Annotated in this window: 48 protein-coding genes (2 of these 48 cut by a window edge); 9 read left to right on the top strand and 39 right to left on the bottom strand. The window is 48.8% G+C overall.

The genetic code is table 11. The features are described 5' to 3' along the window. Together FHS16_RS01770 and FHS16_RS01765 are read right to left on the bottom strand one after the other, a co-directional pair. Nucleotides 1-672: the beginning of an ABC transporter substrate-binding protein gene (locus FHS16_RS01770; RefSeq protein WP_183558019.1), read on the bottom strand. Its footprint begins 672 nt before the window's first position; the window shows 672 of its 1,344 coding nt (coding positions 1-672); the start codon lies at nt 670-672; the stop codon falls past the left edge of the window. A 20-nt stretch (nt 673-692) separates the two neighbouring features. After that, nucleotides 693-2,504 carry a sensor histidine kinase gene (locus FHS16_RS01765; protein WP_183558016.1) on the bottom strand — a complete coding sequence of 604 codons (1,812 nt, stop codon included), beginning with the start codon at nt 2,502-2,504 and terminating at the stop codon, nt 693-695. A 251-nt stretch (nt 2,505-2,755) separates the two neighbouring features. On the opposite strand from FHS16_RS01765, the gene FHS16_RS01760 reads away from it, so the two are divergent. Then, the gene (locus FHS16_RS01760; protein ID WP_183558014.1) at nt 2,756-5,491 is read left to right on the top strand and encodes an alpha-mannosidase; all 2,736 of its coding nucleotides are present in this window, start codon (nt 2,756-2,758) and stop codon (nt 5,489-5,491) included. A gap of 108 nt (nt 5,492-5,599) precedes the next feature. Here the strand turns inward: FHS16_RS01760 and FHS16_RS01755 are convergent, their stop codons facing one another. From FHS16_RS01755 to FHS16_RS01745, 3 genes are all read right to left on the bottom strand, one after another. Next, the gene (locus FHS16_RS01755; RefSeq protein ID WP_183558011.1) at nt 5,600-7,231 is read right to left on the bottom strand and encodes a response regulator transcription factor; all 1,632 of its coding nucleotides are present in this window, start codon (nt 7,229-7,231) and stop codon (nt 5,600-5,602) included. A gap of 174 nt (nt 7,232-7,405) precedes the next feature. After that, nucleotides 7,406-8,740, bottom strand: a complete 1,335-nt coding sequence (locus FHS16_RS01750) for a DUF445 domain-containing protein (RefSeq protein ID WP_183558009.1) — start codon at nt 8,738-8,740, stop codon at nt 7,406-7,408. Then, a complete protein-coding gene (locus FHS16_RS01745) occupies nt 8,741-10,021 on the bottom strand; it encodes a DUF445 domain-containing protein (protein WP_183558007.1) in 1,281 nt (426 codons plus the stop codon). Nucleotides 10,022-10,187: 166 nt separating this feature from the next. On the opposite strand from FHS16_RS01745, the gene FHS16_RS32565 reads away from it, so the two are divergent. Beyond that, the gene (locus FHS16_RS32565) at nt 10,188-10,397 is read left to right on the top strand and encodes a DUF6199 family natural product biosynthesis protein (protein ID WP_376769643.1); all 210 of its coding nucleotides are present in this window, start codon (nt 10,188-10,190) and stop codon (nt 10,395-10,397) included. 94 nt (nt 10,398-10,491) lie between these two features. Here the strand turns inward: FHS16_RS32565 and FHS16_RS01740 are convergent, their stop codons facing one another. From FHS16_RS01740 to FHS16_RS01715, 6 genes are all read right to left on the bottom strand, one after another. Beyond that, nucleotides 10,492-10,710, bottom strand: coding sequence for a hypothetical protein (locus FHS16_RS01740; RefSeq protein ID WP_183558005.1), 219 nt, complete (start codon nt 10,708-10,710; stop codon nt 10,492-10,494). A gap of 138 nt (nt 10,711-10,848) precedes the next feature. Beyond that, complete coding sequence (locus tag FHS16_RS01735; RefSeq protein ID WP_183558003.1) at nt 10,849-11,337, bottom strand: pentapeptide repeat-containing protein; 489 nt, start codon at nt 11,335-11,337, stop codon at nt 10,849-10,851. A gap of 76 nt (nt 11,338-11,413) precedes the next feature. Then, complete coding sequence (locus FHS16_RS01730; RefSeq protein WP_183558001.1) at nt 11,414-11,887, bottom strand: suppressor of fused domain protein; 474 nt, start codon at nt 11,885-11,887, stop codon at nt 11,414-11,416. A 176-nt stretch (nt 11,888-12,063) separates the two neighbouring features. Next, the gene (locus tag FHS16_RS01725) at nt 12,064-12,537 is read right to left on the bottom strand and encodes a DUF1572 family protein (protein ID WP_183557998.1); all 474 of its coding nucleotides are present in this window, start codon (nt 12,535-12,537) and stop codon (nt 12,064-12,066) included. A gap of 28 nt (nt 12,538-12,565) precedes the next feature. Further along, the gene (locus FHS16_RS01720) at nt 12,566-12,895 is read right to left on the bottom strand and encodes a hypothetical protein (RefSeq protein ID WP_183557995.1); all 330 of its coding nucleotides are present in this window, start codon (nt 12,893-12,895) and stop codon (nt 12,566-12,568) included. A 202-nt stretch (nt 12,896-13,097) separates the two neighbouring features. After that, nucleotides 13,098-15,407 carry a glycoside hydrolase family 95 protein gene (locus FHS16_RS01715; protein WP_183557992.1) on the bottom strand — a complete coding sequence of 770 codons (2,310 nt, stop codon included), beginning with the start codon at nt 15,405-15,407 and terminating at the stop codon, nt 13,098-13,100. A gap of 99 nt (nt 15,408-15,506) precedes the next feature. On the opposite strand from FHS16_RS01715, the gene FHS16_RS01710 reads away from it, so the two are divergent. Then, on the top strand, nt 15,507-16,367 hold the full coding sequence (locus FHS16_RS01710) for a helix-turn-helix domain-containing protein (RefSeq protein ID WP_183557989.1): 861 nt from the start codon (nt 15,507-15,509) through the stop codon (nt 16,365-16,367). A gap of 194 nt (nt 16,368-16,561) precedes the next feature. Here the strand turns inward: FHS16_RS01710 and FHS16_RS01705 are convergent, their stop codons facing one another. The 16 genes from FHS16_RS01705 to FHS16_RS01635 form a co-directional block, all read right to left on the bottom strand. Then, entirely contained in the window at nt 16,562-18,934 is a 2,373-nt protein-coding gene (locus FHS16_RS01705) for a glycosyl hydrolase family 95 catalytic domain-containing protein (RefSeq protein ID WP_183557986.1), read from the bottom strand. 264 nt (nt 18,935-19,198) lie between these two features. Then, entirely contained in the window at nt 19,199-20,830 is a 1,632-nt protein-coding gene (locus tag FHS16_RS01700) for a glycosyl hydrolase family 18 protein (RefSeq protein WP_183557983.1), read from the bottom strand. Nucleotides 20,831-20,973: 143 nt separating this feature from the next. After that, nucleotides 20,974-22,011, bottom strand: coding sequence for a glycoside hydrolase family 76 protein (locus tag FHS16_RS31530; protein WP_246431531.1), 1,038 nt, complete (start codon nt 22,009-22,011; stop codon nt 20,974-20,976). Beyond that, nucleotides 22,008-23,051 (bottom strand): glycoside hydrolase family 76 protein, encoded by a 1,044-nt coding sequence (locus FHS16_RS31525; protein WP_246431530.1) that lies wholly within the window; start codon nt 23,049-23,051, stop codon nt 22,008-22,010. The genes FHS16_RS31530 and FHS16_RS31525 overlap by 4 nt, the downstream gene beginning before the upstream one ends. Before the next feature lie 41 nt (nt 23,052-23,092). Next, a complete protein-coding gene (locus FHS16_RS01690) occupies nt 23,093-23,980 on the bottom strand; it encodes a carbohydrate ABC transporter permease (protein WP_183557980.1) in 888 nt (295 codons plus the stop codon). 15 nt (nt 23,981-23,995) lie between these two features. Then, a complete protein-coding gene (locus FHS16_RS01685; protein ID WP_183557976.1) occupies nt 23,996-24,883 on the bottom strand; it encodes a carbohydrate ABC transporter permease in 888 nt (295 codons plus the stop codon). A 65-nt stretch (nt 24,884-24,948) separates the two neighbouring features. Further along, nucleotides 24,949-26,265 carry an ABC transporter substrate-binding protein gene (locus tag FHS16_RS01680; RefSeq protein WP_183557973.1) on the bottom strand — a complete coding sequence of 439 codons (1,317 nt, stop codon included), beginning with the start codon at nt 26,263-26,265 and terminating at the stop codon, nt 24,949-24,951. A 189-nt stretch (nt 26,266-26,454) separates the two neighbouring features. Beyond that, nucleotides 26,455-27,618 carry a GntR family transcriptional regulator gene (locus FHS16_RS01675; RefSeq protein WP_183557970.1) on the bottom strand — a complete coding sequence of 388 codons (1,164 nt, stop codon included), beginning with the start codon at nt 27,616-27,618 and terminating at the stop codon, nt 26,455-26,457. 147 nt (nt 27,619-27,765) lie between these two features. Further along, nucleotides 27,766-29,361 carry a response regulator transcription factor gene (locus FHS16_RS01670; protein ID WP_183557968.1) on the bottom strand — a complete coding sequence of 532 codons (1,596 nt, stop codon included), beginning with the start codon at nt 29,359-29,361 and terminating at the stop codon, nt 27,766-27,768. Beyond that, entirely contained in the window at nt 29,336-31,117 is a 1,782-nt protein-coding gene (locus tag FHS16_RS01665; RefSeq protein ID WP_183557966.1) for a cache domain-containing sensor histidine kinase, read from the bottom strand. The genes FHS16_RS01670 and FHS16_RS01665 overlap by 26 nt, the downstream gene beginning before the upstream one ends. A gap of 160 nt (nt 31,118-31,277) precedes the next feature. Beyond that, nucleotides 31,278-32,108: a carbohydrate ABC transporter permease gene (locus FHS16_RS01660; RefSeq protein WP_183557964.1), complete on the bottom strand. Its 831-nt coding sequence runs from the start codon at nt 32,106-32,108 to the stop codon at nt 31,278-31,280. A gap of 1 nt (nt 32,109) precedes the next feature. After that, nucleotides 32,110-33,003 (bottom strand): carbohydrate ABC transporter permease, encoded by an 894-nt coding sequence (locus FHS16_RS01655; RefSeq protein ID WP_183557962.1) that lies wholly within the window; start codon nt 33,001-33,003, stop codon nt 32,110-32,112. A 95-nt stretch (nt 33,004-33,098) separates the two neighbouring features. Continuing rightward, nucleotides 33,099-34,442 carry an ABC transporter substrate-binding protein gene (locus tag FHS16_RS01650; protein ID WP_183557960.1) on the bottom strand — a complete coding sequence of 448 codons (1,344 nt, stop codon included), beginning with the start codon at nt 34,440-34,442 and terminating at the stop codon, nt 33,099-33,101. Between the two features lie 216 nt (nt 34,443-34,658). Beyond that, on the bottom strand, nt 34,659-35,813 hold the full coding sequence (locus tag FHS16_RS01645; RefSeq protein ID WP_183557958.1) for a glycoside hydrolase family 88 protein: 1,155 nt from the start codon (nt 35,811-35,813) through the stop codon (nt 34,659-34,661). 25 nt (nt 35,814-35,838) lie between these two features. Next, complete coding sequence (locus FHS16_RS01640) at nt 35,839-37,410, bottom strand: glycoside hydrolase family 43 protein (RefSeq protein WP_183557955.1); 1,572 nt, start codon at nt 37,408-37,410, stop codon at nt 35,839-35,841. Nucleotides 37,411-37,844: 434 nt separating this feature from the next. Then, a complete protein-coding gene (locus tag FHS16_RS01635) occupies nt 37,845-38,840 on the bottom strand; it encodes a peptidoglycan-binding domain-containing protein (RefSeq protein WP_246431529.1) in 996 nt (331 codons plus the stop codon). 211 nt (nt 38,841-39,051) lie between these two features. On the opposite strand from FHS16_RS01635, the gene FHS16_RS01630 reads away from it, so the two are divergent. Together FHS16_RS01630 and FHS16_RS01625 are read left to right on the top strand one after the other, a co-directional pair. Further along, nucleotides 39,052-39,738 (top strand): response regulator transcription factor, encoded by a 687-nt coding sequence (locus tag FHS16_RS01630; RefSeq protein ID WP_183557952.1) that lies wholly within the window; start codon nt 39,052-39,054, stop codon nt 39,736-39,738. Then, nucleotides 39,735-41,315, top strand: a complete 1,581-nt coding sequence (locus tag FHS16_RS01625) for a sensor histidine kinase (protein ID WP_183557950.1) — start codon at nt 39,735-39,737, stop codon at nt 41,313-41,315. Before FHS16_RS01630 ends, FHS16_RS01625 begins: the two co-directional genes overlap by 4 nt. Before the next feature lie 139 nt (nt 41,316-41,454). On the opposite strand, the gene FHS16_RS01620 is transcribed toward FHS16_RS01625, so the two are convergent. The 9 genes from FHS16_RS01620 to FHS16_RS01580 all read right to left on the bottom strand — a co-directional run bounded on the left by FHS16_RS01620 (nt 41,455) and on the right by FHS16_RS01580 (nt 49,195). Next, nucleotides 41,455-42,180 (bottom strand): MOSC domain-containing protein, encoded by a 726-nt coding sequence (locus FHS16_RS01620; protein ID WP_183557948.1) that lies wholly within the window; start codon nt 42,178-42,180, stop codon nt 41,455-41,457. 167 nt (nt 42,181-42,347) lie between these two features. Further along, a complete protein-coding gene (locus tag FHS16_RS01615) occupies nt 42,348-43,247 on the bottom strand; it encodes an SDR family oxidoreductase (protein WP_183557946.1) in 900 nt (299 codons plus the stop codon). A gap of 130 nt (nt 43,248-43,377) precedes the next feature. Then, nucleotides 43,378-43,875 (bottom strand): DUF1854 domain-containing protein, encoded by a 498-nt coding sequence (locus tag FHS16_RS01610; protein ID WP_183557944.1) that lies wholly within the window; start codon nt 43,873-43,875, stop codon nt 43,378-43,380. Nucleotide 43,876: 1 nt separating this feature from the next. Continuing rightward, nucleotides 43,877-46,111 (bottom strand): ABC transporter ATP-binding protein, encoded by a 2,235-nt coding sequence (locus FHS16_RS01605; protein WP_246431528.1) that lies wholly within the window; start codon nt 46,109-46,111, stop codon nt 43,877-43,879. A gap of 37 nt (nt 46,112-46,148) precedes the next feature. Then, nucleotides 46,149-46,592, bottom strand: a complete 444-nt coding sequence (locus FHS16_RS01600) for a S24/S26 family peptidase (protein WP_183557942.1) — start codon at nt 46,590-46,592, stop codon at nt 46,149-46,151. Continuing rightward, nucleotides 46,585-46,863: a PqqD family protein gene (locus tag FHS16_RS01595; protein ID WP_183557940.1), complete on the bottom strand. Its 279-nt coding sequence runs from the start codon at nt 46,861-46,863 to the stop codon at nt 46,585-46,587. The genes FHS16_RS01600 and FHS16_RS01595 overlap by 8 nt, the downstream gene beginning before the upstream one ends. Beyond that, nucleotides 46,860-47,654 (bottom strand): hypothetical protein, encoded by a 795-nt coding sequence (locus FHS16_RS01590; RefSeq protein ID WP_246431527.1) that lies wholly within the window; start codon nt 47,652-47,654, stop codon nt 46,860-46,862. The genes FHS16_RS01595 and FHS16_RS01590 overlap by 4 nt, the downstream gene beginning before the upstream one ends. Before the next feature lie 101 nt (nt 47,655-47,755). Beyond that, nucleotides 47,756-47,902 carry a hypothetical protein gene (locus tag FHS16_RS01585; RefSeq protein WP_183558568.1) on the bottom strand — a complete coding sequence of 49 codons (147 nt, stop codon included), beginning with the start codon at nt 47,900-47,902 and terminating at the stop codon, nt 47,756-47,758. Nucleotides 47,903-48,037: 135 nt separating this feature from the next. Further along, nucleotides 48,038-49,195, bottom strand: coding sequence for a nucleotidyltransferase domain-containing protein (locus tag FHS16_RS01580; RefSeq protein WP_183557938.1), 1,158 nt, complete (start codon nt 49,193-49,195; stop codon nt 48,038-48,040). Nucleotides 49,196-49,354: 159 nt separating this feature from the next. On the opposite strand from FHS16_RS01580, the gene FHS16_RS01575 reads away from it, so the two are divergent. The 3 genes from FHS16_RS01575 (at nt 49,355) to FHS16_RS01565 (ending at nt 52,751) form a co-directional block, all read left to right on the top strand. Beyond that, nucleotides 49,355-50,089, top strand: a complete 735-nt coding sequence (locus tag FHS16_RS01575; RefSeq protein WP_376769642.1) for a response regulator transcription factor — start codon at nt 49,355-49,357, stop codon at nt 50,087-50,089. Further along, nucleotides 50,067-51,527 (top strand): sensor histidine kinase, encoded by a 1,461-nt coding sequence (locus tag FHS16_RS01570; protein WP_183557936.1) that lies wholly within the window; start codon nt 50,067-50,069, stop codon nt 51,525-51,527. Before FHS16_RS01575 ends, FHS16_RS01570 begins: the two co-directional genes overlap by 23 nt. Nucleotides 51,528-51,632: 105 nt before the next feature. Further along, a complete protein-coding gene (locus FHS16_RS01565) occupies nt 51,633-52,751 on the top strand; it encodes a TolB family protein (RefSeq protein ID WP_183557933.1) in 1,119 nt (372 codons plus the stop codon). 106 nt (nt 52,752-52,857) lie between these two features. Here the strand turns inward: FHS16_RS01565 and FHS16_RS01560 are convergent, their stop codons facing one another. Next, the gene (locus tag FHS16_RS01560) at nt 52,858-54,105 is read right to left on the bottom strand and encodes an MFS transporter (protein ID WP_183557931.1); all 1,248 of its coding nucleotides are present in this window, start codon (nt 54,103-54,105) and stop codon (nt 52,858-52,860) included. Nucleotides 54,106-54,314: 209 nt separating this feature from the next. Here FHS16_RS01560 and FHS16_RS01555 point away from each other — a divergent pair, with 209 nt between their 5' ends. Beyond that, on the top strand, nt 54,315-55,556 hold the full coding sequence (locus FHS16_RS01555; protein ID WP_183557928.1) for a serpin family protein: 1,242 nt from the start codon (nt 54,315-54,317) through the stop codon (nt 55,554-55,556). A gap of 112 nt (nt 55,557-55,668) precedes the next feature. Here FHS16_RS01555 and FHS16_RS01550 read toward each other — a convergent pair whose 3' ends face one another. Both FHS16_RS01550 and FHS16_RS01545 read right to left on the bottom strand, forming a co-directional pair. Next, entirely contained in the window at nt 55,669-56,229 is a 561-nt protein-coding gene (locus FHS16_RS01550) for a hypothetical protein (protein WP_183557926.1), read from the bottom strand. 236 nt (nt 56,230-56,465) lie between these two features. Then, on the bottom strand, nt 56,466-57,671 hold the 3' portion of the coding sequence (locus tag FHS16_RS01545) for an FtsX-like permease family protein (RefSeq protein ID WP_183557924.1). Its footprint extends 618 nt past the window's final position; 1,206 of the gene's 1,824 nt are visible here — the last part of the coding sequence; the start codon falls outside the window, past its right edge; the stop codon is at nt 56,466-56,468.

The raw sequence follows: 57,671 nt of genomic DNA, 5'->3' as shown, positions 1-57,671 counted from the left end.
ATGGCCATCAGCCGCTGATTTCATCGGCAGCAAGCGCATGACAAAGTCGCTGTTCGTCGTCAAGCCGTATTCTCCTGCTGACGGGTCCGTTACGCGCTTCGCAATATCTCGGAAGTCATCGAAGGTCCAGTCATTGGGAGGCATATCAATGCCATGCTTCGCAAGCAGATTCTTATTGACTATAATCCACATTGGCACGTCAACGAATGGTACGGCCAGCCTGCGGCCGTTAAAGACCATCGTATCGAAATAGCCGTCCGGCAGCACTTTGTTTTGGAAGGAACGGTCTTTATCCATATAAGGCTTCAAATTTTCCAGCAAGCCGCTTTCCTCATACCGCAGAAGATCACCAACGACCCAAGTGAGATCCGCTGGCGTTCCCGCTGCCTGAAGCGCAATAATGCGGTCCATGATCGTGTCGTCTCCGCCGTCAATCTGAATCGGCTCAATCGTAATCCAAGGATATTTCGCGTTGAATTTATCATACAGCTCCTGATAAGTATCATCCGCCCAGGTCAGGAGCTTAAGCGTTACGGGAGCTTTAGTCTGATCTTGCTCTGCCTTCTTCGCCTTGTCCCCGTTCTCCACGTTCTTCATTGTGCATGAGGTGAGAACGAGCATAACCATCAGGAGTATACTTAGAACAAATGTAAAAGTACGTTTGTTTATCAAGGTAATGCCTCCTTTGATCCTTATGCTTTGCCCATTCCAATCGAATCCGGTTCCTGGCCCTCCTTCAGGATCGGATGCCTTAGCGTAATTTTGGTGCCAGCTCCAGGCGCTGTCTCGATCTTCAGTTTATAGGCTTCCCCAAAATATAGCTTCAAACGGTCGTTCACGTTGCGCAGTCCGACGCCTCTGCGCGATTGGCTGAATGCCGCGGTTGGTTCCTCCAGCTTCTCCAGCTCTTCCAGAACGGAATCCGGTATGCCTTTGCCATTGTCCGCGAGTTCAATCACGATGTCCTCCTGCTCGACCCTGGACGTAATCATGATTTTGCCTTTGTCGAAATCGTCCCTTACGCTGTGCTGGATCGCGTTCTCTATGAGCGGCTGCAGAAGCAGCCGCAAAAATGGCAAGTCCATCGAAGCATCCTCGCAGGCATACAAGATGCGTACAGCCTTGCCCATCCGCGCCTGCTCAATCAGCACGTATGCTTTTACCTGCTCAATTTCCCTTCGCAGCGTCGTAATCTCCTTGCCTTGGTTTAAGCTGAGCCGGAGCAGGTTGCCGAGCGCGGATACCATCTCGCTAATGTCGCTTCGTCCGTGATTTTCCGCTTTCCACCTAATGGACTCCAGTGTATTGTATAGAAAATGCGGATTGATCTGATGGCTGAGCACTTGAAACTCCAGCGCTTTCTTGTTGCGCTCCGAGAGCGCTGCCTCCTTGATTAACCCCTCAATTCGCTGTACGAGACTGCTTACCCCCCGATACAGCCAGCCAACCTCATCCTTTCGCGACGACCAGGGCAACAGGTAATGCAGATTGTCAGCCTCCAGCCTCCGCATTAAGCGGACCAGATGAGCGATGGGCTGTGTGTAATACGCGGTAATGTAAAAGACCACGCTAATGCAGCAAACGAGATAAACCACAAGAAAAATAACGAGCATGCGGTTGATCTCATCTATGGTTCCAGTCAGCTCGTGCAGCGGGGTAAGGCTGACGATCGTCCACGGATGGTTCGCCATTTTAAGATGGGTAGCAAGATAGGTTTCTCCTTCGACCGCAATGGACGTAGACCCCTCGTCACCTGACTTTATGTAAGAAATGAGCGCTGCGGACGGGAATTCCCTCCCTGTCCATTCATTGGCCGTGGAATCGTAATGTACGACGCCTTGCTCATTAATGAGCAGCAGTTTCTGGTCCTTCAGCTGGTCGGATGGCGAGAAGTAACGTTTCAGGTAATCCTCGGACAAATCGGTTGCGATGATCCCTCTCAGCTTCTGATCGTATAAACCCGAGAATCGTTTCACATACGATAGCAGCGGCTTCCCGTATTTCCCCTGCTTCGGCATCGTTAAATACCAAGTCGGGCTCACCGTCGATTTGGAGCGCTGAAACCAGTATTGATCCCCGATCCGTACCGATTCGTCGATCGTCCTCATATAGGACGGATAGTTCGTTGGTATGATCGGATAGACCTTGACCCTGAACGCATCGATGACCGGCGTCGCTTGATAGAGAGCGGTCAGCAGGCTGACTGTAAACGCTTCCTCTTCTGCGCGGTCCAAAGGCTCCCTCTCCAGCAGCTCCTGAAGCTCCTTATTGCCAATCACTTCATTGACCTGCTCGTTAAGCTTGCCAAGATAGATTTCGAAGTTTTTTCGTGCCTGCAGCAAATAGCTCATCGACATTTTTGTATTCGTATTGGAGATGCCTTCTATGGACTTGATATGCGCGTAATAGGCAAAGAGCAGGAACGGCACTATGATTATCATGAAGAAAATAAGGATCATCCGATTGCGGAAGGATGAAGCGAGCCGAAAGGAAACTTTGTTCATCTGCATGCACCTGCTTTCCGATATTCCCCACTCGCTTAAATAAGCTTGTCCTCGATTTTAACCTTCAATCCTCTGTTGATGCAATATGTATTTCTAGCTTGCTTAGTCGCTTCCTTACGCCTTGAATCACATTCTCCCCCAAAACGATAATAATTCACATTAAAGTTTCGCTTTGCCTCATTGAAGCGCCTCGGGCGATTCTTTACACTAATGGCGTACGATCAAACCTTCCACGGAAAAGAGGAACAACGATGACTGCATCGAAGCGGGTGGTTCATGTCATTTCCCATACCCATTGGGATCGGGAATGGTATATGCCTTACGAAGCCCATCATGTGAAGTTGATTGAAACGATGGACACGCTGCTGGATACATTCGAGAACGATCCTGAGTTCCGCAGCTTCTATCTCGACGGACAAACGATTATTTTGGACGATTATTTGCAGGTATACCCGGAGAAGCGCGAGATCATTGCACGGCTATGCGATGAAGGCAAGCTTTCCCTGGGACCTTGGTATATTTTGCAGGATGAGTTCCTAACGAGCAGCGAAGCAAATGTCCGCAACCTGCAGATCGGACACAACGATGCCCGCAAGTTCGGGCCTATCTCAAAGCTTGGTTATTTCCCCGACTCCTTCGGCAATATGGGGCAAGCTGCACAGCTGCTCCGACAAGCCGGCATTGATACCGCTGTATTCGGCAGAGGCGTCAAAGCGACAGGGTTCAATAACCGTGTCGAGGATACCGCTGGACTCGAATCTCCCTACTCCGAGCTGATCTGGCAGGCGCCTGACGGCTCAAGCGTTCTAGGAATTCTGTTTGCCAACTGGTATAACAACGGCATGGAAATTCCCGTTGATCCGGCACTCGCCAAGCCTTATTGGGAGCATCGGTTGGCCAGAGCGGAGCAATACGCATCCACTCCGCATCTCCTGCTCATGAACGGCTGCGACCATCAGCCGATTCAGACCAATTTGTCCGAGGCGCTGCGCGTCGCCCGCGAGCTTTTCCCGGATTATGAATTCATCCACTCTAATTTCGACGACTACAAGCAAGCGCTGCATGCGGATAAGCCATCCAGCCTCAGCCTGACGCAAGGCGAGCTTCGCGGCCAGAAAACGGATGGCTGGTATTCTCTCGTCAACACGGCATCCGCAAGGGTTTATATCAAGCAGCTTAATCAGCGGAACCAGACGCTTCTGGAGAAGATCGCCGAGCCTCTGTCCACGCTCGCCTATCAGCTTGGCAAGACATATCCGCATGGACTTCTGCAATATGCTTGGAAAACGTTGATGCAGAACCATCCGCATGACAGCATTTGCGGCTGCAGCGTGGACGAAGTGTATCAGGAAATGAAGACGCGTTTTGCCAAAAGCATGGAGGTTGGCAAAGCGCTCATCAGCGAGAGCGCCACATTTATTGCCGAAAAGGTAGACACGACACCCTTCGCTTCATTCGGACCCGACGCTGCGCCTTTAATCGTATTCAATACCAGCGGGTATGAAGGCTCTTCCGTCGTCACCACCGAGGTTGAGTGGTCGCATCGTTACTTCGATCAAAGCGAGAATCCTGTCGCTATCGCGAAGCAGGTGGGCGACCGCACGTTCGCTGAAGGCTATTTAGTCGATGCGGACGGGAAACGCGTGGCGTTCAGCGCCGAGGATCTCGGCGTCCGCTTCGGCTATGATCTGCCGAAGGACAAATTCCGCCAGCCGTACATGGCCCGTGCGCTCCGCTTAACCTTCGAGACCGGGTCATTGCCTTCGATGGGCTATGGCAGCTTCGCTTGGATTCCGAGCCGCGCTGGCGACAGCATCGAATCTACGGCCAAAGAATCGCTCATTACCGGAGATTGGACACTTGAAAACCGCCATCTTCGGCTATCGGTTGAAGCGGACGGCAGTTATTCGCTTTATGACAAAAACAGCCGTCAGCTCTTCCTTGATCTCGGTCACTATGAGAATGTAGGCGATATTGGCAATGAGTATATATTCAAACAGCCAATCTCTGATGTTGCGTTGACAACCAAAGGAAGCAGACCCGAAATCCGAATCGTGGAGGATACCCCCTTCCGAGCAGCGATTGAAATCGTACATCGCCTTGCCATACCCGCTGGGGCGGATGATCGGCTTGATGGCGAGATTCGCACCATGGTCGAGTTCCGCGAGCGGAAGGCTGGAAGATCGGATGAGCTTGTCCCGTTGCTCATTGTAACGCGCCTCAGCCTGGATCGCGAAGGGAAAGGCGTACATGCGCATGCGCGTATCGAGAATCAATCCAAGGACCATCGGCTTCGGGTTCTGCTTCCGACCGACATTATGGCGGACACTCATTTTGCCGATTCGATCTTCGAGGTTGCGCAAAGAAAGAACATTCCCGAGAAAGAATGGGAGAATCCTAGCAATTGCCAGCATATGCAAGCTTTCATCGACGTGCATGACGACCTCCGCGGTTTCACGGTCGCAGGCAAAGGCTTGAACGAATACGAGGTGCTCCAGGATGGCAGAAGCACCATTGCCTTGACGCTGCTGCGCGCAGTAGGCGAGCTTGGCGATTGGGGCGTCTTCCAAACGCCGGAAGCGCAGTGCCTCGGAACAAACGAAGCCGAATGGCTGCTGCTTCCTTATGCTGGCGAAGCTGAACGGTTCGAGGCATACCGAGAAGCATACCGCTACCCGGTCCCTCTTACCGTCATCGGCGCCAGCGTACACGAGGGAGAGCTTCCGCCCGTACATGATTTCCTGAAGTGGAACGGCGAACAGCTCGCCTTCTCCAGCCTAAAGGTAAACGAGGAGCGAGGAGACCGCATGGCTCGGTGGTATAATTTGAGCAGCTCCGACATTCATCTTGCCCTGCATCCGGATGCCTCGACTGGCGCGTATATAAGCACCATTCTGGAGGACAACAGCCAAGATTTGGTCAGCAATACGATTGAAGTCGCCCCTTACAAGATCATTACGATCGGGCTGCCGAGCATTTCGAAATAAAACCGTTACGTGAACTCTGCAAATAAAGAAAGGCAGCTTCCCTAGGTTAATCACAATCTACCTGGAAGCTGCCTCTTGTTGTTCGTGATTGGCTGGATAGGGAAAGGGTTACTCTTCCGCAATGCCTCTTTGTCTCCGATATTCCTTAGGCGTACAGCCTACCTGTTTCTTGAACAGCTTAGAGAAATGCACCGGGTCCTTGTATCCCACCTGATAAGAGATTTGATACACCTTATGCTGAATATCGCCAAGCATGTCCTTTGCCTTCTCGATTCTGATTTCCGTCAAATACTCCAAAAACGTCTTTCGTTTTTCCTTCTTAAACAGCTTGCTTAACCAAACCGGCGTAACATGCACGGCCTGCGCTACGCTTTGGAGCGTCAAGCTCTCGGCATAATCGCGGTGCAAAATTTTCTCCGCTTCGGTGACGATCTGGCTTGGCGTCGCAGACAGCTTGCGGAAGTCCGCGGCGATGGCATGCAGGAACATCTCCGTTTGCTCCCTTAGCGACTGCAGCGTATCGAATTGCTCGAGCTGCTCCCACACGGCAATCGGATTGCTGCCCCACGCCTTATTCGGTATGCCTGCCGAAGCCGCACGGCGGAATACTTCAAACAGCCACTCGAATATTTTTTGCTGAATATCTCTCAGTTGGCACAGCCGCCAGGCTTGGACCATCTCGACAAAACGTTCCATCGCCGCCGTAATGTCCTCGTCGGAGCCGTATTTCACAAGATCCAGCACCTCATCGGGCTCGCTTAGGGATAGATCACCGCCATCCCCCTCGTAATAAAGCCCCTGCTCGGTGAATAGCCGGTTGCCACCATATACCGCTTTCTGCTCCAGCACGTTTAACGCTTCAGCGAACATTTCATGCAAATGCTCGAACGTACAGGGGGTGGTGCGCATCCCCGCACTCGCCTTGACTTTAACAAATTCATTGATTCTTTGAATGCATAGCTGTGCCATGCCCTGACTCTGCTCGGCATGCTCAGGCCTTGGACAGCCGAATATAACAACCCAGCGGCCGCTGCTATCCGTGCAAAGGACGAAGGGGTTCGGATTCTCCTCCTCCAACGTTTGATTCACCACATTGCCGATACCGAAGAGGATCAGATCCTTTTCCCGTGTTTGGCGGTTTTCAATCGCCTTCAAATCATCCGCTTCGATGACTGCCAACGTCAACTGCTGCTCGGCGATCCATTCGAGGTCCAGCGTCTGCAGGCGATGCCGTCTTCTTGCTCCGCGGTAGGGATCATAATCCTGCTCGATCATTTCTCTGAGCAGCTCATCACGCATTTTTGGAATGGCATATTTCACTTGGCTAAGCAGCAGCTGCTCATTATGCTGATCGAGCTGCCGCTTCTGAATACGGTCGATCATGGTGCACACGATCTGGTCCAGCTCTTTCAGATTAATCGGCTTTAGGATGTAATCCAGCACGCCGATTTGCATCGCTTGCTTCACCAGCTCGAAATCATCAAAGCCGCTGACGACAATGGACTCCGGCTTATAATCGAGAACGGGTACCAACCCCCGAAGGAAATCAAGCCCGGACATCCGGTTCATTTTAATATCGGTCACGATGAGATCGGGTCTCTTATCCAGCGCAAGCATAAGTGCCGTATCCCCGTCATCGGCTGTCAATACCTCGTCGATTCCGTAGGAATCCCAAGGAAAGCGGTTTCGTAAACCTTCGCGAATTTCGAATTCATCATCTACGATAAGTACTCGCAGCATCCTTCCACCCCGCCTCTATTGCATATTCGTGAGCCGTGCTCTATTGCTGCTTCATATCTCCATACTACCTGACTCTATTTTGGATTGCACGGGGGTAAAAGCAAACTTTATGGGGTTGTTTTAAATAAATAGAAGCTCTCACCCCGGGAACCCCGAAAAGGTGAGAGCTTCTTCTTAAAACAGCTTCAACAGCGGCTCGTATACGCCGTACAGCAGCAGGTAGAACGCTGCGCCGAGCGCTGATCCTATATAGGCGCCGTTAAGCCGTATGCGCTGCAAATCTGTTTCGACCTTGCTTTCAATAAAGTAAACGAGCTTCTGCTCGGTAAAGCCTTCAAGCGTTTTGCGCACGATAACTCCGATTATGGCATGCTCCGTCTCGATCATTTTATTGACGAATTTCTGGACGTATTGCTCAAGCCAGCCCTTCGTCTCCTCATTGGCTTTGAACCAGTCCCAATACGAAGCAATGAAGTCGTTGATCAGCGCTTTGATATCGGAAGGGTTAACCGTATGTTTTTCTTGAACGGCCAGCTGCAGACTCGGCTCATGAATGAGCAGCTGCTTCATATTCCCAAGCAAAGCTTCAATCGTAGGAAGCAATGAGATTTTGTCGATCATCTCATCCCGCCATTCACTGACCGCAGCAGCGACATCCTCCCGATTCTGCAAATTGTCGGCTAGCTGATAGACCATGCTCTCAAGCAGCACGCGCAGCTCATGCTGCGGATTCCGCAGATCATCGATCAACAGCTGCAAATCCTCGAACAATACGTTTGTGGCATCGTCGAGATTAAGCGCATTTGTCGATTCAGCAATCTCTACCGCCATCTTTTTGAGCCACTTCGAGAAGATGCTTCCTTGATTCACGAACTTCTCCTTCTCTTTCCCAAGCAGCTCCCGGATGATGGGCTTCATTCGCTCATCTGCCGCGCGTTCCGCCGCAAGCTCAACGATCTGGCTAAGCCATACTTGGAAATTGCCTTTATCCATAACCCATTTGAGCGCTTTGCCCGCATATGGGGACAGATTGATCTTGCCAAAGCCGCTCCGCGCTTTCTCGTCTATAATAACCGAGATTCCTTTCATATCGAGCTTGGCAAGCAAGGTGGATACGACTCTCCACCCCTGATCCGACAGCATGCCTGACGGCCGGCGGTCTATCCAAGCAATGCCGATCTCGACAAGCGAGATGTGCTTAACCTTCTCCTTGAGCAGATCCTTGCTCAGCAGCTGCTGCTCGACCATATTCGCGACGCCTTCAATCAGCTTATCGCGGTTTTTTGGAATGATAGCCGTATGGGGAATCCATTTCCAGCCGAAGGGATGGCGGAACAGCACCGTTACCGCGAATAAATCAGCCAATGCGCCTACAAGCCCCGCTTCGGTCGTATAGAGCAGCATTCGCGTCCACCAGCTGTCCGGGAAGACGTACAAGCAGCAAGCGGCAATGACGAATAGGATGGCCAAAATAACCAAGCTGCGATTTGCTTTTTTTCTCATTGCCATTTAAGCATGCCCTCCGATCCAAAACGTTGCAAGATGCAGCACGACGCCGATAAGCGCGCCAACTCCGATACCATTGATTCGAATATATTGCAGATCCTTGCCCGCTTTCTCCTTCACGAGCGAGATAAGCTCCTCCTCAGAGAAATCATTCAGCTTGTCGGTCACGAGCTTTCCGATATAAGAATGCTTCTGCTCCATCCATTTCAACACCGTTGTCTTCACATACTGATCAATGCGCTCAAGCAGCTCGCTATTGCTCTCTAGGTAGCTGACTCCTTCGCGTACCTTATCCTTGATCCAAGGGTAACGTGCAAGCTGGCCCTCGGCATTGTCGGCAGCAGCCTTGCGAAGCGCCTCGAGTCCGCGCTCAATATACACATCCAGCCTAATATCAGATTTCACAGCTGCAAGCAGGCTGAGCTTGCCCGCTTCAATCCGCTCCCGGAGCTGCTCGTCGGTGCGCAGACGAACCACGATTTGTGCAATGAATGCTTTGATCTGTTTGCGCTGGGGATGGTCCTCGTCATGGAATTTCTCCAGGAAGGAAACGAGCCAATCCTGCAATCTTCCGCTAATATTGGCAGCTTCCAGCCCAGCTGTGAAATCAATCAGCTTCCGCCTGAATTTATCGCCTTCATAAGACTTAATCGCCGATTTCACAATTTGGTCTACGACGGAGCCAAATGAGGCCGATTTCACGATTTTGATCAATTCAGGTATCATGAATTCAATAATACGGTCATCATAGCCGTTTCTGATCGTCCAATCTCCGACGTCAGCGGCAATGTTCGATACGGGGATCGAATCAGCATGCTCGAGCAGAAAGGTTTGCACGGTTTTGGCCAGCTCCTGCAAATCGATGGTCGTGATCACATCATTCGCAACCTGCTGCAAAATATCGTTGACCCCTTCTTCGCCGCCATGCTCTTTCAAATACGTCACTAACACCTCGGCAATGTTGTACTCATCGAGCCGCTCCTTAATATTCGGGATGGTCAGCAGATCGTTCTGGACCATCTTGACGAGCTCCCCGATCAGCCTTTCCCGATTGCGCGAAATGATATTCGTCCCCATCCACGCTGGCCATTTGATCCGCAGCGGGTTGCCGAACAAGGCGCTAACGGCGAATGAATCGGCAAGCCCGCCAATCGTCGCCGCGCTAAACAATGAAAACAATAATCCGCCTACAAACGTTTCATGGAACGGAAAAGCGACAAATATGCCGATAGCAGAAAAAAGCAGTGCCAAATCCGCCTTTTTCTTTATGCTGAAATTGTTCATGGCTATGCTCCATTCCTGGTGATCTTTACCTTATTAATTATCCCATAACTTAGGGGTGTGAAACAATGCGGTGCTGGACTTTACTTGAAAGGCATGGCTATTCGTTTGTGTACGCGTTTCGGCATGCTGGAACATATAATAATGGAACGTAAATACGTGCAAGGAGATGATGAAAATGTTGTTTTTTGCTTTTCTATTTATCCTCGTTGCGATACTTCATATTTTTTTCCCTAAATTCGGATGGTTCATGAGATACGGATGGATGGTAAAAGACAGATCCGAGCCCAGTGACGCGTACATTCTCATGACTCGAATAAGCAGCGTAATTGTGCTGATCGTCTTTCTCTTTGTTTTTTTGCCTGTTCTCTTTAACTAACCGCCGCATAGGCGGTTTTTTATTTGGCTCTGCATGTGAACAATAAAAAGCCTTGAAGGGCTGCAATCCATTCAAGGTTCCTTTGCACGTAAATTTACGCCCAAACTATTCCAAATTCTCCGAACGATATTTTGCTCTCTTTTAACCCTATATCATCATTTGTGCCTATTAGATCTATCTCTTTTTTTGATAAAACAATAATCCCCGATGGTCGGGCTATCTTTCGGTTGTAAACGGAAACTAACCATTCAATTTGTTTAGGTAACATATCATAATATTCTATCCAAGCATCAATCGCTATCTCCAAATCCATTAATTGATATTCTAGTAGATGTGCTCCTTGTTCAATAAGAATTTCTTGTGAGTCGATTGAGAAGCAGCGCTTCTCAGTTCCCCAAATTAAAACTTATTCTATATTTGCGGTCCAAGCTATCTAAAGACTCAAACGAAATCAATGTGGATCTAACAAGGCACCATTTCTGTCAGGATAGAAATCTTTTGGCCAAATCGTTTGGCTGTTATATACAGCTCCTTTCAGATTTGCTTCTGATAGACCAATACAATTCATGTTTGTTCCTATTAGGTTGGCATTTTCAAAATTCGAATGGGCAACTCTTGCATTTGATAAATCAGCTTCCATGAAGTTAGATGCTATGAAGTTTGCGTGGTAACAAATGCTATTTATTAAAATTGCTTTATAAAAGTTCACATGACGGCTACCGCTCATGACCAATGACGATTCATTTAATTTTGCAAAACTAAGATTTGCTCCTGCTAATTCAGCGTTGCGCAGATCTGCATGACATAAATTTGCACCAACCATTGAATACCCCACTAGTACCGCCCTATGAAAGTTGTATCCTTCTAGATTCGAGTAATCAAGTGTATCGGCATGGATAATAATAGGCTCATCCAGCGCGGAACTTAAAATCCTTATCACGTACTCGTCCTCCTTGCCTTGCATAAACACAATTTTTTTAGAGACATGCCAATCAAAGTTCCTTGTAGAAACTTTCTTAACTAATACTACAAACACGTTTGTAGTTTTTTAAATCTGGATCTAACTCTTCTAACTTATCTTCAAACGCTTCCCATCCATTTTCTTTTACATAACTCGCTTCATTTAAGGTGATCGGAACTAACCAAGCTTGAACAATAGAAATATCATTTGTTGTATCGTATGTATGAAATGAATCCGGAAAATAAACTGGCGTTGTCACATATAATGCCACTAATTCAGTACCCTCAAATAGCGTTCCAAATGGTCCAATAATATCCCCTCTTAAATAGGCTATTTGAGATCTCAATGCTTTAACTCCTACTTGTTGAAGAATATCAGGGATATTCTGATCTCCAAAAGTTGAATATGAGCATAATATTAGCTCTTGTCTAATTATCTTGTTGGATACTGGAGATGCCAATTTTTCATTACTCAAACCTATAGTTGAATATGTAACAGTTCCTGGATAAAGTCCTCCAGCATACTTCACAACTTGAAATGGAACTTATATACCGTCAGTATCATTACTCCAACCGTATTCAATAATACCCAAATGATTTTCTAAAAAATCGATATATTTATCCATAATCCATTTTGCTCCTCCTATATTTAAATCTTAACTATACAACACAAAAGCTAGGGAGTAGCCACAATCATTCGTATATCTTAAACCGAAGTCGATTTATATTTATCCTTCAAGCAAAGCTTCGCGATATAAAAAATCTGTCCCATGTGCTCCGAATAGTGGGCTGCGCATTGATGCAGCATATCCAGATTTGTGCGCTCGCGGCTTCTCACCTGCTGCGTCATCTCCAGCTGTTCATCACTACCATTTCTGATTGTGTCTATAATGAGCTGGAATCCCGCTTGAACCATGTCTAACAGCTCACCTTTCGTAACGAACGATTTTCCCAGCTCCGCTGCACGGTCTCTTTCAATTCCCTGCTGCAATATCCCATTTCCGATCCGCTCCGCAATGTTGCCGTCAATATGCTTTATCAGCACGGAGATACTGTGACTCAATTCCTCTGGCTGCCAATTCAACTGCTCATCATCAAGTTGCTCGATCGCTAATAGGAGGCGTCTTCTGATTTCATCGAATTTATGCAGCAGCCATTCTCTGTTAAAAGCATAACTCATCCCATTTCCTCCCAAACTTAACAATACGTTAATCCATCGCAACCAACTCACGATAAATCCAGTTAAAAAGCAGCGGCGGCCGTTTTTCCTCAGGACGCCAGCCCTTCCCCATCGCTTCCGTTAAAATTATGGCAACCTCTGAAGGCTTGACGAGCTTTAAGTTCAACTGCTCCACATGAGGAAATTCCACCCAGTAATCGTTAATGTCCGAGGCGATATACACTTCAAGCTTTTGGCCCTTTTCTTCATTATGCTCTGCAATTAATACAATGCGACCCTTTGAGGTTGCAGAAATGTGCCATCTGTATGTTGTATTTCCGACTGTTATCTTCCGCGTACCTTTTTTAGGCATCGTCATGATAGACCCTCCAATTTTGAAAATGAGAGGTAATTTTTTATACTATATAAATAAATAATTACCTCTCATTTCCATCATATCACGATATCCCTCCCATCAGCTTCTGGATTGCTGCAGCACAATGACTTAACCTTCCCCTCTCACTATGCAACATAAAAAAAAGCCCACACATTAATGTGCAGGCCATCTATCCGTAAAATCACTATTCTCTTATCGTCACGGCATACTCGCTGCCAGCTGCCGCCTGCCATACCGCACAACCGTCTTCATATTGCATGTTGCTTAGCTCCTGGCCGTCCTTCGAGATCAGCAACTCTCCGCTTGCAAACAGAACGCATCTATTCGAAGCTGTCGCACGAATGTGCGCTTCCGCAAGCTTGCCGCCTGACCAGCGGATATCCACCTCGAAGCCGCCACGGGCGCGCAGGCCCGTGATCTCGCCGTCTTTCCATGCGGATGGCATAGCCGGCAGCAAGTGGATATAGCCAGCGTGGCTTTGCAGCAGCATCTCTGAAATGCCCGCCGTGCCGCCGAAGTTGCCGTCGATCTGGAAAGGCGGATGATTGTCGAACAGATTGGGTAGCGTCGAGTGACCTAGCAGCGCCTGCACATTCTCATACGCCTTCTCTCCATCCGCAAGCCTTGCCCAGAAATTAATAATCCAAGCACGGCTCCAGCCCGTATGACCACCGCCGCTTTCCAATCTTCGCTCAAGCGTTACTCTGGCCGCCGCCGCCCACTCCGGCGTACCTTTCACTGTAAACTGCTTGCCGGGGTGAAGCGCGAATAGATGTGAAATATGGCGATGACCAGGTTCTGCCTCCTCGTAATCCTCCATCCACTCTTGAATCTGTCCGTGCTTGCCGATCGCAGGCTTCGGCAGGCGCGCACGGATCCGTTCCCAGCGATTCTGCTCAGCTGCTTCCAACCCGAGTATTCCCGCAGCTTCGAAGCAAGCCGTGAACAACTCATACAGAATTTGGCTGTCCATGGAAGCGCCTATGCATAGCGTGCCTGATTCGCCATTTGGCAGCCTATACGTGTTCTCCGGTGAAACAGACGGATTCAGCACGAGCAAACCCTCTTCCGTTTCTGTCAGAAACTCTTCGAAAAATTGTGCCGACTCCTGAAGGATCGGATAGCTCTTTTCCAAGAAAGCCAAATCAAGCCCATACTCGTAATGCTCCCACAAATGCAGGCAAAGCCATGCCGCCCCCAGCGTCCAATAGGAAGCTGGCAAGTAGATGTCCTGAGGCGCCGTATCTGCCCAAATGTCCGTATTGTGATGAGCGACGAAGCCTCCGCAATTGTACATGGTCTTGGCGGTAATCCGGCCCGGCTCCCGCATCCGTTCAATGAGCTCGAACAGCGGTTCATGGCATTCTGCCATATTGCCTGCTTCGGCTGGCCAATAGTTCATCTGCGCATTAATATTTATCGTATATTTGCTGTCCCATGGCGGAAGCATCTTCTCATTCCATATGCCTTGCAGATTAGCTGGCAACGAACCAGGTCGGCTGCTAGATATGAGCAAATAACGACCGTATTGATAGTACAGAGCTACAAGCCCGCTATCCGCATGGCCCTCCTGAACCAGCCTTAACCGCTCATCCGTTGGCAGGCCTGCAACAGCAGCCGTTGATGCAACCGTTAATTGCAGGCTTACTCGACTCGATATACGGACGAAATCGTCGATATGGTTTTTTTTCAACGTTTCATAGCTGAGCTGTGCAGCCTTCGAGCCCGTTTGAATCACATAAGCTTCGGGGTCAGCATGTCGAAATGAGGTGGCAGCCGTTAGAATCAGCGTCACACTGTCAGCTCCCTCGACGACAAGATGCTCGCCAATGATCGTGATAGAGCCGCCTTCGGCAGCCGCGCGCAGCGCCATTCGGAAATCGGAGCCGCCCGAGCCGCCGCATATCCCCCTCATGACAATCGTGTTATCATCGGCCTTCACCAATTCATCGTAATAACGATTGTTTCCGCGAAGAAGACGCGCCGTAAAGCTGATGCCTCCGGGTTTATCCGATGTCAATCTTGTAACGAGCGCCTCATCCGGAAAGCTCGCAAAATGTTCCCGGCGAAAAACCGTTTCGCCTATTCGGAACGAAACCGAAGCCATGCCTTTGTTAACATCCAAGTCACGCACATATTCACTCGTTTCCCCGTTACCCTCATAACGAAACGATAGCTGCAAATCGCCAAGCGGCATATAATGGCGCTGCGTCTCGGGCACGCCTGACAAAGCCATCGCGGACAAATCATGCGCCTCGCGCAGCCGTCCCTCTCTGAGCAGACCTTGAATTTGCTCCAAATGCGGCAAGGCATCCGGGTTATTGCGATCTCGCGGTCCGCCGTACCAAACGCTGTCTTCATTCAGTGCAATGCGCTCCTGCTTCGCATGACCGAATATCATGCCGCCCAGCTTCCCGTTTCCGATCGGCAATGCCTCCTCCCATATTGCGGCAGGCTGCTTGTACCATAACCGGCTTTCCCTTAGTATTGTCATTCTCTTATCCCCTTCCATGAATCTAGCTTTTCTTTGCCCTGGCAATCTATTACTATGAGTGTATACCTACTAAAAACCACCGGACGGCGGTGCACGGCCATGATGAGAAGAAACGAACAGCATGCTTTATCCGATTTGCTACAATCCCTGCAGCTTCAATTGATTATCGCCCATAAAACGCAAGTATCCATGAACTGGGCAGAAACCGATTCAACGCCCGAGTATAATAAGCTGTATTACATTTGCGAGGGTGAGGGCTGGATTCGCATCGGCAACGTCGATTATTATCCGAAGCCCGGTCAGCTTTTTCTGACCCCCGCCCATACCCGCATATCCTTTTCAGCTCGCAATAATCGTCCATACTTGAAATATTGGTGCCACTTCAGCATTTTGGCTGGCCCCTTTGATCTGTTTCAATGGATTGGCGTTCCTTTATGCCTGGATATCGATGATCACTCCCGCATGACAGCCTTATTCCAGGAGCTGATTGCCTGGCATGAACAGCCGACGATTGTAGCCCGGCTCCGCGAGAAAGCGATCCTCCTGGAGATCGTTAGCCGCTACCTTGAATCGGTGCCGATTCAAGTGCTCCAGCATCGTTCGGAGGAAATGAGCCGTTTGAATATTATTCAGCAGTTTGTGGACAGCCGCCTCCATCTGAATATCAGCATCGATCAAATGGCAGAAGCGCTCCATCTGCATCCGAATTATTTCAGCGCGTATTTCAAAAAGCATTTTGGCATTCCGCCGCTCAAATACGTGAACCGCAAACGGACCGAACGGGCAAAACTGCTCCTTACGACCACATCGCTCAGCGTCAAGGACATAGCGGACCAATGCGGCTTCAAGGAAACGAATCACTTTACTAAGTTTTTTCGTAAAGAAACAAGTCTTTCCCCTACGGAATATCGGTCGGCGTACTCCCCATCGGCGCCGATATCGTCGCTGCCTTTATTATAAAAGCGCATTCATGCACTGACGATGGAAGAAACTAAGCATTAATGGGATGAAAATAAGATTTACTTCAAGGTTCATCCCCTAATCGAAACAGAGGCAGTCATGGACGAATGAAAGTCCTTGACTGCCTCTATTTTGCAAACGCCTATTTCCCGCAATTCCAGTTACAAACAATCTTCATTGCCTCGGAATTTCAATTAAGCTTGCACGAACCGAAGCCGCTCTCCCTTTGCTGTTTCGATTGAAATGACTTCACCCGAGAATTGCCGTTCTCCGCTGCTGCTTATACAGCTTGCACCGCTTTCCCAAGGACAATAAATGCTCAGCTTCCCGCCTGCCTCACTGACAATTTCCAGCCACTCCACCTTGCCTCCGACCGCAGCCGCGCTGACCAAAAAGCCGCCTACGGCACGAAGCGTGCTGAACTCCGATGGCTCCGCGAGCGACCAATTGGGAAACAACCGAATGACTCCGTTATAGCTCTGCATCAAGCATTCATTAATAACGGCAGGCAAAGCGAAGTTCTCGAACCAGATCCCCATCGGCGCCATATAGTCGAAATCCGTCGTGTCCGAATACCTTCCGCCCGCTTCCAGCAGCTTGTCCGTACACGTTCCGTTAGGCAGCATGCAATATGCGATCTGGCGTTTGAAGCGCTCCAGATCAAGCTGCCCTAGCCGGGCGCCAGCCAGATGATAGAATACGAGCTCATTGCCGCCCTCGTTCCGGTGGTTACGGTAGGAGTTCACCGCAATCTCGTATTCCTCCGGCGAAGAATGCAGGCCATGCTCTTCGCCAGCGAACACGGTTGTAACGCTATTCGGCACATTGTAAATAACCTCGGCATCTTCCCCTGGGACGGATACGAATACTTTGCCTCTCTGCGACTCAGCGGTTGGATAGTCGGGAAACCTTGCCAGCACCTCGTGCACCTCGGCTAGCAGCTCTGACTCTGATTCCACTCGTTCAAGCTCATCACACGCCTCCGAGAATGCGCGGAATAAAAACTTCGTTAACGTAAGATCAACCAAGCAATCGCTGTTTCGCTTGAATCCAGGCGTCAACTCATACAGCTCCGGCACAACGGTAGGAAAAATATGATAGCGGTCGTCCCCCCAACGCTCGCCCTGCGCTTCCGGCCGCTTCATATAATCAACCATAAACAGCACAGCCTCCTTCATCGGGGTGAAGGCACGCTTCGATAGAAAGGCTTTATCCATCGTGTAGCGGTAATGCCACCATAGGCTTTGTACCGTCCAAGGCGTTTCGCAAATCTCCCATCCCCAATGCGGCACGGGATAAGGCATGACGTTCATTTCGACTGGATAGGCGGAATGCGGATAATAGGCGCCTCTGAGTCCGTAATATTCCTTCGCCCATTTCCGGCTGATTGGGAGCACATGATCAACCATATTCACGTATGCCAGATGCTTGTCGACATGGTTGCTTGAGAATGCTACCCAGAAGGGCTGCTGCGTGTTGTAGTTCATATGGTAATCCCCATGCCACTCCGATCCGATCTTTCCATAGCTCCAATTCGCGAAAATGCCAGGGCAAGTCGCTTCCGGCTTCACGGCGCACTGGAAGAAATACAAATTCCGGTACCATACCTGCTCCAGAAATTCATCCGCCAAGGACACGCCTGAGCGTGACCAGTAGCTGCTCCAAGCTGTGCAAGCAGCGTCAAAGGCTTCCGCGAACGATTCTTTAGCTGGACAATTGCCTTGGTTCATCTGACTCGGAACCGATGCGTCGCTTCCTTCTTCCAATTCGACGCGAATGACAAAATCCTCCGGCATCTCCAGCTTGGCTTCCAGCCTATTCCCGCTTTCCTGAATGACGGCAGAAGCCGAGATACAGGCAGACAGCCGGAATGCCTTGTCTGTAGGATGACCGGCATCGTTCGCGACCTTCTCGTTCGAGAAGGGAAGCTTCTGCCGAAACGATAGCTGGTTGTACTGTCCGTCAAAGCTGCTTTTGAATGGCGGCATCTCTTCTGGTGTATTGGGATCAGCTATGAGCCTAATTCGATTGAAAAAGGAGGCTGCCTTAGGCGATTGATCCGCTCCCTTCATCGTGATCCATAGGCGGTCAGCCTGCTGGTCGACGAAAACCTGTACGGCAGCAACCGCGTCTTCGAGTTGAAAATATATCTCGCAAAGGCCATTCTCGAGCTGAAGCGAATGGCCGAGCACCTCGGCGCTGCGTCGGTCAAAGCCGAGCAGCAAAGAGCCGCAAGGCATCGGACGTGGATAGGGGAAGCTGTAATTCTCGCTAGTCATCGCCACGTATTCACGATACCAAGCCTCTTCGCTTAGCGAAGCGTAATGCTCCGGCACCTCCTTCAGCTTGGCAAATAATTGCTCAAAGGTGCCGATCTGATCCTGATGGTTTTCTGCGATACGAATATCCCAGACGTTATTATGGCCGGAATGAATGACGATTGCGTCCGGGCGAGTCGTCACGACCGCCCCCATTCCCCCGTTGCCGAGCAATGCCCCTTCAAAAAAAGACGGCGCCGGACGTTCGTAACGAATGGCATGCTTGCGTACTCTCTCCAACGTATTCATTGCCTATGCCTCCCGTATATTTCGCTTATCCGCTATCAAAGAATGATTGCGCTTACCTCACGGTCATCATAGCTAAAGCAACAAGTCTATGGATAGGGACATCTACGTCTATTAACGTACACTTCCTCCCCATCGGAATGATAATATCGTTTTATCAAGCCGTTATTTACTTAGTTCCCGGAAAAAGTAAAAGCCAGCCACGCTAGCGGCCGACTTTTCCTGATTGTTATTAAGCTTTTTATTGCTTCATGTTTATCATCATTATTATTGCTGCTCGTTAAACGAAGAAATGATCGTCCAGTCCGCATCGGTAAGCTGATTAATTTGCCAAATCGCGACGCCCTGCAGACCCATGTCTTGCGCCAATCGCATCTTCGCTTGGATACTCTCCGAATTCTCGTACCATAGCAAATGCGTTCCTCGCGTATCCGTAAACGTGATGCGATTAAGGAAGTATGGCAGCTGCATCGTAGAGACAGTCCCCTCGGCTGCAATTCTGCTTTCGACGGCCGCTATGGACGGAGAGCGGAAAAACTCAACCGTTCCGTCTGCAGCAGTCGTCCATTGGTTCGCTTGCTTGGAAATGCCTAGCAGCAGCTTATCCGCCGGAATGTACGCAAGCGCGTTACGTACGGCGTCGCCTACCAGCGTGAGCGGAGCGGAAGGCAAGCCGCTCTCCTCGTGAGTGAATTCGTAAGCCATCAGCACCACCGTGTCAGCGAGCTCGCCAAGCGTTTTATAATCGTAACCGCCATAATAATAGGAGGGCGGAACAACTACCGTAAGCAAAGTTGTCTCGCTTACCGCGCTTTTCACCTCCCGAATGAGCTCGGTGAACGGCTCTTTCAAAGCAGCCGGGACAAGCCCTTCCAAATCAATGGCAACCCGATCAAACCCATATTGCGGATCATGGAGTACATCTGCCAAAGCATTCACGAATGACTTGCGCGCTTCGGCATCTACAACGAATTCGCCCAGCTTGTTCAGCGTCGTATTGCCAAATACCATAAGCGTCTTCTCGGAGCCGCCAGCATCCGCTGCGGCAAGCAGCTGCTTCCAATCGCTAGGAGGCGCAAACGCAAGCGACGCCTTGCCTGCGCCTTCATAGCTCAGCTTGGCCCAATCGAAGATAATCTCGCCGGCATCCGCAAAGCGTTCCGTTTTCTTGTATGGTCCGGACGGTGCATAAAAGGCGGAGATGCCTAGTTGCTTGCCTTTGCTGCGGAAGCTGATCAACCGATCGACCGTAGCAGCCGCTTCACGCCTCGTCAACGATTTGCCTGGAAGAAACCGTCCTTTATCATCGCCTTGCATGATGGAATCCGCGTACGTCCGCAGCACATATGGCGCAAGCTTGCTATCGATTTGCGCCTTATCTGCGTAATTCGCCTGCTTATCTGCTGCCTTCCAATCCGTATTCAGCCATTGCTGCTTCTCTTCTGCGGATTTTCCTTGCAGCAAGGCGAATCCGGTCAACGCAGCAACCTCTTCACGCTTAATCGCCTGTGCAGGATTAAACTTGCCGTCCTGAATCAGCAAATCCAACCAGCCAGCATCATATGCCTGTTTGATTACCCCGTAGGACCAGCGATCCTTCGCCACATCCTTAAGGGCGGCCGTTCTTTCCTTCTCTGCCTTCGGCTTGACCGACTGCGCCAGCAGCTTAACAAACGCTTCTCTCGTAAGTGCCGTATCCGGCTGATAGTTTCCATTCTCATAGCCGGTCACAATGCCCATGGCGACTAGCCGGTAGATAGATTCCGCCGCCCAATCCTGCTCCTTCACATCGCGAAACGGCTTCAATTGCGCTTCGTATGCGAATGCCTGCATGGAAGTCCCTATTAATAATACGACTAGTAATCCGATTAAAATGGCCGTTTTTCCCCTAAGCTTCAACGCATCCAACTCCTCATTAGAGCAAATCTATTACTCTATTCATTTGGTCGATAGTATAATAGCTCATTTCCCATCGAAAGTCCAACTGAACCATATTATGGAGAGGAAAGCGAATCTATCACTTGTTTTAAGCTTCAATGCATCTACGAATCTGCCTTTTTGACTAATTCAGCGGCTTCCATCAGCATGACGCCGCTCAGCTGCACGCTTAATTGGACAGGCAGCTCAGGGTGCTTCTCCCAGGATGGGCCGCATAATCCCCGTTGCTGCTCCAAGCCTTTTGCAGCAAAAACGGCAGCATTGGCTTCTATAACATCCCTAATCACGTTCATATCCGGCGCTTCACGCTGCAGCTCCACCAAATACCGTATCAATATGCCTTTGAACAAGCCCGTATCGTCGATGCCTTCATCAGGAAATATAAGCTGATTCGGTTTCGCGAATCGATCAAAGCAAGTTTCCGCTGTTCGCTTTGCATCCTCCAGATAGCGCGGCTCTCCCGTGCAGCGGTACAGCTCCACCCCTGCGCCGATGAATACCCCTTGGCAATAGGTGAATGCCCAATCATAGTCGATTAGCATATCGCCATTGCGGTTCATACCATCCCAAACGAAGCCCGTCTGCGGGTCAACGAGATAATCCAAGTTCCATTTATAAATGCGAACAGCCCAGTCGAGATCGGCCTCGTTCCCGAAGGATTGATAAAGCCTTGCGGCTAATATGGCAGCTGGCGCATTGGCCGGCGTGTTTTTATAATCCTTTTGTCCCTTGTTCCAGCCCATGCCGCCGCCCATTTGGTCGCTCCAAGCGGTTTGGATATCTGCCCATAGCTCAAGGACGCTGCTCTTGTATTTCTCTTCACGAGTGATTTGATAGATTCTAAGCAGAGCTAGCGCGAGCCACTCCATGTCATCGTAATAATGGTGAAGGAAGGTCCCGCCATTGCTGGCAAGAATACCCTCATGAATCGCCTCAATCCGATCCTGATATTTTCGGTCGTTCGTACGGTTCAGCCCATCGACAAACACGTCGATGACATGCGCCTGCCACCAATAATAATAATTTTCATGAGCCGGGCTCGCTTCCTTCGGATACCATTGATTCATGATCAAAGACTCTTCGTTCCAGTAATGGCTGAACATAGCATCCTGTACGAAGTCAACTTGGCTGTTCATGCTCATCGCTCGTTCTCCGCCATTTTTTCCAGCAGCATGATTCCACTGAGCTGCACGCTGAGTGTAACCGTCTCACCAGGCTTTTCCGTCCAATTGTGGTTAAACAGCGCCTCTCCCTCCGACTTCCCATTCAGCCATAGCTGCTCGGCATTGCGCAAAAGCAGCTGCAAGGCACCCGTATCCCCGGTTTCCTTCACAAGCTCAGCAGAATATCGGATGAGGATGCCTTTGAACAATCCGCCGTCGCCCGTCTCCTCATCCGGCAGTACACTTGTTGCCGGATCAGCAAGCTCTGCAACGGCTGCGCGGAAGGAGCGGCTTGCATCCTGCAGGTAGCTTTGTTCGCCAGTTGCCCGGTAAAGCTCTACGCCAGCCCCGATATAGACGCCTTGGCAGTACGTGAATTTCCATTCTTTATCTACTGCGCCGTCACCGTTTCGATTCATCCCATCCCATACGAACCCAGTCTCTGGGTCTACTAATTTTTCCTTTTGCCATTTGTAGATTTTCAACGCCCACGCCAAGTCATCGCCTGACTTGAACTCCCGGTACAGCTTGGCGGCTAATATGACAGCTGGCGCGTTTGCAGGGGTATTTTTATAATCAAGCTGGGATTTCTGCCAAGCGATTCCGCCCCCCATATGCTCGTTCCAGCCCGTTTTGATATCCGCCCACAGCTCCAACGCTGCTGACTTATATTTTTCTTCCCCAGTTGCTTTATAAGCGCGAAGCCATGCAAGCGCCATCCACTCCATGTCGTCGTAAAGCTCGTTTGGCAATGCCCCGCCGTTCCGCTCAACAATGCCGTTATAGAATTGGGCCAATCTGTCCGCATAAAGAGGCGCTCCCGTCCTAACCAGCCCGTCAACCAATACATCGACCGCATGCGCCATCCACCAATAATGAAAAATCGTGTTGCATATGCCGTTCGGGCATGGCGTTTCGATATTGTACATCTTTATTTCGTCATTCCAGAAAAACTGCTCCAGGGCTAACTGTGCTTCATCGGCCCGCTTCTCCCATACTCCGATTGCCATCTGGCTCATGTAACGTCTCCCCCTAGTTCATTATCAATCTCGCTCATTGATTATCCTTTAATGCCGCTGAATGCGATGCCTTGAACAAAGTAACGCTGCAAGAGCAGAAATAAAATCAAGATCGGAAGTATGGCAACCAGCGCACCTGCCATCATCGGGCCGAAATCCGTTTGGAAATTGTAGGAAAATGCCTGCAAGCCCATTTGGACCGTCGCTTTTGCGGGATCATTCAGTACGATCATCGGCCAAAGAAAGCTGTTCCAGCCTGCCTGAAATGTAAAGATGCCTAGTGTAGCAAGCGCCGGCTTCGTTAGCGGCAAATATATTTTCCAGAAAATCATAAATTCCCCGCAGCCTTCGATTCGCGCCATCTCCAGCATGTCTGTCGGTAAAGTAAGAAAAAACTGCCGCATAAAGAAAACGGCGAACGTTCCGGAAGCGCCCGGGAGAATGATCCCCCAGAAGGAATTCATGAGCCCATGCCCTCCTGAGCCGAGCAGATCATTGCCGCCAAAGAGCGGCAAATGCTGCAGCACGTACACGCTCGGAATCATCGTCACGATGCCAGGAATCATCATCGCCGCCAGCAAAACGCGAAACAAAGGCTGGCTCAGCTTGAATTTCAGCTTAGCGAAGGCGTAACCGGCGAGTGACCCCAGAAACAGGTTAAACAACACACCCGCCGCGGCCAGAACGAACGAATTCCAGAAGTACAAACCGAAAGGAACCGTCGTAAAGGCTTTCTTATAATGCTCGAACGTAATGTCGGTCGGCAGCCACTGGATTGGCATCGCAAAAATGTGCTCGTCTGGCTTGAACGAGGTCAGCACGCTCCAGTAAAAAGGCAAAAACATGACGATCGCAATTAAAGCACTCCCGGCATAATAAATCGTCTTTTTTAACCCCTTGCTGAGAGGAGTACCTCCAATCGTTTCCATTTGCAGCTCTCCTCCCTATATAACGGATTCTTCCGCTTTTGTTATTCTCATATTAATGATGGAGAAAATAAGAATGGCGATAGCTAATACGAACGCCTGAGCTGACGCATAGCCCATTTGCAGCTGGTTGAAGCCTTGCTGGTAGATCAAATAAACCGGTGTTTTGGTCACGTTGGCAGGCCCGCCCTGCGTAAGCACGAATGCTTGATCGAACAATTGCAGCGCCCCGATAATGGATAAGGTGCTAACCAGAAATGTCGTTGGCCTGAGCTGCGGCCAAGTAATAAACCGGAAGCAGTCCACCTTGGTTGCTCCGTCAAGCCTCGCCGATTCATACAAATAATCGGGAACCCCTTGCAAGCCCGCAAGGTAGATGATCATATTGGAGCCGACCGATTGCCACAGCGTCACCATAATAATGGACAGCATTGCGGTCTCCGTCTGGGCTACCCATGCTGGACCTGTAATACCCATATAAGACAGCAGTCCGTTAACTAAACCGAACTCGGGATGCAGCAGCCAAATCCATACGGTTGCCGCCGCTACGGAAGACGTTAAGGTCGGCAAATAATTGAGCGTGCGAAACAGCTTAACGCCCCGCCACGCTCGGTTCATCAGAATGCCTAAGGCGAGCGAAATGATAATATTGAACGGGACGAATATAACCGCGTACAGAAAGACGTTTTTGAACGTTACCCATAATAATTGATCGTCAAGCAGACGGCGGTAATTATCAAAGCCTACCCAGTCTTTGCGGCTCAATACGTCATAGTTGGTAAAGCTCAGATAAAGCGCCATAATGACCGGAATAACCGTAAATACAAGAAACAGCAGCATAGTCGGAGTGATGAACAAGTAGGCTGTCCTTGCCTGATGACGCTCCAGCTTTCTAACGGAAGCCATAAAAACTCTCCCTTCACTTGGAGAGAGGGAGGAGCTCCTCCCTCTCTGATTGACGAACGTGACGTTTATTTCACTTCCAGGTTATCCTGCAGCAGCTTATCGCCTTGATCCTGTGCTTTCTTAAGCGTGTCCTCGATGCTCTGCTTGTTCTGCTGGAACAGCTGCAAATTCGGCGTCAGCGCATCGCCTTCCATCACGGAGTAGCCTGGATGGTTCGGACGAACCTTCGCGAATTCAAGCGTTTCCATAAACGGCTGCCAGAACGGGTCATCCTTGAAGAAAGGGTCCTCCAGCGCAGGCTTGTAGCCTGGAATATTCAAGCTCGTTTTTGCCCATAGCAGCGCATTGTCTTTATTCGCAAGCCACCATTTAATAAATTCCCATGACTCTTCCTTATGTTTCGCTCCTTCGGGAATCACGAGTCCAAAGCCGCCCATTACGCTTGCTTTGTCGCCATTTGGTCCCGCGGGAGGCGGAACGATTCCGAAATCCAAGTCCTTGCCGTATTTTTTATAAGTGCTTAGCATCCAAGGCCCCGTATACTGCATAGCCAGTTTGCCGGTTACGAATGCATCCTGTCCTTCACCCAGCCCTTGCTCAAAGCCTACTTTGTATACTTTGTCCTGGTTCAACATACGGTCCCAATATTGAAGCACTTGTTTTCCTTGATCGTTGTTGAAATTCGTTTTTCCATCCTCAGTAAGCATTTGTCCGCCCGCTTGCTGCAAATACATATTGAACAAACCGACATCGCCAAGCGAGAAGCCTGCTACTTCCAGCTTATTTCCATTCCATTTCGTTAGCTTCGCAGCAGCGTCTGCAAGCTCATCCCATGTTTTTGGCGGCTCCACACCAGCTTCAGCAAGCAGTTTTTTGTTATAGAAGAGCGCGCGCGCATCGACCGTAAGCGGCAGACCGTACAGGTTGCCGTCCAGGGAAAGCTCCTTTAGCGATTCTTCATAATAATCATCGCGCGAGATGCCGTCACGCTCTAAGTACTCATTAATTGGATGCAGCACGTTTTTGGGTGCATAAAGCGAAGTTCGCCAGCGATCCCAGAACAATATGTCCGGCGAGCCTCCAGACGTTGCAGCCGTTAGAAATTTCGTAATCATGTCCTGCTGCAGGACATACTTGACATGTATTTTGGTTTGCGATTTATTGAAGACATCGACCATGGTCTCGAATTGTGCTTGACCCTCGCCGCCCCAATCGCCCCAGAAGGTCAATTCCACTGCCTTTGCGTTTGTTTTATTGCCGCCTTCCGCATTCGTAGAACCGTCTGTGTTATTCTGGTTTGCGTTGTTACCCGAGCATCCTGCAAGAAGCCCTATGACGAGCAGCATCGCTGTCCCTGTCATTAACCATTTTTTCGTTTTCATTGCCGTGCCTCCCTTTTCGTATTTATGTTTATGCTGCGAAAGAGGTTATCCCCGAAAAACCGTAACCGCTTTCATAAATTGAGTATATTAGTATGAGGTGTGTATGTCAACGTGAATTTATTTCGACATTTTACAAGCTAATATATCATTTTAGTTCTATTCAAATGCAAAAAAAAATACCCCTGACCATCAAGGGTACTCTTGGCGTGCTATGGCAGTTGAATCTCCGATAATTAAATCCGCTTCCAGCATCACCTTATTGGGTACGGCTTGCCCTTGCATAATGCGCAGCACATGGCCGACTGCCAAACGTCCCATCTCTTCTTCGTTTTGTCGAATATGTGTAAAAGCATAACCGCCGCCAAGTCCCGTAGGCGGGCTGTCGAAGCAAATGATGGAGATGTCCTGAGGGATGCGGAGACCTGACCGCTCCACTGCCGCTTTCGCAAGCAGCGCAATATTATATTCAATCGCGAACAGAGCCGTAATTTCCGGTCGACGCTTCAAATGTGCCATCAGCCTTTGAACATCCTCTTCGATGTTGTTTTCGTTAAAGGAATTAGGCAGCGTAGAAGTCAGGTCGCTTACCCACAAATCTTTATCTACGGCAATTCCATGCTCGGCAAACGCTTGGATAAAGCCCTCGACGCGGTCCTCAACGGCTGTCGTATCCGTCGGCGGCGGCGACAGAAAGGAAATATGGCGATGTCCCAGCTCGAACAAAAATGCCGTCGCTTTCCTTGCCGCTTCGGCATTGTCCGTGCTGATCGACGCTGCAGATACGCCTTTTAGATGACGGTCGATCAACACCAGCGGAAATCGGCTAATGACCAGCTTTAATATTTCCTCATTGAAATATTCGCCCTGTGCTGGGAATACGATTAAGCCGTCCACGCCTAAATGAAGCAGCTTCTGTATTGAAAGCTCTTCATTGGCTGGAATGCCAAAGGATCTCCGCAGCACGAGAAAGCAATCATGATCCCTGGAAGCCTCCTCCATGCCGTATATCAATCCTGTGCCATAGCTGTTGCCGAAGTCAGTAATGACAAGTCCGATCGTCGTCATTTCCGCTTTGAACGCCGAGGCCGGCGCTTGCGTTGCCGCAGGCACAGGACCAAAGTCCGTATCAGGATCGGCAACAAACGAGCCTCTCCCCGGCTTTCTCACGATCAATCGTTCATTCGTAAGAAGCTCCAACGCCTTTTTGCTCGTGATTCGGCTCACTTTATAAGCTTCAGCCAATTCCTTCTCCGAAGGGATTCGCTCGCCGACTCCATATACGTTCGTTACAATTTGTTTTTTAACGGATTCAAATATTTTTTCGTACAACGGTTTAGATGAAGTTTCGTTCATAGCGAGCCCCTCTTCCATTCCTGCCTATAAGTCGAATACTAATAATATATCATGATATATCATTTAAATCGCTTTTGCAATCGAATTCATCCAGAAACAGCAAACAAGCTAGCCGGAGCGTCCGGCCAGCTTGCTTCGCAACGAAGGTCAAGTCGTTTTTTTCGTATCCTGACGGTAATCCATGGGAAGCCTGCCATACTTTTTTTTGAACATGTCACTGAAATGTCTTGCGTTGTTATACCCGACCTTTTCAGCAATTTCATAGACCATGAGATCGGTCAGGCTGAGCATATCCGCGGCATGACTCATTCGCACCTCGGTCACGTATTGCTTAAAGTTTTGCTTCGTATGTTTTTTGAAGAAGCTGCTGAAGTAGTAGGGGTTCATGAACGCCATGCTCGCCATAGACTCCAGCGTAATCTCCTCTCGGTAATGCTCATCGATATATTGCTTGATCTTGGCAAGCATGATCTTATCCTTATTGCCGGAATCGCTGTCCAGCTCGTTATAGGTTTTCTCGAACAAACCGATTATTACATCGCTCATTCGATCAAACGTTTCAAACAAAGCGAGGAGCTGCTGCAGCTCGCGTTTGTCCAAAGCGCGCTCCGATAGGCGTACGCCTGACTTCGAGAGCTCTTGGATAATAAAGGACACGGAGGAGAAGCAGGTCGAGACGGCAAGTGAACGGTTTCCGAACGTTTCGTTCTTAATCATCTGAAGCCATACGGTCAGCGAAGCTTGAACTTCCGGCCATCCCTTTGCCGTGATACTGCGGATGACATCCCATTGCGCATCATATAGCTGTTTATCGAAGGCATGCGCCTTGCTCAGAGGTACGTAGCTTAACACGCGGTTCAGTCCGACGAAATACTTCATTTCCATGGCTTGATCCGCTTCGGCGTAAGCGTCCGCCAGTTTCAGCAGCTCGCTGACAGGACGCCCAATGGCGATCGATACTTTCAGCTTTAGGAATGTCTCTATCTTCCGCTGCGTGTCCTCAGCCAGCAGAATCGGCACATCCATGTCATCATGGCTGACAACGGCAACATGTTGATTCTGCTTGATGAACACGTAGCCAATGCCGGTATCGATGATGACCTCCTGCAGCACATTGCCAATCGCAAACTCGATGAGTTTTTTTTCCTTCTCTGTCCAGCGGGCCGACTCTTCCATCAAATGTTCTACCTCTACGATTAGGACCGAATAATACGGTCCTTGAAGATGCTCCGCCGTCTCCTGATAAGACCTCGTTTTCACCGATAAATTCCCATCCGTTAATTGAATTAATGCATCCTGCATCTCTTCATGCTTGCTCTTCCGCTCAAGCAGCTGCAGCTTCCCTTTTCGTTTCTGCTCCTCATTCAACTCCGTGATTAAGGATATTGCTTTATCCAGCACGCTTTCAAGCTGCTGCTTGACGACCGGCTTCACCAGGTAATCGATCGCACCGAAGGCAACCGCATCCCGCGCGTAGGAAAACTCCTGATAAGCGCTTATAAAAATCACATGAACAGGCAAGCTTCTGTGCTTAATCTCTTTAATGATATCGATTCCCGTTTGATGCGGCATGCTGATATCGCTAATAACCAGATCCGGCTGAAGCTCCTCAATTAGCTGCATAAGCTCGTTCCCGTCATAGGCATGCCCGACGATTTCCATCCCGAATGATTCCCAGTCAATCAGCTTCCGCAGCCCTTTAATAATAATCGGTTCATCATCGGCCAGAATGAGTCGTATCATGAGGCAATTCCTCCCTTACCGGAAATAGCATCAGCACCGAGGTGCCGACATGCTTGCGGCTGCTTATCGAGAGGCCGTAGCCTTCCCCGCAGACCGATTTAATTCTTTCGTGTACGTTTTTGACTCCGACATTCTTGGAAGGAGCGGCCGCATCGCCCAGCATCAAGCTAAGCCGGTCCAGCTCGTCTTTATCCATGCCGATACCGTCATCATATACGGTAACAGCCAGCTTATCCTCTACGCATTCGATTGATATTTGAACCGTACCCTTCCCTTTCATCCGCAGACCATGCTGGACCGCATTTTCAACAATAGGCTGCAACGAAAGCTTCAGAATCGGCCAATCCATATTCACATCCTCAGCGATGTCGCATCGAAGCTCGAACCGATTCTCGAATCTTACTTGAATAATGTAGAAATAGTCCTTCAGATGCTCCAGCTCACGCTGAATACTCACCCAATCCTCGCCATAGTCAATGACGTATTTCAATTGATTCGATAAGGAGAGAATCATATCCGCAACTTCGTCCGCATCGCTGTGAACGGCATTCATGCGGATAACCTCCAGCGTATTGTATAAATAATGCGGGCGAATTTGGCTCTTCAGCGCGTTCAGCTCCGTCTGCTTCTGCTTGATCTCCGCTACGTAAGCCTCATTGATGAACACTTGCAGGCGGTCGACCATTCGGTTGAAGCCATGCGCCAGCCTGCCCATTTCATCATTGCTTTTCACTTCGATTTGAATTTCCAGATTGCCGGATTCCACCTTGGTCATCTGCTTGATCAGCCCGCGTATAGGTGCGGCAAGGCGCCTGGAGAACCAGGTCCCCATAATGATAAGCACGAGCGAGCAGATTCCGATTGCGATATATACGGCTGTGCTGGTCGTTCCAAGCTGTTTATAAATTTCGGTATTCTCGAATTTAACGAGCAGCTTGCCTTTTATGAACGGAATCTCCTCGCTTAGAATGAGCTTATCCCTGTCTGAATCCGTTGATAGCGGAGATGGGATGGATGCCAATTGTTTATTGCTGAAATAGGGGCGTTCCTTGCCATCGAGCACGTAAAGCTCGTCCTTCTCTCCCAAGTTCAACTCGCGCAGAAATTGATCTGCCACTTTGGCATCCACGTCAAAAAACAAAGTGCCCACGATTTTGGGATCCTTTGTAAGCGTGCCTGACGTATCGATTAAATTGCGACCGATCGTAATAACCTTGTCTTGGGAATTAAAAATATAATAATCGTCATGTGTCGGATAGATCATGAGCCCCGTAGGATCTTCCTTCATCGTATCGAGCCATTCACCGACGGGCAGCTGCTCCGATATCACGACTTTGTTTTCTTTGGTTTGATAGAAAAGCTTTTTGTCAGTCGTGCGCACGAAATAAGCGCTTGTTATATAGCGATCGCTGTACATGATCATTTTGAGAAACGCATCGATGGGAACGGAGTTGATTTGCTGCAATTCATTCACGTTGCGCGTCTGATTGTCCGAGAAGCTGTCCTGCATTCCCTCGTATCGGCCGGTGTACATCAACATGGATATTTCATTGTAATTATTGAATGCAGAGTTCAAATTGTAGCTGATATAGAGAACCATCTGTCGCAAATTATCGTTCGTGTAACGCTCTACATGCCCAGTAAAGGTTTGAACGGAGAAATAGCTCAGCGCGAATAAGGGAATCAGTCCCACTAATATAAAAGCAACCGAAAACTTCACGAACACGCTGTTCCATCTAAGCCGCCATGCTTTCATCCGCACCCTCCTCTCAACCAAGCCGTCCATCCTTTATCTTACCATATCTTGTTCATCCGGATACCCGCTTCCCGAAGACACGGATCCAATAGCTAGAGCCGGAAAGTCCTTGAAAGGAGCTTCCGGCTGTAGGCGATACGCTTCGATTGTTCGTTTGTGCTTAGCCCTTAATCGCGCCCGACGAGACGCCTTTGACGAAATATTTCTGTAGCGAAAGGAATGCAATGAGCACCGGAATGAGCGACATGGTCGTTCCCGCGAATATCATATCCCAGCGCGACGAGAATTCTCCGACATAATAGAATAGCTCCACAATCATCGTTTTGGCTTGGCCTGCCGGAAGCACCATCATCGGCATCAAGAAGTCATTCCAAATGCCAAGTCCTTGAAGGACGACCATGCTTGCCGTAACCGGCCCAAGCAGTGGGAATACGATGCGCCAGAAAATACCGGTTCTGGAGCAGCCGTCAATTTCTGCGGATTCCTCAATTTCTTTTGGAATTCCTTTGAGGAAGCTTGTGTAGAGCAGGACGCCGAAGCCCACTGAGCCAGAAATATAGACAAGGATTGGACCTGTCAGCGTACCGAACAAACCGATCATTTTGAGCTGCTTGAATAATGGTATCATGTAGACCTGGAACGGAACCATCATCCCGAACAGAAAATAAGTAAACACGCTGTTTGTCCATTTGCTGTTTGTCCGCTCTATGGCGTACGCCGCCATCGGGATAACAAGAACCATAGCGACAATCGATGCGAAGGTTAGGATCGCGCTGTTAAGCATAGCGGCTGGATATTGCGTTTCCGTAAGCAAATATTTGAAGCTGTCCAGATACAGTCCTTTCGGGAAAGCGATGGCATCACGCATAATCTCCCCGTTGCTCTTGAAAGCGGACATGATGTTAAAGTAAATCGGGAAAGCGAATATGATCGCGATGACAAATGTAACGGCGAAAACAACGACGTCATTAGCTTTAATCTTTTTTTTCATCCTACATTTGCACCTCTCTTTTCCGAAGGACTTTAATTTGGACCAGGGAGATTACGAGCGTGAGCAGGAACAACACCATGGATAGCGCCGTACCAAAGCCTTGCCTTAATTCACCGAAACCGACTTTATAAATGATGTAGGTCAACGTTTCCGTCGCAAATCCCGGACCGCCGTCCGTCATTACCGCGATTTGATCGAATATTTTCAGCGAGCCGATCATCGACAGCATCAGGCACACCGTCATAGCTCCCGCAAGCAGCGGGAATGTAATACTGCGGAATTGCTGCCAACGGTTCGCCCCGTCAATGCTCGCCGCTTCGTGCAGCTCTTGCGGGATGCCTTGCAATCCTGCCAAATAAATGACCATATAGTAACCGGCTGCCTTCCAGACGGTGGAGAGGATGATCGCTATTAATGCAAAATCAGGATCTCCGAGCCAATCTGCCTTTAGGGAACCGAGACCTATCATATCCAACAATTGATTTAATACGCCAAAGTTATAGTTCATAATGATCATCCAGATGAAGCCCATAATAATACCGCTCATCAATACGGGAAAATAGAAGATGCTGCGGAAAAAGTTGCGCAGCCAACGTACTTGATCCACCAGAATGGCAAGCAGCAAAGCAAGCGCATTCTCCAAAATAACGAGCGAGAAGGCAAATATCAATGTATTCTTAAGTGCGTTGTGTACCCGTGGACTGCTCAGTATTTCCCTGAAGTTCTCGAAACCGATGTAACGGATATTGCTGCTTAGCCCGTCCCATGAGGTAAAGCTTAAATATACGCTGCTCAGCGTCGGGACGATGACGAAAGCCGTATACAGTAGAAATGCAGGCAATATAAACCAGATGGCATAATTTGTCCATTTCTTTTTCTTTGGCTGGGCAATCATGGCTCTCCTACCTCCTAAGTGCTTGATAGAAAGAGAACCTCCGCGTAAGCAGAGGCTGCTCTCTTCTTTTTCTTATGCCGGTTTTTTAGCATTGATTATTGTTGATTTGCTTTCACGTTGCTGTCATATTCGGCATCAGCTTTTTTCATATATTCGGTCACATCGCCATTTGTTAGAACGAGCTCCTGCAGCAGCTTGTAATACCAGTTGCGGAATTGCGGCGGAATCGCGTTGTCGCCAAACCAGTTAGCAAGCCCCAAATATTTGTTTACGGAGGAGTCGCTAACCAATCGCAATACTTCTTTCATTTGCTCGCCTGTTTCATAGGTCACTTCCGCCGTCGTAGTCGGAATTCCGTTAACGGTTGCTAGGTAAGAAGCGTATTGCTCTGGTTCAAAGAAAAACGTGATGAATGATTTCATTGCTTCCACTTTGTCTGGATCCTTGGCGCCTTCTGCCGACAAGGACCAGCCTGCAAGGCTTGGCAGAGCATTGATATTAACTTTGCCGCTGCGATCAGGTATGGCGTAGAAGCCGAATTCAAAGCTTGGATCCGCTTCTGAGATTTGGCCGAACATCCACGGGCCGGAGAATAGCTGAGCTGCTTTTCCGCTGACTAGAATGGATGCAGTTTGGTTATCAGCTGTGCTGAGCCAGCCTTTATCCACATATTTGCTGAATAGCTCTTTGTAATCGGTTACCGCTTGAACCATACCGGCATCCGTGAAGCTTGCCGTTTTGGCTGTGCGCTTCGAGTTCCAATCAACATCCTTTGCATATACCTCGTTAATGAAGAAGTAGTTGGTCCAGAAGCCCATATGGAAAATATCTTTGCCGCCGACTACGATCGGAGAAATACCGGTTGCTGCTAGCTTTTCCTGAATGGCTAGAAACTCATCGTATGTTTTTGGCAGCTCCGTTACGCCTGCATCTGCATACGCTTTCTTGCTATAGATGATGCCTTGAGGCGCTGTTCCTGTGATTGGCGCGTTGTATACTTTTCCGCTGTATTCCGGGAGCAGTGTGAACAATCCTTTGAGATCCTCAGGAAGCTCAACGATTTTCCCTGCATCCACGAATACTTTTGTATCGCGCATTTCGACGAGGTCAGGGAATTGGCCTACCGCATCCTTTGTTTTCAGCCAATCCAAGTAGGAGGCCGATGTCGTTTCGCTATAGTTAACGATTTTAATATTCGGGTTTTTAGCCGTGAACGCATCAATCGTCGTTTCGATTGCTTTCTTCGTAGAGGGATCCCCTGTCGCGTACGCTAGCGTGAAGCTAACTTCTTTCTTTGGCGCTTCGGTTGGATTCTCGGGTGACCCTGCGTTGTTGCTTGGCGCTGAAGTATTGTTCCCGTTATTGCCGCCGCATGCCGATAAAACTACGGTTAGTGCCACCATCATGGTTGCCATTTGCATTAGTGATTTTTTAGCCATTCTCATGTGACCTCCCTTTAATTTCCGCTGTTTAAGTGGAATCTTCATACAAGATGTGCGCATCATCTTGTTCCATTCCGTTTCCTTGATCTAAGATTAACATCAAAATCCGACAGCTTAAATGAAGTTTTTTAAGGCGGATGTGCTGATAATTTAAGATGTTGGCAGGATTCCGATATACAAGCAGCCCCTAGTTGGGCGAATAAACCGGCCTGCCTACCAGAGGTACAAATCATTGCCTTTAAGCTTGAAAATTGCTTCCATGAAGTAATAATCGCCATAAATAATAGCGGTGTGATGATTATTGTTATGATAAGCGGCCGATCCATTCAATAAAATACAATCCGAGTCCATGGTCCAGTCGCTGCGGGATTCATCCAACGTTTTCAGCAGCTTGACTGCGGGTTTCATATACATGTCCTTTTCATGCTCGCCCACTGCTTTGGCAATCTCGATCAACCCGCATGCCGCAATGGCAGCTGCTGTCGAATCCTCGTATGCTGGCTCTTTCGGCTGTCTGAAATCAATCGGAATAATGCCGTTGTCAGGGATGTTGGCTATAAAATAGTGTGCAATTCGTTTCGCGGTATTTAAATATTCCTCTTTACCTGTATGAATATAGCTCATCATGAAGCCGTACAGCGCCCAAGTTTGACCTCTTGTCCATGAGGAGCCTTCTTCGTAGCCTTGCCCGCCATAGGTTTTCACAACGCCGCCATTAAACGGATCAAATTCAACGATATGATTGACGGAACCATCCGGTCTTACAAACGCCGTCATTGCGGTATCCGCATGCTTCATCGCAATTTGCATAAACCGCGGATCTCCTGTCTCTTCCGTTGCCCAGTAGAGAAGAGGAATATTGAACATACAATCGATGATCGCCCAGCCCCGTGTGTCCTGCTCATCCAAGTCATTCCATGCGCGGATAAACCCGCCTACCAGATTGAAACGCCCAGCTAGCAGATTAGCAGCATGCATGGCTCTTTTTTTGGATTCAGCATTGCCCGTTACTTTATAATTCGCAACGCTTGTAGGAAGCCACATGAATCCAACGTCATGATGAAGGCCTTCATATTGAACGAAGCATTCATCCAGCATATTTTCCGAAATATTCGCAATCTCCTTGTACTTTTCATTGCCGGTTTCATGGTGCATCAGCCACATCATACCGCCCCAGAAGCCATTGGTCCACCAACTGATGCCATCTGTCGTATTGCCTGACGGGTTATCTAATCCTCGATTATCATGCTCGCCGTCAATCGTCGTATAAGGTATTTTATGTTTGGATTTCTCGCTTACCCTATCCATTTTCGTCGTCATTTTATCAATTACATCGTTTAACCACATTTGATCCTTGTCATTCAGCATGGATGAATCCTTCTTCCTCTTGTTTTTATTTGACCGTATAAGAAAAATAATCAAAATCCGCATGTTTTTTCGTCCCGTTCAAATCCTGCACGCACAAGCCGACCATAGCCCCGGTAAAGCCGAGCTTACCGCCATATTCGTCGGAGAGAACTCCCATATCGAGCTCGCCGCCGACTGGTTCCCATGTTTCACCGTCTTGCGATGCAAAGAAGTGAAGCGCCCGCTCCTTGACGACTGCTCGCAAATAATAGCTGGGCCAGCCCTCGACATTAAGCTCGCTGGCCCTGTCTTCCCTGTACTTGCCGCTGCTGGAGGATACTACGCCCAGCTTACGTCCGTTGTCTCCGTCATGCGTGACGCGGAGATAAAAATAATCCATCTCATCGTAGTAAAATACTAATCCGGCCATCTGCATAAAGTTCTCAGGCTCATACGCCATAGAGGTCTCAACCGCGCAGCTGAAATGCTGAAGCCGGCGCGCCACCATGCTCTGATGATGCCAAGAGCTCAGCGATTCCCGTCCTCTCAGCCGCAGATAGCCAGGACGCTCCCGCAAGCTGAGCCATGACTCGCAAGGCGGCACGCGCAGCGTCTGATACGGAAGTCCGAGCGCGGGAGAATCAAAGTCATCCTTTGCCGGAAGCTCTGGAAAAGGATAAGCTTTAAGATCAGGCGCAGGAAATGCCATGGCAGGCAGCCTGCCTTCATGAGCGAGACGCAGCCAGCCATCCTCGGTCCAGCGGAGGCGCTGCATCGCTGTTTCCCGGCCAAGCGGATTCAGCTTTGTCCCGGCGAACGGCCTGCTGCAAATATGGCTCATGTACCACTCGCCGTTTTGAGTTTCCACAATCATGCCGTGGCCCGCATTTTGCAGGGGATAATCAGGTGCTCCGCGCGTCGTCATAATCGGATAAGACGGGTCTGTTACATAAGGGCCGTCAAGCGTACGCGAACGGGCTAGCGTTGCGGCATGGTTTATGCCAGTTCCCCCCTCAGCGACCAGAAGGTAATAATAGCCATTGCGCTTGAATAGCTGCGGACCTTCGGTCACGCCAATATCCGTGCCTTCATATATCTTTTTGATCGTCCCAACAAGCTTCTGCTCGCTTGGATCATATTGCTGCAGCAATATGCCTCCGAACCGCGAATGATTGTCCCGGAAATCCCACTGCATATTGAGCACCCATTTCGTGCCGTCATCATCATGGAACAAATAAGGATCAAATCCGCTTCCGTTCAGCGTAACCGGCTCCGACCAAGGCCCGTTCATGCTGTCAGCCGTCACCAAATAATTATAAAGGTCCTTGAATACGCCTTTGCGAGCCTTAACGTCCGTATAGAGCAAATAATAAATGCCTTTGTCGTAGGAGATTGCCGGTGCCCAAATCCCGCCAGAGCTTGGATTTCCAATCAGATCAACCTGAGTAGGACGCTGCAGGGCATGCGGAATGAGCTGCCAATTCGCCAAATCTTTGGAATGATACAGCTGAACGCCCGGAAACCATTCAAAGGTAGAGGTGGCGATATAGTAATCCTCGCCCACTCTCAGTAAAGAAGCATCCGGATTGAAACCGGACAAAATCGGATTGTTTATCATTATTTATCTAACCCTCCATTTGCCATTGCATATTGCACATGCTGCTTATGCATCTAATCCGATTAGAGTCTGCTCGCACATTCGCAAGCCTGAGCTTTATACGAATGCTGTTGCAAGCTTGCATTACGGAAAAGTACAAATTCTTATCATTTGTTATAAAATGGTGATCCAGCGTCTTCATAAATGAAAGAAATCATCAAATAAGAACTATCGTAGCATGTCAAAAAAATTCGTGTATGTATGTTTTTTTAGAATAATGTGCACTTATTTAATCGTTTTTGACTCCGCAGCGCCAGCAGCTTTGTTTCGGTTTCGGGTCGAAAATGTTTCTTCATGCAGGTGTTTTTAAGCAATAACAATATCCAGTTGTGGCACCATGACAAAAAGGACCTCTCGCGAGGTCCTTTTTGCTTCCGTGCTGATCCGTCGCTCTGTTATTGCTGAGCTCCGCTCTTGCTTTGGTTCTCCGTTTGAGTGCCGCCTGGGCTTTGGTTCTCCGACGGACCATTGTTTCCTTGGTTCCCGCCTGGTCTGCCACCTTGGCCTCCGCCAATTCCACCAGACTTGCCTTGGTTCTCGCCTTGGCCTCCGCCAATTCCGCCAGACTTGCCTTGGTTACCGCCTTGGCCTCCGCCAATTCCGCCAGACTTGCCTTTATTCTCGCCTTGGCCTCCGCCAATACCGCCAGACTTGCCTTGGTTCTCGCCTTGGCCTCCGCCAATACCGCCAGACTTGCCTTGGTTCTCACCTTGGCCTCCGCCAGCACCGCCGCCTGCTCCGCCACCAGCACCACCGCCGCCTGCTCCGCCACCAGCACCGCCGCCTGCTCCGCCACCAACACCGCCGCCTGCTCCGCCACCAGCACCGCCGCCTGCTCCGCCACCAGCTCCGCCACCAGCACCGCCGCCTGCTCCGCCACCAGCACCGCCGCCTGCTCCACCGCCTGCTCCACCGCCAGCACCGCCGCCTGCTCCACCGCCAGCACCGCCGCCTGCTCCACCACCAGCACCGCCGCCTGCTCCGTTACCTTTTCCGATAGATTTTGCTTTGCCATTCCATTTTGCTTTGCTTTTTGCTTTCATCGACGCCTTCAAATCAGCGTACGAGTAAGAAATAGATTGTAGTGTTTTAACATCAACCGATCCTGTAGCCGGCAAACCATGTTTTTTCTGATAGTATTTCACGCCGCGCACCGTAGATGCGCCATAATAGCCGTCAATGGGACCGGAATAGCTGCCTAAAGATTTCAGCATCCCTTGAATGACATAGACATCAGGTCCTTTGGCATGCTTGCCGATCGCATGTCCTGTGTGTGGCATACTCATCATCAACGCAATCGCCAAAAACGCTGCAACTATGTACCTTGCTGCAAGCCTACTGAACGTATTGCTGATTTCTTTTGATGCCATCCCCTTTTTACTTTGTTGCATGCAAAATACACCATCCTTCATCTTTTCTTTTTCGAGCACCCCATTACTATCCCCAATTTTTCAATTTCATTCCCATAAAATTTTGCAGCTTTGAAAAGTATTTCACCCTTATTATCCCGCTGAAAGTTTGCTGAATTTAGAAGCAAACAGGTGCATCTTTAGCTGAAAAAGCTGATAATAGACAAATATCTACGTAAAAGGGGCTGCCTACATGATATCCTTCAATGGAATTAAAATATTGCTCGTAGACGACGAGCCGAATATCATCCAGTTTTTGGAGCTGGGTTTGCTGAATGAGGGCTTTGACATTAGAACCGCCCATGACGGGGAAGCCGCTTTGCAGGAAGCTGCTCACTTCCAGCCTCATGTTGTCATACTGGATATAATGATGCCGGGGATGAACGGCTTTGAAGTATGCGCTGCTCTCCGCGCAACCGGAGACAACATTGCCGTCATTATGCTCACAGCCAAAGATGAGGTAGAGGATCGCGTGAAGGGATTGACGCTTGGAGCTGACGATTATTTGGTCAAGCCCTTTAGCTTCAGCGAGCTTCTCGCCCGAATCGGGGCAAGGCTCCGCAACCAATTCCCCAGTCTGCTGGGCGAAGCCTTATATGGGCCGTTCCGATTGGACGAACGAAAAAAAGAACTTGCCTATATGGACAATATTCTGGAGCTATCCCCAACAGAATACGAACTGCTCCGATTCATCATTCTGAATCACGGAGTCGTTCTGAGCAAATCACTTATTTTGGACAAGGTATGGGGTTATCAATTCGGCGGAGAAGAGAACATCGTTGAAGTGTATATTCGGTCTATCAGGGATAAGCTGAATGACAAAGAACATAAACTTATACGAACGCTGCGGGGAGCAGGCTATCGGATGGACTTGTCATGAACGAGGAAAAAAAGCTAACGCTCAAGTGGCTCTTCTCTCCTCGTTCTCTACGCAACCAGCTGCTTTATCGTTCTTTGCTCATCATTGCAGCTTTATTTATGCTCATCGGCATTCTTCAATACATCATCATGAAAGATTTTGTCTATAAGAACAAAGCCGAAGCACTGAATGCTCAAGTCATGTCGATGCCGATGGATTGGTTCTCGGATGGAAATGCTCCTGACTTGGGGGACAGAAGCGGCAACCGTTCCAATCAAAGCGAGGCGACGGCTCCCGCGGATCGGCCGACCAAAGAGCGAAGAGATTCGCCTTTATTCTATCAACCTGGTTTATCCATCCTCTTCATTGACAAGGAAGGTACGGTCACTGAAATTTCTAAGGAAACAAATGGAAGCGCGCCGATTCTTCCGACAGGTGACTATGCGCAAATAACCAAACAATTAGAGAAACGCGAGAAGCTCGATTACCAAATTCTCGATAATGCTGCTGGAATCGAACAGCTTGTCGTATATCGGCTTGCCGGCCCGCCTAATAAAGCAGAAGGTCTCGTACAAGTAAGTACAGAAACCGACTCGCTTACACAGCTGCTTATGACTCAGCTTGCGATATTTGCCGGTCTCTCTGTGCTTGCGCTAGCAGCCGGACTTGCGCTTTATTTGCCGCTGCTTCGCCGTACCTTAACACCGTTATCACGCGTTGTAATCGCTGCGCAGCAGACGGATGTCGGCAGCTTAACGACGCGCATTCCCGAAAGCCAGGGGCAAGAGGAAATTGACCGGTTATCGGATGCTTTTAACGGGATGCTTAAACGTCTTGAGATTTCATTCCAGACGGAGCGGAAAACAACTGAAAAGATGCGCCGATTTATAGCCGACGCTTCGCATGAGCTGCGTACGCCGCTTACTTCTATACATGGTTTCCTCGAAGTGCTGCTGCGGGGAGCGGCCGCCAATCCCGAACAGCTTAACCGTGCGCTTAACAGCATGCAGCTTGAATCGAAGCGGATTAACAGGCTAGTAGAAGACTTGCTTGCACTTGCTAAGCTGGACCAAGCTCCTCAGCTTCAGCTCACCGATACGAGCCTTGATAAGCTGCTGCAGGAGATGGAACCGCAATTGCAGCTGCTTGGCGGCAGCCGTACCGTTACGCTCGAGCTTGCGTCATCCGTTAAAGGTCGTTTCCATGCCGATCAGATGAAGCAGGTCATTTTAAATGTTTTTCTGAATGCCGTGCAGCATACGGATGAAGAATCGGGAACCATTTCCATACAGCTGCTCGAACAGAATCATAAAGCAGTCATCCGCATCACAGACAATGGCGTCGGTATTGCTGAATCGCATTTGCCGCATTCGTTCGAGCGGTTCTATCGCAGCGAGTCTTCCAGAACGAGGAAAAATGGCGGGGCGGGGTTAGGTCTTGCCATTACACAGTCCATCGTGAACGCGCATGGAGGCGTAATTGAAGTTACCAGCCAGCAAGGGGAAGGTACTTGTTTCCAGATCGTATTGCCGCTGAATCTTCTGTATGTAGTAGGTTATCCATGGTCTGACAAGATGCCACCCGATATAAGAACCTAAACCCCAGGTATGGACACGACCTTCCCATTTGTTAATTTCACCAATTCTAAATAAAACTCGCTAGCTTATTGCTCCTTACGGGCAAAAAGCTAGCGATTTTTATTTGTGCAATAAGTACCGGCAATGTTCCAACTCGTCTTTAAACGATCAGCCTTACCTGATCACCTGCGTGAATGACGCCTGTTTTTTGGACCGATGCATACACCCCGAAGTTAAAATTCAATTCTTCGTTGATCTTTCTGAGCAAGGAAGCATCACGCTCAAGTGAATCCGGATCCAGCGTAACCACCGAGCATCTATCGCAATATTTATCGATTTGCAACTCAGCGCCGCCGATGGAGAGACGCTTGCCTATCCACTCCTCCTCGCCAAGTTCACTCCCATCCACCGCTACGACTAGATTGGCTCTAAACCGCCGCGGATCCAGCTCTTTCCCCCATATAGCTTCAAGCTTTTGCAAGCTTGTATTCGTAATAATGAGAAGACTGCCTTCGTCCACCGCTTTAAGCTCCGGACTGGCTGCATGATAGCTGCGCATGAGCATCTTCTTCTCGGAATGCTTCTGCATCTCTTTTAATAAATGGTCGTCCCATTTAAATGTCTCCCCTGCTGGAGAGGTTATGCGAACCGTTGGACGATCTGAGCCCAAGCTCTTCTCATCCACCACTGCCTGATAAGAAAGCATCGCCGGAATGTCCCTTGCGGTAAAAAAACTATCCCATCCCTCTTTTGTTTCATCGTAAAAAGCAAAGCAGCGATCACCCGCCAACCCGTATGTATCGATGTGGCAGCTCGATAGTCTCTCACCTGCCAATGACTTGACCGGATATCTATTGATGCTGCTAATCTCGCCAATCCGCGTCATCCTAAATTCTCCTTTCGAGCAGCATCAATAAGGCAAACTTCTGCCTTCAACAAACGCCTATAAGCCTTCATGGGCCGCTTCATTATAGTATAAACCCCAAACGTACGCGATATAAGCAAAGGCCGCGCAATACCTCTCATCGCGGCCTTTCTATCGATCGTTAGGGGCTATGTCTCCGTTATGGTCCCTCCATTGACATGCAGCACTTGCCCGGATACATATTGAGAATCCTGCGAAGCCAGATAGATATACGTTGGCGCCAGCTCGAAGGGCTGCCCTGCCCTTTTCATCGGAGTATCCGAACCGAAGGTAGATACCTGCTCCGCTGTAAAGCTGGATACGATTAGCGGTGTCCATATCGGTCCGGGAGCGACGGCATTTACCCGTATGCCTTTGTCGACAAGCTGCAGGGACAAGGAACGCGTGAACGATACGATCGCTCCCTTAGTTGACGAATAATCAACAAGATCCCTTCTCCCTTCATAAGCCGTAACGGATGCCGTGCTAATGATCGCGCTTCCTGAACACATATGGGGCAAAGCAGCTTTAGTCAAGTAGAAGCATGGAAAAATATTCGTATGATAAGTATCAAGCAGCTGCTCTCTTGAAATATCAAGTATGCAGTCTTGCGGAAATTGGACAGCTTGATTAATGACCAAAATGTCTATTTTGCCAAATATACTTACTGTTTGCTGTACCGCTTGGACGGATACCGCTTCATCGCGAAGATCGCCCCTTATCTTGATGCAGCGTCTTCCATAACATTCGACTACCCGCTTCGTTTCCTCGGCATCCTCTTCCTCATACAGGTATACGATGGCGACATCGCAGCCTTCCTTGGCAAAACCGACAGCAACCGCTCTGCCAATGCCGCTGTCGCCTCCGGTAATGATTGCCACCTTGTCTTTGAGCTTTCCGCTTCCGATATAATCAGGGTTATCGAATATGGGGCGCGGCACCATCAGGCTCTCGATTCCAGGCTGTCTTTCCTGCTTTTGCGGCGGAAACGTAATCGGTGTTTGCTCGCAGGTTGTTTTGGAGCTGTAATACGGGTAAACCGGGTACAATACCATCCCTCCTAGGCTTCATTTATGGCATCATATTCGCCCAAAAGAGGAGTGGTTCCATTTTTGCCTCGCGAGCTATGCCTGATTCGTTTCATAAGTGAAACGATTCGTTTGAAATGACCATCCGGAATCAGATCAGCTTCTTCCAATGTTCACGGCTTCGGGCATCCATCTGCTCCGGATCGGACAGCTCGAAGCGGCGTCCTTCATTGTCCGTTACGATCCAGCGGCTTTCCGCTACGGGTTGGATGCTTTCATGGAGGTTTTCCATGACCAATGCTGCCGGGCCATAATTCGTATCGGCCTGCAAATGCCACCCGCTGCCTCTTTTTCTAACCGTAAGAATTTGTGTAATGACTGGAATCATATACTTTCGGTCAAGCTCCTCCCGTGCCGCCTGAAGGCTATTTCCATTAAGAAGCTTCACATCCTGTATCATTGCGATTTCATGCCCGTCCGCCGACCGAACCGAGATGAACCTGTCGGGCATTGTATACGGAAAACTGCGAATAAGCGTTACACGGGCCGAAGCCTTACCTTCCTGCTCCAAACGCAAGCTACCGTCAGAAGCCCGGAACAGACGGATTTGACTCAGTTCCGAGCGGCTTAAAAAGTATATCGGGTTCAACTTATCCGACCTCCGATGGTATTTTCGCCGTTTGTTTTTGCGATTCGACCAGGCGATAATAATGCGTTTGTTTCGCGTAAAGCTCTTCATGCGTCCCCATTTCTACAATGCGGCCTTGATCGAGGACGACAAGCCTGTCTGCATGGCGTAGAGTAGATAGGCGATGGGCAATCGCGATGGTGGTTCTTCCCCGAATTAAGCGGGTCAACGCTTCTTGAATTAGCCGCTCCGTTTCCGTATCGACGGATGCCGTCGCTTCGTCCAAGATCAAAATCTCCGGATCAAGCAGCAGCGCTCTCGCAATTGCGATACGCTGCTTCTCCCCGCCCGATAAGCGGTGTCCGCGTTCCCCGACACGCGTATCGTAGCCTTCAGGCAGGCGGCAAATAAAATCATGGGCATTCGCGGCGTGGGCAGCTGCGATAACAGTCTCCGGCGGACTATCCGGACGGCCGTAGGCTATGTTCTCGGCAATTGTACCATCGAACAAAAACGTTTCCTGAAGCACAACGCCGATATGTTTCCGGAGACTCTCCTGCCGGATATCTCTCAAGTCATGCCCGTCAAGCGCAACGCTTCCGGCATTCGGGTCATAAAAGCGGCAAATCATGTTTATGAGCGTCGATTTCCCTGCACCGGAGCGGCCAACCAGTCCGATCATTTCACCGGGACGAATGGTGAGGTTAATGTCTTTCAGTACCGGTCGTTCCACCTCATACCCGTACCGTACACCATGAAAGCGGATCTCGCCAGAAACGGAAGAAAGCTCCACCGCGTCCCGCTTATCAGGGACATCAACCTTGGCATCGATGATTTCGAGAATCCGTTCGGCCGAGCCAAGCGAGCGGTTAAGCCAGCTTAATAGCTGCCCGGAGGCTTGAACAGGTCCGAAGAACATGAGCAAATAGGTCGTAAAGGCGGTCAATGTTCCAATCGACATCGTGCCGGACATGACCGATCGTCCTCCCAAATACCAAACAGCGATGCCGAATACAGCCGTCAGTACCGTGAAAATCGGAGATACGCCAAGCCAAAGATTACCGAAGGAAATCGTGCGATTGATCCACTGATTATTCACCTTGTCAAAACGGTTTTTCTCGGCATTTTCCTGCGCAAAGGCTTTGATGACCCGAATGCCTTGCAGCGCTTCGCCAATTACATTATTGACGTGCAAAGCGGATTGCCATTGCGAATACCAAAGTGAGCTCAGCCTCTTCCACAGCCAATATAATCCGGCAAACAAAAATGGGGTCGGGATCAGGATCATCGCTGCCAGCTGCCCATTCAAATGGAATAGCATAAACAGGATGCCTATGGCGAGCAGCAGTTGCGTGACTAGATACACCATGCCGTTCGTCAAAAATTCTTTTAATTCATCGGTGTCATCCTGGATGCGGCCGATAAATTGAGAGACCTGGCGGTGATCGAAGAAGCGCATCGAAAGCTTCATCAAAGCGCCGAACATATCCCGGCGGATCGCTCCTACCAGTTTCCCGCCTATTCGAACGCCAAGGTAGCTACGAATGACTTGCATCGCAGCAGATAACACCTGCACAAGGGCCAATCCGCTCGCCAGGGCAAAAAGCAATTTCAAGCTTCCAGACGGTTTGGCCACTTCATCCACAATCAATTTGATCAAATAAGGCGGAATCACTTCAATAAATACCGATAAAACAAGCAGCAGCGCGCTTACCAGCATGGGGCTTCGGTACGGGGTGCAGTAAGCCGCCAACCTGCGCAGCATAGTCCATCTGATGCTGCAGGTTAAACACTTGCTTGCTCCGGGAGAGATGGTTTTATCGCATTTTGAGCATCTATATGTATCCGTACTTTCTTCTAGAGCTGGGAGGGTAAGACCTCCGGCTTCATCCCCTTCCGACAGCCAGCTCTTTATCGCGGGAACAGCCTGTCGGAAAGTCTCGATGTACGGAAGCGAGAATCTCGCAGCTTCTATCTCGCCATCACCGGTTATAATAAAAAACGATGCTCCGCCGAGAGCCTCGCGAACGGATACATCGATCATGTTATTCTTATGAAAGGTCATAATGGATTTTCCTTGCCCGTCCACTATTTCCATGGTCAATGACTTAAAAACTACCTCGTAATGCCGAAATCGTCGTTCGGTGAAATCCACATCCGCCCTTAAACGGAGCCATGGATTCTCCGTATCCTGTTGTTCGACTGCGACGCCGTTAACAGGTTTGCCAGCTTCCCGCTTCGCATTCTTCGTTTTCAAATTATAATACTCCTTTGTCAATGTCACTCACCGGCAGTTACAAAAAACGTTCGTTTCTTTCTGCGCACCATCGAATCACTTTGTGCCATTTAGGTACACGCAGAGCCAGTAAAGCGAGCAGCCTGGATCTCCAATGATTCGAAGCTTGAAAACGATTGTTACGGCGAACGCCGGACCATCGTCCCAGAATGCTCGTGAACGGTACGGGATCATCCGGTTCCAAGCATGTATCTCCTTTGAAGATAAATAATTCCTTTGAGCCATCCTTCTTTACGGCGTACAGCCGGTGTCCGGTCAACGCACCTTGGTCGGTAACAAATAAACAGATATCGCCAAGCTTCAATTCTTCCCGCAGCACGGATAGGAATGTGCTTACGTTTCCTTCCTTGATCAAAGGATACATGCTGATACCCGCAGAGGGCAGCTCGATCTTTCCGGTACGCTGGATTACTGCTGACATGACTGGCGTCAAATCATGCATGTATGAGCAGCCCGGCCTCAATCAGCATCTCAACAAACGCTTGGACGTCGCCGAGAACAACTTCCATCTCAACGCCGTATTCGATATGTACTTTATCGGCCAACTCGGAGACAGTTGGATAATCCGGGAGAATCGACCAAATATACCCTCCAAGCTCGTTCACTTTCGTAATGGCGTGGGTGTCGATGTTCAGAAGCAGCCACTCGCCATCCAGCTCAGCCGTCTCGATATTTTCCCGTCTCCGCAATGTTTGATCTGCCAGTAACGTCATGATATCACTCCCCAAAAGGTATCGTTTTTCTGAAAATAAAGCTCATAAGCCGGTACGCCATCAACTGCCTGCTTGCAAAGCGCAATCATCTTTGCCGTTTCCAGCTTGTTATGCTCCCAATAAAAAACCTTATCCAGCAACGAAATCAACGCATCTCCTTTGCGGATAGCTACCCGCCTTACATCCTGCGATTGGATCAGAAAATGAATGCCTGCCAAAGGTCTGCTTGGAAACTCGCATGCTTCTTCCATTTCGCTCCGAAATGGGGAATCGTGGATGGTTATCGAACCATCCGGCTCAAACAATAGGAGCGTAGCCTCATCGGAAAGAATAGGACGGGGAACGGAAAGATCAGCTACCGTCGACTTGCCTGCTCCCGAAGGCCCGGCGAACATCCAAGCGCGTTCATTCTCCACCACGCATGACGAATGGATGAGCAGCCCTGCGCGCCGATGGATCAGCCAGGCGCTGTAGAGATTGATTAAGGCGTGCTTGAGTGCAAGGTCATCGTGAACATACATTTTTGCCTGGCTGTAATCAGGTGTTGTCACGAGCTTATAGTCTGCGCGGATATAGATAAATTCGTCGCCGTTCTCTTGAATCTCGACAGGACCGTCATCGAAAGGTTTCCCGTAAAAGTCGTAGACCTCCACCTGAATGTCAGGCGCTTCAAGATTGCCGCTTGCATCAAAGGAACGAAAACGCGAGGTCAATTCATCATTTAAAAAGGTCGTTTGAATTTGAAAGGCGATCGAACTTCTGCCGACCTGTGTATGCAATGTGTACATCATGATGCACCGCCCGTTCTTCAGAAGTTATTCCTGAGAAGAAAAAGGGAGCAAACTCGATCGTTAGCTCCGCTTCTCAGATCATATCTATCATTGCTTTCTTGTTAACCACCGATATAATGCCTGCAAAACATAGGTTTGAAATTACGTTTTTGGCACCATTCGTAGCCACCGACTTTATCGCTTGGTCTTGCTGTTCCAAATTCGACAGTATGCTGCGCAAGAACTTTAGGAGCTTCATATTTTTTCATTTTGTTCACCCCCTTTCAAGGAATTTATGTCATATTATAGTGATAGTCAATGATATTTATATAATTTAGTAAAATAATACTACAATAAAATGTATATATACCTGCTTTAGAATTTAGAAAACAAAAATATTAAGTTTAATTCTTCTTTTGTTTGGCACGAATGGTTCGAATCCAGAATTGGAGTCTTCTTTTATAGATTTTGGCATAAATTTTGCTCATTGGATCATTCGAATCCGGGACGTCTGAACTATTGGCATACTTTAATAGGTCCAAGGCATAATCTCTTGGCGGCAGCAGTAAATAACGCAGATGTGCCCACTGTTGTTTAACCGAATCGTAGGCGACAAAGGCAGAAAACAGATGGAAGCCATAAAATCGCCAGTTCCTGATCCCGAATTGGGCATTACGCATCAGCTCAATATTCCATAGCGGCCAGCGTCTCCTCACGTTTAGCGGCTTGATTTCATGCAGCTCGGGAAACAAGTCATAGACAATAGTCAGCGCAATTAGTACTTTGGCATAGTTCCCATCGCTTTTTGCCTGTGCAAAGAGCTGGCCGTAGTCTATTGCTGCGCTGCAGCATCTCAGGACGTGCACAATATCGATAACGTACTTCAGTGACAGCATATTATGGTTATAGCCATGAAGGCATAGGTAGTAAAAGGTGTCCTTGGCCGAAAGCTCCTTCACCAATTGATAGGGAGAAATCGGTTCTGCATCCATCCAAAAGCTGCTCATATCCGTATCCGAGACATGTTCGCGCAAAATATTCCAATGCAGCTCCACTCCGAGCAGCGGAAAATCCTCATTCGCATAAAATTTATTCAACAGCATATGGAAATGATCCGCATCGTCTTCTATATACCGGATAAACGCGTGGCGCTCCAATAAGGCAACCGCCATATCCAAATCTTCTGGGCGTACGAGCAGATCGATATCGGATGTTCCCCTGCCCGAAAAATGTCCAAAAAAACGTTCAGACAACCGAATGCCTTTCAGCACGATCACTTGAATTCCTGCACGCTCAAACGCATCAAGAAGCTTGTACATCTCGGAGCGGATCAGCATGTTTTGAAACAAAACAGCATCCACGCCCGATTTAAGCCTGCTTTGGTGCTCGGCAGGCACGGTTTCCAATAAGCCGCTGCTCTTCAATAAATAATAAACTTGGGGAGCAATTTGGAAAATATCGATATCGTCAATTGCTGCTTTTGCCGTCTCCTCGGAATCAAATAACGGATGTTGGTTTTGATAGATCCGGCTTATAAGCGTTACCGCTTTCGAGTGTTTCATGAGCCGCTCCCTTCGCTTTCTCTATAAACTAGTTTCGGATTTCTTATTTCGTTTGTGGGGGTAAGGAACGAAGCCAATTGTGAAATTTTTCTAATCCTCGAACATAAATCGGCTGCCTTTCAACTTTCGATCCAAATCTGGGGATGATAGACTGTAATTATGCAGAAAGAATGGGTTGGTGATTCGATGAACGAAAAAGTGATGGTTATTGAAGACGAAAAAAAAATCGCGGACGCCATTGCCTACGCCTTAAGAAGAGAAGGCTATACCGTCGAGGTCGTAAATCACGGGGCAGAAGCCATGGATAGATTACATGCCTTTCGGCCGGATGCCATTATTTTGGATGTCATGCTTCCCGGCATGGATGGTTATGACATTTTAAAGAGGCTGCAAAATAAAGGCCGCATCGGCGTGATCATGCTCACTGCCAAAGAGGATATCGTCAACAAAATTTTAGGGCTGGAGCTGGGAGCAGACGATTATATTACAAAGCCTTTTGATATGCGTGAGCTGCTTGCACGGTTAAGATCACTGCTGAGAAGAATGCAGGCTGCCGGAGAAAAGCAAGCGCTTGACGAGATTAAGCTGGGTCCAATCATACTCCACGCAAGTAAGCGAGCGGCTTGGGCAGGCGACAACAAGCTTGATTTGACACCTAAGGAATACGATCTGCTCGCGCTGCTGGTATCCAGCCCCGACAGGGTTTATACGAGGGAGCAGCTATTGGATTTGGTATGGGGCATGGATTATATAGGCGGTACGCGTACCGTGGATATTCATGTACAGAGAGTCAGAAAAAAGCTGGGTCCGGCCAGTAGTGAAATGATACAAACCGTTCATGGCGTCGGCTATAAAGCTTCGGGAGGTTACGGTGAGAATCAGCATAAAAATTAAATTCAGCATTTTTTTGGCCGCCCTATTGCTCCTTACCGTTTTCATTTTAAGCTTGCTGGTACTGGAAGGCATTCAAAAAAACCAACAGCTTGAGGTTGAGCAGTATTTGTCCCAGCAAGGCGCAACCGCAAACGTCTATTTTATCCAGAGCCTTATGGCCGAGCCCAATAAAGTGCCTCAAACCTTTCTCGCTGAGAAAGGAAAGGATTTTGCGGGTCAATTGGAATTGATTAGCGGTCATTCGGTCGTCTTGTATGACCAGCAAGGGATTATCATCAATAAAGATCAATCGAACAGCACATCCGGCAGCATAAGCAAAACGTTAGCCTTTGCGCTAAACAATAAAACAGCCTATTTGACGAACAACGATTCGATGTATTACATGACCCCGCTAAAAACAGGCAATGAGCAGGTCGGGGTTGTACAGTTCAATTACTCCCTTGCAAAAAACATTGCCTTTTACAACCAGATCAAGCAAATGTTCATCTATATTGGGACAGGTGTGTTTTTGCTCAGCTTTCTGCTCGCTTATTTTTATTTCAACTCATTCGCCAGTAAAATTATCAGGCTGAACGCTGCGGTGGATCGGATTCGGGAGGGACATTTCGAGACCGACACGCTTGCACGAAGGGATGAAATCGGCGAGCTGAGCGAAGGAATTCGTGATATGAGCGAGCAGATTATGAGAACGATGCGGGATAAGGATCTGGAACGCGAAAAGCTGACGATGGCGGTCCGTAAATTATCCGAGCTTGATCAGCAGCAAAAGCAGTTTATTGGCAGCGTTACTCATGAATTTAAAACGCCGTTAACATCTATTAAAGCGTATATCGATCTGCTCCAGATGTATCCGGATGATGAGGAGCTGCTCGAAACGGCAAAAACGAATATCCAAAGCGAAACGCAGCGGTTGTATGAAATGGTGGAAAAGGTTTTGCAATTGGCCTCCTTGGAAAAATATGATTTTGAATTCCACAAGGAAAAGGTCGACATCCAGCAAGCGATTGAATTCGTGCTGAACAGCCTGAGAGGCAAGCTGGAAAAGTTTGGTTTGCGGTTGGAAACGGATTTAACCGAGGCCTATGTGGAAGCTGATAAAGACTCCATGACCATTGTGCTCGTCAATCTTCTGGATAACGCCATTAAATACAATAAGGCGAATGGCCATATTGTGGTGAAAAATGATTGCAAGAACGGACAGGTTATCATTGAAATCGCCGATTCGGGCATTGGCATTCCAAAAGAAGTGGTTCACAAGATATTCGAGCCATTCTACACCGTCGATAAAAACAGGTCCCGGGAAAATGGCGGCGCAGGGCTTGGCCTTTCGCTTGCGAAACAATATGCCGAATTACAAGGAGGCACTATCGCTCTTGTGAGGACGGATAGGACAGGAACCGTATTCAGAATTTCTTTTCCCGTTTATAAGCCAACATAACCGAGCTATGCATGTGTTTTTTCGATGCATTTGTTTACATCTTGGAAACATTCGTTTGTATTTTGGGTACAATTTCTTGATATTGTAGGTATCGAGGAGGCGATCATGATGAAGAAAACAAAAACAGCCATAATGGGATTTGCAGCAGCATTGCTTGTTCTCACTGCAGCCTGCAGCGCGGAAGATACGAATAGCAGGGTGATTATCAAAGAGCCCGGCGAAACGATAACGGTCATTGAGGATGACGGCAAGGAGACCGGCGAGCCAGATGTTTCCGTTGAAAAAATAGAACCATTTGAAAATGTGGCGTTTACTGACTGGATCGATGAGGAAACCGTCATCGTCTCCAAAGAAAATACGTCGCTGGACAAAATGAAGCTGGAAGAATTGTCGGATTCCTATCCTAAAAGCTTGTATCGGTACAATCTGAAAACCAAACAATACGAGCTGATAAAGGAACAGGAAAACGCATTTTTAGGCGATGCGACCTTATCTTCCGATAAAAAGCATTTGCTGTATCAACTATTCGATTTAGGCGACCCTGTCTATCATGTGCTGAATCTCGAAACGTTGGACTCATTCGCAATTAGTGGGGGGACTATCGGAGGAGCCGTCAGTGCCAAATGGGCGGACGGAAAAACAATTATTGGTGCAGCTTACAGCGGCGGCGCCTACACGGCAAGTACGTCAGGGAGCATCGCTCCGCTCGCAGGCTTGGATGAGGAAGCGTTGGTTATCGTTGAGAAGATAAACGATAAGATTTATTACACTACCCAAACCGATGAATCCTTAATGGTGCTGAACCTGACTACGAAGGAAAAGAGAAGCTTGGGTATGGACCATGTTTATCGCGTAGTCTCCTCGCCCGATGGGAATCAATTGCTCGTATTGCAAACTAATGGCACCAAAAGCAAGTTGATTCTAAGCGACGCAGACGGAAAAAATCAAGAAACGATCGCAGAAGGCACGGAGCTCGGCGGAGTTTCATGGTCGCTGGATCAGCGGATGATTGCGTACAGCGAGAAGGCGGACGTAAACGGAACGACCATAAAAGGGCTCTATGTCTACGATATGTTAACCGGCAAGTCCACCTCGCTTGCGGTAGATGTCGACAATGCAGTGACGGCTTGGAGCCCTTCCGGCAAAGCACTCCTTTATACGGAATGGGATGGCAAACAAACGAACAGCAATATTGTTCATTTAAAGTATTCCATACAGAAATAAAAAACGATCTTTATTCGATTGTTTCATTGGGCAGGACAGCCTAAAACAGCAGGTAAGATAATGGAAAATAAACCGTTCCCCCTTTGCTAGCGCGGGCGGTTTTTTTTCATGCTCCCGGTTCCGGCACTCGCATAAGAATGACGATCCCTACGACAAACAGGATGACGAGGCTGAATACGCCCATGCTCGTGTGGCCGGTAAGCTGCGCGGTTACCCCGACAAGAAGCGGACCTATAATCGAAGCGAACTTGTCGAAAATATTATAAAACCCGAAAAACCGGTTCGCATTCTCCTTAGGCACCATCCGTGCGAAGTAAGACCGGCTCAGCGCCTGAATGCCGCCTTGCGAGGTGGCAACCAGCATGGCCAGCACCCAGAAGTCGAATGCCGATTTCATGAAATAGGCGTAGATGCATACGATGATATAAACGCAAATACCGACATACAGCATGATTTTGCTAGAAAACAGATCAGCTAGACGCCCGTACAACATCGCGAACGGAGCTGCAACTACTTGCGTGACGAATAATATGATAAGCAGGTCCGTCGATTCGATGCCGAGATCGGTTCCATAGGCGGTAGACATCGTGATGATCGTCCCGACGCCGTCGATATAGAAAAAATAAGCGAGCAAAAACAAGAAGATCGCGCGATGCTGCTTGATTTGCTTTAATGTCTCGTAAAGGCGCCTAAAGCTGTTCGCGACGATTCGAGGCTCGCGGTTCAAGTAATGCTTCTGGCGTACGTTGCGGAGCATCGGCAGAGTGAATACGCCCCACCAAAGGGCCGTTATGAAGAACGCAATCTGGCTCGCTGCCGTGACGGATATCGGCAGAACCTCTTGCTGAGCTAAAAGAATGATCGCGATACTGATGATAAATGGTATCGTGCTCCCCATATACCCAATTGCAAATCCGCGGGCAGACACTTTATTCATCCGCGTGTCGTCGGTGACGTCCACGAGGAATGCGTCATAGAACACATTAGAGCCCGCCGAGCCGATCGCAATGAACATATAACAGACGAGCAGCAGCAACCAGTTATCATTCGGAATGAACGTAAGCAGCGCGGTAGCGATGATGCCAAGCATGCTGAAGCCGGCAAAAAACGTTTTTTTGAAGCCTTGGTAATCGGCAATCGTACCTAAGATCGGCCCTAACAAAGCAAGGATAAACGTCGAGATCGCAATCGTATATCCCAAGTAAGCCGTAGAATTCGCTGCGCTAACGCCTGCGTCCTCGGCAGCCGCTTTATAAAAAAGCGGGAACACGGCCGTTGAAATGATAATCGAGTAGGCAGAATGGCCCCAATCGTACCACATCCAGCTTTTTTCTTCCTTTGAAAATGCCCCCATTTGCTTGGCCTCCTGAATGAACCGAATGCTCTTATTGTATAAGAAATGAGGTCTTCCGGGCGCAAAGAACAAAAAATTAACAATACGTTGCTTCGTTAATCATTTTTCTTTACTGTGCATGGATAGAATAAATCGCAATCTTGTGCAGCAACATTCCCGCACTGCTGCTCGTTGTATAGGTAACGATTTCATTAAATGGGGGATATTTCATGGTACGCGCAATAAAATTCATTGCTATTACCGCTGCATTGCTCCTTACAGCCTGCGGCCAAAACACGGAAAAGACGATTACGACAAAGGCTCGTGCCCAGTTAGCTAGCCAAGCAGATACTCGGGTCGCGACAGCCGCGAACGCGTTCGGCCTGTCTGTCATGAAGCAAGTCTACGTTTCTAACAAAGGTAAAAATGTAACCGTCTCTCCCATTAGCTTAACTCAAGCGTTAGCTATGGCCCTTAATGGGGCTAGTGGCGCCACATTTGACCAAATGGCGAGCACTATGCTTATTGATAAACTCTCCCGCGATGAGATAAATAAAGGACAACAAAAGCTAAACGAGCTTCTTCGTCACCCAGGCCCCGGCATCAAGCTGACCAACGCCAATTCCCTTTGGCTCCAAAAGGGCTGGCCCTTTCGAGAGGACTATATCGGACGAGTGAAGGATACCTATGCTGCCCAGTTGAATGAGCGTGATCTAACCGAACCAGCCGTTCGAAAAGAAATCAACAAATGGGTGAACAAGCAAACGAACGGCCTGATCCCGACCATTATCGATAAACCGATTCCGGAAGTTGCGAGGCTGATACTGATTAATGCGCTTTATTTCAACGGAACATGGAAAGAACCCTTTAAACCTGAACAAACCAAATTGGGGAGCTTTACGAACGCTGACGGAGATACGTCTCCAATTTCTTATATGCATCAGCAACAAGTATATGAATACGAGGAGACGGCCGACTATCAAGCCGTTCGGCTGCCTTATGGAGATGAACAGATGGGGATGCTCGTCGTGCTTCCCCAGCCAAATGCAGACCATACCGTTTTAGTTGAACAGCTGCTGTCACAAGACCATTTCTGGACCAAACGCTTTGATTCGTTTCAAGGAAAGCTCACTATGCCGAAATTCCGAATAGAAAACCAGCTTGATCTTACCCAAGCCTTAAAGGCGATGGGCATGAACCTGCCTTTCGACCGCAACAGTGCCGACTTCAGCATAATGGCTGATACAGCTGACGGCAAAGATTTATATATTAACCACATCCTGCATAAAACGGTCATTGACGTATCCGAACGCGGCACGGAAGCTGCTGCCATTACGAAGATAGGCATAGATGCTGGGGGCGCTCCGCCGAGCAAAACCTTTGAGATGGATATCAACCGCCCTTTTATGTTCGCCGTTCAAGATCTCCAGTCAGGGCTGCTGTTATTTGCGGGGATTGTAGAAACCTTATAGATGATTGTCTTGCATGAATAAGTTAGTGCCCACGGGTATGCGCTGCTTCATCAAAGCCTGTCCATTCCCTATTCCTATCAAAGCAATGGCCATTATGATGAGCATGTCCCTGTTATTCATAGCCGCCTTCGGATTCAGGCAAGTTTTTATATTCCGTTCGCTCCTGAACGATTAGATCCACGAATTGGCGCAGCTCCAGCAGCTGCTCAGCTTCGAGCGTTTGGCTGCAATACCGATCGGTCCAAGACATCGTTACAGTTTTCCCATTTACATTGACTTCCCAAATATCTTCATTATAAGGGACGGTTTCACAGCCTTTGACTTCGGTCTCCAGCTTCTTCCCGCTCATGATATCTATTTCTCTCATTTTATTATAAATGCTGCGCAGCTCTTCCTTGGTAAACTTCATTGACGTCGTCGCCGTTCCGTTCGCGATTAAGTCCTTTGTTATCGTGCCTTGAAAGGTGTTAACCTCGTTTTTATTAACCGTACCGTAGCCGTAACGGACCATGAAATCGAAGGTGCTTGGCATATCCTTCGGCATTTTGATCGTTTGCTTTACGGTATTAGTCGCCTGTTGGTCGATTACGGCAACGGAAGCAATTTCCTTTTCATTGCTGCATCCTGCTATGATAAATAGAAAAACGAACAGGTATGAGCTTATTCGTTTCATTCTATCGCCTCCCAAATATTTCTGTGTCAGAAATTAGACGCAAAAAGTCGAGAGAAGTTGCAAGATGGCGAATGTCATGTCCCAAGGTGAAACGGCTGTCGCCATCCTTTGGCGACGCAGCGCGTTTCATACCGAGAAATATAGAGAAAGGATGGCGAAATCATATACTTTCCTATATTTCAAGAAAATAAGAAGCTGTCCGAATTTTACTCGGACAGCTTCTTCCTATTTATATTTTATACGACAGCTTTCTTGCGTCCTGCCAGTACTAGATTCTGATATAGCTTAACAGTCAGCATATAATAGACGAAATAAATAACAGCAAACAAGACTAGCGGTATCCATAGCTTATAATAAGGCTCCTCAAGGATAAAGGCGAACAGCCTCATGCCGACAAGGACATGCAGTACACCTGCGATACCCGGAAAAAGGAAGACCAGGAAGAGCTCCTGATAAATCGAGCGTATCAGCTTCTCGCGTCTCACGCCGATCTTACTCAGCATTTCATAACGTAGAATGTCCTTAGCAGCGCCCGAGAGCACCTTGAACATCAGACAGCTTGCCATCATAGCCAAGAAGGCGATGCCGAGGAAAAAGCCCATAAAGAAAGTTCCGCTCGCGTTGCCCATTGTATTCTGATAATATTGAAATTTGCTCCATGGCATGTAACCATCTTTATGCTTGCTTATGCTCAGCTCATCAAGTGCTGCCCAAGAAGCACGATGGGCTAAAAAGTCATTCGTTTTGCCAATGACGATGGATTTTGCCTCAACCGGTATCGCTTCGAATTTATCTTCTTCGAGAATAAGATAATCCATGGACTGATCGGGAGCGATCGTCCACAGAAAGGAATCCCATTCCGCGCTGCTAGCCGCTTCGGAACCTGCCTCTCCGACAGGAAGCTTCTCCGTTATGCGGATTAATTGGTCCGCATCCTTCTTCCCTTGCATCGATTGCGATTGAATGAGCGGCCTTTGCTTCTCTAGATCGGCACGCGCATAATAGAGCTTCCCATGCTCAACCTTGTAGCGATATTGCAGCCGATCCATAAACGGAATGGCGTTAAGCACCTTTTCTTCCTCTGGCAGCGGATCATGGACAATAATATCATATACGCTGTAGCTCTCGCTTTTTATTTTTGCATCGTTTATAAAAGCCATTCCTCCAGCAATGGCGCCCGCTCCAAGGGCAATCAGCATCGCAACCGTCGCCAGCAGCTTCGTCAACCCGTTAATCCTGAAGCTTAATTGTCCGAAGGTAAAGGCTCGTATGCCCCGCAAGCTGTTGCGATTTTTCAGCATCGCCACAAACGGCGGCAGCAGCACCATAAACAAAAGGTAGGTACCGATTGGTGTCATGAACGTAGCGGTAAACAGTCCAATCTCCCGCAGCTGCTCCATGAAGGTTAAAGAAAAATATCCAAGTCCTAAAGCAATTAGCCC

The organism is Paenibacillus endophyticus, assembly GCF_014192395.1.
GTDB classification, from domain to species: Bacteria; Bacillota; Bacilli; order Paenibacillales; family Paenibacillaceae; genus Pristimantibacillus; species Pristimantibacillus endophyticus.
Note: the sequence above shows the minus strand (reverse complement) of the source record. Positions and strands in the feature narration are given on the sequence as shown.

What these genes read in the sequence shown, in the direction of transcription:
- FHS16_RS01630 (WP_183557952.1), top strand. Translation starts at nt 39,052, where the DNA reads ATGATATCCTTCAATGGAATTAAAATATTGCTCGTAGACGACGAGCCG.
- FHS16_RS01640 (WP_183557955.1), bottom strand. Translation starts at nt 37,410, where the DNA reads ATGATAAACAATCCGATTTTGTCCGGTTTCAATCCGGATGCTTCTTTA.
- FHS16_RS01635 (WP_246431529.1), bottom strand. Translation starts at nt 38,840, where the DNA reads ATGCAACAAAGTAAAAAGGGGATGGCATCAAAAGAAATCAGCAATACG.
- FHS16_RS01760 (WP_183558014.1), top strand. Translation starts at nt 2,756, where the DNA reads ATGACTGCATCGAAGCGGGTGGTTCATGTCATTTCCCATACCCATTGG.
- FHS16_RS01745 (WP_183558007.1), bottom strand. Translation starts at nt 10,021, where the DNA reads ATGAACAATTTCAGCATAAAGAAAAAGGCGGATTTGGCACTGCTTTTT.
- FHS16_RS01625 (WP_183557950.1), top strand. Translation starts at nt 39,735, where the DNA reads ATGAACGAGGAAAAAAAGCTAACGCTCAAGTGGCTCTTCTCTCCTCGT.
- FHS16_RS31525 (WP_246431530.1), bottom strand. Translation starts at nt 23,051, where the DNA reads ATGAGCCAGATGGCAATCGGAGTATGGGAGAAGCGGGCCGATGAAGCA.
- FHS16_RS01685 (WP_183557976.1), bottom strand. Translation starts at nt 24,883, where the DNA reads ATGGCTTCCGTTAGAAAGCTGGAGCGTCATCAGGCAAGGACAGCCTAC.
- FHS16_RS01655 (WP_183557962.1), bottom strand. Translation starts at nt 33,003, where the DNA reads ATGATTGCCCAGCCAAAGAAAAAGAAATGGACAAATTATGCCATCTGG.
- FHS16_RS01575 (WP_376769642.1), top strand. Translation starts at nt 49,355, where the DNA reads ATGCAGAAAGAATGGGTTGGTGATTCGATGAACGAAAAAGTGATGGTT.
- FHS16_RS01595 (WP_183557940.1), bottom strand. Translation starts at nt 46,863, where the DNA reads ATGACGTTACTGGCAGATCAAACATTGCGGAGACGGGAAAATATCGAG.
- FHS16_RS01565 (WP_183557933.1), top strand. Translation starts at nt 51,633, where the DNA reads ATGATGAAGAAAACAAAAACAGCCATAATGGGATTTGCAGCAGCATTG.
- FHS16_RS01665 (WP_183557966.1), bottom strand. Translation starts at nt 31,117, where the DNA reads ATGAAAGCATGGCGGCTTAGATGGAACAGCGTGTTCGTGAAGTTTTCG.
- FHS16_RS01550 (WP_183557926.1), bottom strand. Translation starts at nt 56,229, where the DNA reads ATGAAACGAATAAGCTCATACCTGTTCGTTTTTCTATTTATCATAGCA.
- FHS16_RS01585 (WP_183558568.1), bottom strand. Translation starts at nt 47,902, where the DNA reads ATGAAAAAATATGAAGCTCCTAAAGTTCTTGCGCAGCATACTGTCGAA.
- FHS16_RS01560 (WP_183557931.1), bottom strand. Translation starts at nt 54,105, where the DNA reads ATGGGGGCATTTTCAAAGGAAGAAAAAAGCTGGATGTGGTACGATTGG.
- FHS16_RS01580 (WP_183557938.1), bottom strand. Translation starts at nt 49,195, where the DNA reads ATGAAACACTCGAAAGCGGTAACGCTTATAAGCCGGATCTATCAAAAC.
- FHS16_RS01690 (WP_183557980.1), bottom strand. Translation starts at nt 23,980, where the DNA reads ATGGAAACGATTGGAGGTACTCCTCTCAGCAAGGGGTTAAAAAAGACG.
- FHS16_RS01755 (WP_183558011.1), bottom strand. Translation starts at nt 7,231, where the DNA reads ATGCTGCGAGTACTTATCGTAGATGATGAATTCGAAATTCGCGAAGGT.
- FHS16_RS32565 (WP_376769643.1), top strand. Translation starts at nt 10,188, where the DNA reads ATGATGAAAATGTTGTTTTTTGCTTTTCTATTTATCCTCGTTGCGATA.
- FHS16_RS01650 (WP_183557960.1), bottom strand. Translation starts at nt 34,442, where the DNA reads ATGGCTAAAAAATCACTAATGCAAATGGCAACCATGATGGTGGCACTA.
- FHS16_RS01720 (WP_183557995.1), bottom strand. Translation starts at nt 12,895, where the DNA reads ATGACGATGCCTAAAAAAGGTACGCGGAAGATAACAGTCGGAAATACA.
- FHS16_RS01660 (WP_183557964.1), bottom strand. Translation starts at nt 32,108, where the DNA reads ATGAAAAAAAAGATTAAAGCTAATGACGTCGTTGTTTTCGCCGTTACA.
- FHS16_RS01620 (WP_183557948.1), bottom strand. Translation starts at nt 42,180, where the DNA reads ATGACGCGGATTGGCGAGATTAGCAGCATCAATAGATATCCGGTCAAG.
- FHS16_RS01750 (WP_183558009.1), bottom strand. Translation starts at nt 8,740, where the DNA reads ATGGCAATGAGAAAAAAAGCAAATCGCAGCTTGGTTATTTTGGCCATC.
- FHS16_RS01740 (WP_183558005.1), bottom strand. Translation starts at nt 10,710, where the DNA reads ATGGATTTGGAGATAGCGATTGATGCTTGGATAGAATATTATGATATG.
- FHS16_RS31530 (WP_246431531.1), bottom strand. Translation starts at nt 22,011, where the DNA reads ATGAGCATGAACAGCCAAGTTGACTTCGTACAGGATGCTATGTTCAGC.
- FHS16_RS01680 (WP_183557973.1), bottom strand. Translation starts at nt 26,265, where the DNA reads ATGAAAACGAAAAAATGGTTAATGACAGGGACAGCGATGCTGCTCGTC.
- FHS16_RS01645 (WP_183557958.1), bottom strand. Translation starts at nt 35,813, where the DNA reads ATGCTGAATGACAAGGATCAAATGTGGTTAAACGATGTAATTGATAAA.
- FHS16_RS01705 (WP_183557986.1), bottom strand. Translation starts at nt 18,934, where the DNA reads ATGAATACGTTGGAGAGAGTACGCAAGCATGCCATTCGTTACGAACGT.
- FHS16_RS01710 (WP_183557989.1), top strand. Translation starts at nt 15,507, where the DNA reads ATGATGAGAAGAAACGAACAGCATGCTTTATCCGATTTGCTACAATCC.
- FHS16_RS01555 (WP_183557928.1), top strand. Translation starts at nt 54,315, where the DNA reads ATGGTACGCGCAATAAAATTCATTGCTATTACCGCTGCATTGCTCCTT.
- FHS16_RS01590 (WP_246431527.1), bottom strand. Translation starts at nt 47,654, where the DNA reads ATGATGTACACATTGCATACACAGGTCGGCAGAAGTTCGATCGCCTTT.
- FHS16_RS01600 (WP_183557942.1), bottom strand. Translation starts at nt 46,592, where the DNA reads ATGCATGATTTGACGCCAGTCATGTCAGCAGTAATCCAGCGTACCGGA.
- FHS16_RS01725 (WP_183557998.1), bottom strand. Translation starts at nt 12,537, where the DNA reads ATGAGTTATGCTTTTAACAGAGAATGGCTGCTGCATAAATTCGATGAA.
- FHS16_RS01670 (WP_183557968.1), bottom strand. Translation starts at nt 29,361, where the DNA reads ATGATACGACTCATTCTGGCCGATGATGAACCGATTATTATTAAAGGG.
- FHS16_RS01715 (WP_183557992.1), bottom strand. Translation starts at nt 15,407, where the DNA reads ATGACAATACTAAGGGAAAGCCGGTTATGGTACAAGCAGCCTGCCGCA.
- FHS16_RS01765 (WP_183558016.1), bottom strand. Translation starts at nt 2,504, where the DNA reads ATGAACAAAGTTTCCTTTCGGCTCGCTTCATCCTTCCGCAATCGGATG.
- FHS16_RS01675 (WP_183557970.1), bottom strand. Translation starts at nt 27,618, where the DNA reads ATGAACGAAACTTCATCTAAACCGTTGTACGAAAAAATATTTGAATCC.